Annotated in this window: 55 protein-coding genes and 2 pseudogenes; 36 read left to right on the top strand and 21 right to left on the bottom strand. The window is 61.8% G+C overall.

Annotated features, from left to right (window positions below):
- Nucleotides 1–11: 11 nt before the first annotated feature.
- The 3 genes from htpX to EGJ86_RS20645 all read right to left on the bottom strand — a co-directional run bounded on the left by htpX (nt 12) and on the right by EGJ86_RS20645 (nt 2,643).
- A complete protein-coding gene (htpX, locus tag EGJ86_RS20655; protein WP_125836452.1) occupies nt 12–884 on the bottom strand; it encodes a protease HtpX in 873 nt (290 codons plus the stop codon).
- 94 nt (nt 885–978) lie between these two features.
- Nucleotides 979–1,425, bottom strand: coding sequence for a hypothetical protein (locus tag EGJ86_RS20650; RefSeq protein WP_099524394.1), 447 nt, complete (start codon nt 1,423–1,425; stop codon nt 979–981).
- Between the two features lie 6 nt (nt 1,426–1,431).
- A complete protein-coding gene (locus tag EGJ86_RS20645) occupies nt 1,432–2,643 on the bottom strand; it encodes a pyridoxal phosphate-dependent aminotransferase (protein ID WP_125836451.1) in 1,212 nt (403 codons plus the stop codon).
- A gap of 278 nt (nt 2,644–2,921) precedes the next feature.
- Between EGJ86_RS20645 and msrB the strand changes: the two genes are divergently transcribed.
- The gene (msrB, locus tag EGJ86_RS20640; protein ID WP_106732404.1) at nt 2,922–3,317 is read left to right on the top strand and encodes a peptide-methionine (R)-S-oxide reductase MsrB; all 396 of its coding nucleotides are present in this window, start codon (nt 2,922–2,924) and stop codon (nt 3,315–3,317) included.
- Nucleotides 3,318–3,358: 41 nt separating this feature from the next.
- Here the strand turns inward: msrB and EGJ86_RS25130 are convergent, their stop codons facing one another.
- A complete protein-coding gene (locus tag EGJ86_RS25130) occupies nt 3,359–3,532 on the bottom strand; it encodes a PA1571 family protein (RefSeq protein ID WP_166432395.1) in 174 nt (57 codons plus the stop codon).
- A 290-nt stretch (nt 3,533–3,822) separates the two neighbouring features.
- Here EGJ86_RS25130 and EGJ86_RS20635 point away from each other — a divergent pair, with 290 nt between their 5' ends.
- From EGJ86_RS20635 to EGJ86_RS20615, 5 genes are read left to right on the top strand one after another with little or no spacing between them, the layout of a single operon-like run.
- The gene (locus EGJ86_RS20635; protein WP_125836450.1) at nt 3,823–4,938 is read left to right on the top strand and encodes an ATP-NAD kinase family protein; all 1,116 of its coding nucleotides are present in this window, start codon (nt 3,823–3,825) and stop codon (nt 4,936–4,938) included.
- Between the two features lie 9 nt (nt 4,939–4,947).
- Complete coding sequence (locus tag EGJ86_RS20630) at nt 4,948–5,538, top strand: DUF1287 domain-containing protein (RefSeq protein ID WP_125836449.1); 591 nt, start codon at nt 4,948–4,950, stop codon at nt 5,536–5,538.
- Nucleotides 5,535–5,969 (top strand): thiol-disulfide oxidoreductase DCC family protein, encoded by a 435-nt coding sequence (locus EGJ86_RS20625; protein ID WP_125836448.1) that lies wholly within the window; start codon nt 5,535–5,537, stop codon nt 5,967–5,969. Before EGJ86_RS20630 ends, EGJ86_RS20625 begins: the two co-directional genes overlap by 4 nt.
- Nucleotides 5,962–6,369: a DoxX-like family protein gene (locus EGJ86_RS20620; RefSeq protein WP_125836447.1), complete on the top strand. Its 408-nt coding sequence runs from the start codon at nt 5,962–5,964 to the stop codon at nt 6,367–6,369. The genes EGJ86_RS20625 and EGJ86_RS20620 overlap by 8 nt, the downstream gene beginning before the upstream one ends.
- Before the next feature lie 8 nt (nt 6,370–6,377).
- Complete coding sequence (locus EGJ86_RS20615) at nt 6,378–8,135, top strand: ABC transporter transmembrane domain-containing protein (RefSeq protein WP_125836446.1); 1,758 nt, start codon at nt 6,378–6,380, stop codon at nt 8,133–8,135.
- On the opposite strand, the gene rhtA is transcribed toward EGJ86_RS20615, so the two are convergent.
- The 3 genes from rhtA to EGJ86_RS20600 all read right to left on the bottom strand — a co-directional run bounded on the left by rhtA (nt 8,132) and on the right by EGJ86_RS20600 (nt 10,023).
- Entirely contained in the window at nt 8,132–8,983 is an 852-nt protein-coding gene (rhtA, locus tag EGJ86_RS20610; RefSeq protein WP_125836445.1) for a threonine/homoserine exporter RhtA, read from the bottom strand. The genes EGJ86_RS20615 and rhtA overlap by 4 nt on opposite strands.
- 71 nt (nt 8,984–9,054) lie before the next feature.
- Complete coding sequence (locus EGJ86_RS20605) at nt 9,055–9,336, bottom strand: pyrimidine/purine nucleoside phosphorylase (RefSeq protein WP_125836444.1); 282 nt, start codon at nt 9,334–9,336, stop codon at nt 9,055–9,057.
- 138 nt (nt 9,337–9,474) lie between these two features.
- Nucleotides 9,475–10,023, bottom strand: coding sequence for an exonuclease domain-containing protein (locus EGJ86_RS20600; protein ID WP_125836443.1), 549 nt, complete (start codon nt 10,021–10,023; stop codon nt 9,475–9,477).
- 180 nt (nt 10,024–10,203) lie between these two features.
- Here EGJ86_RS20600 and EGJ86_RS20595 point away from each other — a divergent pair, with 180 nt between their 5' ends.
- The 3 genes from EGJ86_RS20595 (at nt 10,204) to EGJ86_RS20585 (ending at nt 12,065) form a co-directional block, all read left to right on the top strand.
- On the top strand, nt 10,204–11,076 hold the full coding sequence (locus EGJ86_RS20595; RefSeq protein ID WP_125836442.1) for an NAD(P)-dependent oxidoreductase: 873 nt from the start codon (nt 10,204–10,206) through the stop codon (nt 11,074–11,076).
- A gap of 73 nt (nt 11,077–11,149) precedes the next feature.
- Nucleotides 11,150–11,401 carry a YkgJ family cysteine cluster protein gene (locus EGJ86_RS20590; protein WP_099524370.1) on the top strand — a complete coding sequence of 84 codons (252 nt, stop codon included), beginning with the start codon at nt 11,150–11,152 and terminating at the stop codon, nt 11,399–11,401.
- A 64-nt stretch (nt 11,402–11,465) separates the two neighbouring features.
- Complete coding sequence (locus EGJ86_RS20585; RefSeq protein ID WP_125836441.1) at nt 11,466–12,065, top strand: START domain-containing protein; 600 nt, start codon at nt 11,466–11,468, stop codon at nt 12,063–12,065.
- A gap of 64 nt (nt 12,066–12,129) precedes the next feature.
- On the opposite strand, the gene gltA is transcribed toward EGJ86_RS20585, so the two are convergent.
- Nucleotides 12,130–13,413 carry a citrate synthase gene (gene gltA, locus EGJ86_RS20580; protein WP_037000858.1) on the bottom strand — a complete coding sequence of 428 codons (1,284 nt, stop codon included), beginning with the start codon at nt 13,411–13,413 and terminating at the stop codon, nt 12,130–12,132.
- A gap of 363 nt (nt 13,414–13,776) precedes the next feature.
- On the opposite strand from gltA, the gene sdhC reads away from it, so the two are divergent.
- The 12 genes from sdhC to EGJ86_RS20520 all read left to right on the top strand — a co-directional run bounded on the left by sdhC (nt 13,777) and on the right by EGJ86_RS20520 (nt 28,061).
- Complete coding sequence (sdhC, locus tag EGJ86_RS20575; protein WP_072423864.1) at nt 13,777–14,151, top strand: succinate dehydrogenase, cytochrome b556 subunit; 375 nt, start codon at nt 13,777–13,779, stop codon at nt 14,149–14,151.
- Nucleotides 14,145–14,513 carry a succinate dehydrogenase, hydrophobic membrane anchor protein gene (sdhD, locus tag EGJ86_RS20570; protein WP_037000860.1) on the top strand — a complete coding sequence of 123 codons (369 nt, stop codon included), beginning with the start codon at nt 14,145–14,147 and terminating at the stop codon, nt 14,511–14,513. Before sdhC ends, sdhD begins: the two co-directional genes overlap by 7 nt.
- Before the next feature lie 3 nt (nt 14,514–14,516).
- A complete protein-coding gene (gene sdhA / locus EGJ86_RS20565; protein ID WP_125836440.1) occupies nt 14,517–16,289 on the top strand; it encodes a succinate dehydrogenase flavoprotein subunit in 1,773 nt (590 codons plus the stop codon).
- 11 nt (nt 16,290–16,300) lie between these two features.
- On the top strand, nt 16,301–17,008 hold the full coding sequence (locus EGJ86_RS20560; RefSeq protein ID WP_003459986.1) for a succinate dehydrogenase iron-sulfur subunit: 708 nt from the start codon (nt 16,301–16,303) through the stop codon (nt 17,006–17,008).
- Between the two features lie 249 nt (nt 17,009–17,257).
- On the top strand, nt 17,258–20,089 hold the full coding sequence (locus tag EGJ86_RS20555) for a 2-oxoglutarate dehydrogenase E1 component (protein WP_099524363.1): 2,832 nt from the start codon (nt 17,258–17,260) through the stop codon (nt 20,087–20,089).
- A gap of 64 nt (nt 20,090–20,153) precedes the next feature.
- Nucleotides 20,154–21,383 (top strand): 2-oxoglutarate dehydrogenase complex dihydrolipoyllysine-residue succinyltransferase, encoded by a 1,230-nt coding sequence (gene odhB, locus EGJ86_RS20550; protein ID WP_125836439.1) that lies wholly within the window; start codon nt 20,154–20,156, stop codon nt 21,381–21,383.
- A 66-nt stretch (nt 21,384–21,449) separates the two neighbouring features.
- Nucleotides 21,450–22,886 carry a dihydrolipoyl dehydrogenase gene (lpdA, locus tag EGJ86_RS20545; RefSeq protein WP_106732392.1) on the top strand — a complete coding sequence of 479 codons (1,437 nt, stop codon included), beginning with the start codon at nt 21,450–21,452 and terminating at the stop codon, nt 22,884–22,886.
- 239 nt (nt 22,887–23,125) lie between these two features.
- Nucleotides 23,126–24,292, top strand: coding sequence for an ADP-forming succinate--CoA ligase subunit beta (gene sucC / locus EGJ86_RS20540; protein ID WP_037051889.1), 1,167 nt, complete (start codon nt 23,126–23,128; stop codon nt 24,290–24,292).
- On the top strand, nt 24,292–25,179 hold the full coding sequence (gene sucD / locus EGJ86_RS20535) for a succinate--CoA ligase subunit alpha (RefSeq protein ID WP_059392427.1): 888 nt from the start codon (nt 24,292–24,294) through the stop codon (nt 25,177–25,179). Before sucC ends, sucD begins: the two co-directional genes overlap by 1 nt.
- A gap of 333 nt (nt 25,180–25,512) precedes the next feature.
- Nucleotides 25,513–26,829: a branched-chain amino acid transport system II carrier protein gene (gene brnQ, locus EGJ86_RS20530; RefSeq protein ID WP_125836438.1), complete on the top strand. Its 1,317-nt coding sequence runs from the start codon at nt 25,513–25,515 to the stop codon at nt 26,827–26,829.
- Between the two features lie 105 nt (nt 26,830–26,934).
- Nucleotides 26,935–27,669 carry a DUF599 domain-containing protein gene (locus tag EGJ86_RS20525; RefSeq protein WP_106732129.1) on the top strand — a complete coding sequence of 245 codons (735 nt, stop codon included), beginning with the start codon at nt 26,935–26,937 and terminating at the stop codon, nt 27,667–27,669.
- Nucleotides 27,666–28,061 carry an MAPEG family protein gene (locus EGJ86_RS20520; protein WP_125836437.1) on the top strand — a complete coding sequence of 132 codons (396 nt, stop codon included), beginning with the start codon at nt 27,666–27,668 and terminating at the stop codon, nt 28,059–28,061. The genes EGJ86_RS20525 and EGJ86_RS20520 overlap by 4 nt, the downstream gene beginning before the upstream one ends.
- Before the next feature lie 42 nt (nt 28,062–28,103).
- On the opposite strand, the gene EGJ86_RS20515 is transcribed toward EGJ86_RS20520, so the two are convergent.
- Nucleotides 28,104–28,400, bottom strand: a complete 297-nt coding sequence (locus EGJ86_RS20515; RefSeq protein ID WP_003460576.1) for a hypothetical protein — start codon at nt 28,398–28,400, stop codon at nt 28,104–28,106.
- A 174-nt stretch (nt 28,401–28,574) separates the two neighbouring features.
- On the opposite strand from EGJ86_RS20515, the gene EGJ86_RS20510 reads away from it, so the two are divergent.
- From EGJ86_RS20510 to EGJ86_RS20480, 7 genes are all read left to right on the top strand, one after another.
- A complete protein-coding gene (locus EGJ86_RS20510; RefSeq protein ID WP_106732132.1) occupies nt 28,575–29,054 on the top strand; it encodes a PaaI family thioesterase in 480 nt (159 codons plus the stop codon).
- A complete protein-coding gene (locus EGJ86_RS20505; RefSeq protein WP_099523753.1) occupies nt 29,051–29,497 on the top strand; it encodes a PaaI family thioesterase in 447 nt (148 codons plus the stop codon). Before EGJ86_RS20510 ends, EGJ86_RS20505 begins: the two co-directional genes overlap by 4 nt.
- 69 nt (nt 29,498–29,566) lie before the next feature.
- Nucleotides 29,567–30,814: an MFS transporter gene (locus EGJ86_RS20500; protein WP_125836436.1), complete on the top strand. Its 1,248-nt coding sequence runs from the start codon at nt 29,567–29,569 to the stop codon at nt 30,812–30,814.
- An 84-nt stretch (nt 30,815–30,898) separates the two neighbouring features.
- A complete protein-coding gene (htpG, locus tag EGJ86_RS20495; RefSeq protein ID WP_125836435.1) occupies nt 30,899–32,797 on the top strand; it encodes a molecular chaperone HtpG in 1,899 nt (632 codons plus the stop codon).
- Between the two features lie 186 nt (nt 32,798–32,983).
- The gene (locus tag EGJ86_RS20490; protein WP_256672483.1) at nt 32,984–36,625 is read left to right on the top strand and encodes a PAS domain S-box protein; all 3,642 of its coding nucleotides are present in this window, start codon (nt 32,984–32,986) and stop codon (nt 36,623–36,625) included.
- On the top strand, nt 36,622–37,626 hold the full coding sequence (locus EGJ86_RS20485; RefSeq protein WP_125836433.1) for an HD-GYP domain-containing protein: 1,005 nt from the start codon (nt 36,622–36,624) through the stop codon (nt 37,624–37,626). Before EGJ86_RS20490 ends, EGJ86_RS20485 begins: the two co-directional genes overlap by 4 nt.
- 95 nt (nt 37,627–37,721) lie before the next feature.
- Entirely contained in the window at nt 37,722–38,510 is a 789-nt protein-coding gene (locus tag EGJ86_RS20480) for a dienelactone hydrolase family protein (RefSeq protein WP_125836432.1), read from the top strand.
- Between the two features lie 61 nt (nt 38,511–38,571).
- Here EGJ86_RS20480 and EGJ86_RS20475 read toward each other — a convergent pair whose 3' ends face one another.
- The 7 genes and pseudogenes from EGJ86_RS20475 to EGJ86_RS25685 form a co-directional block, all read right to left on the bottom strand.
- Entirely contained in the window at nt 38,572–39,351 is a 780-nt protein-coding gene (locus EGJ86_RS20475) for a DUF4394 domain-containing protein (protein ID WP_125836431.1), read from the bottom strand.
- 182 nt (nt 39,352–39,533) lie between these two features.
- Complete coding sequence (locus tag EGJ86_RS20470) at nt 39,534–40,247, bottom strand: anti-sigma factor domain-containing protein (protein WP_125836430.1); 714 nt, start codon at nt 40,245–40,247, stop codon at nt 39,534–39,536.
- Nucleotides 40,244–40,792 (bottom strand): sigma-70 family RNA polymerase sigma factor, encoded by a 549-nt coding sequence (locus tag EGJ86_RS20465; protein WP_099523769.1) that lies wholly within the window; start codon nt 40,790–40,792, stop codon nt 40,244–40,246. The genes EGJ86_RS20470 and EGJ86_RS20465 overlap by 4 nt, the downstream gene beginning before the upstream one ends.
- A 365-nt stretch (nt 40,793–41,157) precedes the next feature.
- Complete coding sequence (locus EGJ86_RS20455; protein ID WP_125836428.1) at nt 41,158–42,018, bottom strand: pirin family protein; 861 nt, start codon at nt 42,016–42,018, stop codon at nt 41,158–41,160.
- A complete protein-coding gene (locus EGJ86_RS20450; RefSeq protein ID WP_125836427.1) occupies nt 42,015–42,377 on the bottom strand; it encodes an OsmC family protein in 363 nt (120 codons plus the stop codon). Before EGJ86_RS20450 ends, EGJ86_RS20455 begins: the two co-directional genes overlap by 4 nt.
- 179 nt (nt 42,378–42,556) lie before the next feature.
- On the bottom strand, nt 42,557–42,697 hold the full coding sequence (locus EGJ86_RS25690) for a PDC sensor domain-containing protein (protein WP_372237982.1): 141 nt from the start codon (nt 42,695–42,697) through the stop codon (nt 42,557–42,559).
- A gap of 423 nt (nt 42,698–43,120) precedes the next feature.
- A pseudogene (locus tag EGJ86_RS25685) lies at nt 43,121–43,840 on the bottom strand (methyl-accepting chemotaxis protein); the annotation flags it as partial.
- Between the two features lie 362 nt (nt 43,841–44,202).
- Here EGJ86_RS25685 and EGJ86_RS20440 point away from each other — a divergent pair.
- The gene (locus EGJ86_RS20440) at nt 44,203–45,213 is read left to right on the top strand and encodes an amidohydrolase family protein (protein ID WP_125836454.1); all 1,011 of its coding nucleotides are present in this window, start codon (nt 44,203–44,205) and stop codon (nt 45,211–45,213) included.
- 66 nt (nt 45,214–45,279) lie between these two features.
- Nucleotides 45,280–45,744 carry a DUF3859 domain-containing protein gene (locus EGJ86_RS20435; protein ID WP_125836425.1) on the top strand — a complete coding sequence of 155 codons (465 nt, stop codon included), beginning with the start codon at nt 45,280–45,282 and terminating at the stop codon, nt 45,742–45,744.
- Here EGJ86_RS20435 and EGJ86_RS20430 read toward each other — a convergent pair whose 3' ends face one another.
- From EGJ86_RS20430 to EGJ86_RS20410, 5 genes are all read right to left on the bottom strand, one after another.
- Nucleotides 45,745–46,131: a diacylglycerol kinase gene (locus EGJ86_RS20430; RefSeq protein WP_125836424.1), complete on the bottom strand. Its 387-nt coding sequence runs from the start codon at nt 46,129–46,131 to the stop codon at nt 45,745–45,747.
- Entirely contained in the window at nt 46,128–46,832 is a 705-nt protein-coding gene (locus tag EGJ86_RS20425; RefSeq protein ID WP_099523783.1) for a lipopolysaccharide kinase InaA family protein, read from the bottom strand. Before EGJ86_RS20425 ends, EGJ86_RS20430 begins: the two co-directional genes overlap by 4 nt.
- Before the next feature lies 1 nt (nt 46,833).
- Nucleotides 46,834–47,523 carry a class I SAM-dependent methyltransferase gene (locus EGJ86_RS20420; protein WP_125836423.1) on the bottom strand — a complete coding sequence of 230 codons (690 nt, stop codon included), beginning with the start codon at nt 47,521–47,523 and terminating at the stop codon, nt 46,834–46,836.
- Nucleotides 47,524–47,604: 81 nt separating this feature from the next.
- Nucleotides 47,605–48,873: a HAMP domain-containing sensor histidine kinase gene (locus EGJ86_RS20415; RefSeq protein WP_125836422.1), complete on the bottom strand. Its 1,269-nt coding sequence runs from the start codon at nt 48,871–48,873 to the stop codon at nt 47,605–47,607.
- Nucleotides 48,863–49,546 (bottom strand): response regulator transcription factor, encoded by a 684-nt coding sequence (locus EGJ86_RS20410; RefSeq protein WP_099523789.1) that lies wholly within the window; start codon nt 49,544–49,546, stop codon nt 48,863–48,865. The genes EGJ86_RS20415 and EGJ86_RS20410 overlap by 11 nt, the downstream gene beginning before the upstream one ends.
- Before the next feature lie 103 nt (nt 49,547–49,649).
- On the opposite strand from EGJ86_RS20410, the gene EGJ86_RS20405 reads away from it, so the two are divergent.
- From EGJ86_RS20405 to EGJ86_RS25675, 6 genes and pseudogenes are all read left to right on the top strand, one after another.
- Nucleotides 49,650–51,608 carry an LTA synthase family protein gene (locus tag EGJ86_RS20405; RefSeq protein WP_125836421.1) on the top strand — a complete coding sequence of 653 codons (1,959 nt, stop codon included), beginning with the start codon at nt 49,650–49,652 and terminating at the stop codon, nt 51,606–51,608.
- A 9-nt stretch (nt 51,609–51,617) separates the two neighbouring features.
- Nucleotides 51,618–52,343: a phosphatase PAP2 family protein gene (locus EGJ86_RS20400; protein ID WP_125836420.1), complete on the top strand. Its 726-nt coding sequence runs from the start codon at nt 51,618–51,620 to the stop codon at nt 52,341–52,343.
- Nucleotides 52,340–53,020 (top strand): dual specificity protein phosphatase family protein, encoded by a 681-nt coding sequence (locus EGJ86_RS20395; RefSeq protein WP_125836419.1) that lies wholly within the window; start codon nt 52,340–52,342, stop codon nt 53,018–53,020. Before EGJ86_RS20400 ends, EGJ86_RS20395 begins: the two co-directional genes overlap by 4 nt.
- A gap of 4 nt (nt 53,021–53,024) precedes the next feature.
- Nucleotides 53,025–53,375: a hypothetical protein gene (locus EGJ86_RS20390; protein WP_125836418.1), complete on the top strand. Its 351-nt coding sequence runs from the start codon at nt 53,025–53,027 to the stop codon at nt 53,373–53,375.
- Nucleotides 53,376–53,510: 135 nt separating this feature from the next.
- Nucleotides 53,511–54,278, top strand: a pseudogene (locus tag EGJ86_RS25680) (MCP four helix bundle domain-containing protein); the annotation flags it as partial.
- A complete protein-coding gene (locus tag EGJ86_RS25675) occupies nt 54,273–55,136 on the top strand; it encodes a methyl-accepting chemotaxis protein (RefSeq protein WP_372237981.1) in 864 nt (287 codons plus the stop codon). The pseudogene EGJ86_RS25680 and the gene EGJ86_RS25675, both read left to right, overlap by 6 nt.
- The last annotated feature ends 107 nt before the right edge of the window (nt 55,137–55,243 follow it).

The raw sequence follows: 55,243 nt of genomic DNA, 5'->3' as shown, positions 1-55,243 counted from the left end.
TTCGGCTTCGATCAGCCGCGGCGGCGCAGCGCCTCGATGCGATCTTCCAGCGGCGGATGGCTCATCAGCAGACCGGCCAGGCCGTTCTTCAGGCCGCCGTTGATGCCGAAGGCAGTCAGGCTGTCGGGCATCTGCACCGGCACGCCCTGTTCGGCGCGCAGACGCTGCAGCGCCGCGATCATGGCGCCGGTGCCGGCCAGGCGGGCACCGGCTTCGTCAGCCTTGTACTCACGTTTACGCGAGAACCACATGACGATGATGCTGGCCAGGATACCCAGCACCAGCTCGGCGAAGATGGTCGCGACGAAGTAGCCGATACCGTGGCCGTCTTCGTTCTTCAGGATCGCCTTGTCGACGAAGTTACCGAAGATGCGTGCGAAGAACATCACGAAGGTGTTCACCACGCCCTGGATCAGTGCCAGGGTGACCATGTCACCGTTGGCCACGTGGCCGATCTCGTGGGCCAGCACCGCGCGCACTTCATCAGGCGAGAATCGCTCGAGCAGACCCTGGCTGACGGCAACCAGCGCGTCGTTCTTGTTCCAGCCGGTGGCGAAGGCGTTGGACTCGTAGGCCGGGAAGATACCGACTTCCGGCATCTTGATGCCGGCATCACGGGACAGCTCCTCGACGGTCTGCAGCAGCCACTGTTCGTGACGGGTGCGCGGCTGGGTGATGATCTGCGTGCCGGTGCTGATCTTCGCCATCCACTTGGACAGGAACAACGAGACCAGCGAGCCGGCGAAACCGAACACGGCGCAGAAAATCAGCAGGCTGCCATGGTTCTGGCCGGTGAACCGATCGACCCCCAGCAGTTTGAGGGTGATGCTGGCGATAACCAGAACCGCCAGGTTGGTGGCCAGGAACAACATAATGCGCATCATGGTGTGAACGGACTCCTCACGGGGAAAGACGTACGAGTAATGCCGGCTATATAAGGGCGCCCCCCTGGGGCTTTCAACCAGCGACTATTTCAAACTATGTCTCTTGGCCGTGTAACGTGCTCTCGAACAGCAGGCGAGTGAGGCGGGCAGTGCGCTCACCGTGCTGCTGGGCCAGGGCCTCGCGCAGCTGAAAGGCTAGTGTGGCATGGACGCGGCGCACGCTCGGCGGCAACACTTCACCTTCGCGCAGGGCATGGGGAATCGCGCGCGACAGGCGCAGAAAACCCTTCTCGGTCAACACGGCCTGATCCAGTGCGTCATAGGCGATGGTCGACTCGAAACGCAGATAGCCTTCTTCGGCCAGCCACAACAGTGCACCCAGGCAGGCTTGGTGACGCTTGCTCGGCAGGCCGAACTCATCCGGCTCCTCGCGCCCGATCAGGTCTTCCACGTACAGCGCCATCTTGCGCGGGAAGGCCTGATAGAGCATGAGCAGGCCGCTGGCGGCGTCCTTGTAGAAGTCGTCTATCTGCAGATCCATGTCGGCTTACTGGCTGTATCCCTTGAGGAAGTTGCCGATACGGCCGATGGCCTGCTCCAGGTCGTCGACGCGGGGCAGGGTGACCACGCGGAAGTGATCCGGCCACGGCCAGTTGAAAGCGGTGCCCTGAACGATCAACAGCTTCTCGGAAAGCAGCAGGTCGAGGACGAACTTCTCGTCATTGTGGATTGGGCAGACCTTCGGGTCGATCTTCGGGAAGGCGTACAGCGCGCCCATGGGCTTGACGCAGCTGACCCCGGGAATATCGTTGAGCAGTTCCCAGGCCCGATTACGCTGTTCCAGCAAGCGACCGTTTGGCAGTACCAGGTCGTTGATGCTCTGGTAGCCACCGAGTGCGGTCTGGATCGCATGCTGGCTTGGCACGTTGGCGCACAGGCGCATGTTGGCCAGGATATCCAGGCCTTCGATGTAGCTCTGCGCCCTGTGTTTGGGCCCGGAGATGGCCACCCAGCCAGAGCGGAAACCGGCCACGCGGTAGCTCTTGGACAGGCCGTTGAAGGTCAGGCAGAGGACGTCTGGTGCCAGCGAAGCGGTGCTGATGTGCACGGCGTCGTCGTAGAGGATCTTGTCGTAGATCTCGTCGGAGAAGATCACCAGGTTGTGCTGGCGCGCCAGTTCGACGATGTCCTGCAGCACTTCCTTCGAATACACCGCGCCGGTGGGGTTGTTCGGGTTGATCAGCACCAGTGCCTTGGTATTGGGCGTGATCTTGGCGCGCATGTCGGCAATGTCGGGGAACCAGTCGGCCTGTTCGTCGCACAGGTAGTGCACCGGCTTGCCGCCGGACAGGGCCACGGCAGCAGTCCACAGCGGATAGTCAGGTGCCGGAATCAGCACCTCGTCACCGTTGTTTAGCAGCGCCTGCATGGCCATGACGATCAGCTCGGATACGCCGTTGCCGAGGTAGATGTCCTCGATGGTGACGCCTTCGACCTGCTTTTGCTGGTAGTACTGCATCACCGCCTTGCGTGCGCTGAACAGTCCCTTGGAGTCGCTGTAGCCCTGCGCCGTAGGCAGGTTGCGGATGACGTCCTGAAGAATTTCTTCCGGAGCCTCGAAACCGAACGGCGCCGGATTGCCGATGTTCAGCTTGAGGATGCGATGACCTTCCTCTTCCAGACGCTTGGCGTGCTTGAGCACCGGCCCGCGAATGTCATAGCAGACGTTGGCGAGCTTGTTCGATTTGCTGACCTGCATGTAAGGAATCCCGAGATAAGGAGAGCCCACGCAAATACGCTGCAAAATTCTCTCGACGGGGAATCTTGGCAGCCTGTAACGCGGGTGACAGACTGGGGTCGAATCATACGTGGCGCCCTGAGCGCGGCAAAGGTATCCGCCCGGCTTTTTTCTGGCCTGCCAAAGGGTGCACAGTGACCGAGCAGTCGCACACCGCTCGCTTTGGCAGCGGTTGCCACCAGGCGCTGGCGCAGCCTGCAACGCCGCGTATCGCCCATTACCGAGGAGGAACTCCGTTCGTGGATAAAGTCGAAAAACCCCTGGATAGCTGGCGCGAAGAGCTGACCGACGAGCAGTTTCATGTCTGCCGACTGGGTGGCACTGAGCGGCCGTTCACCGGCGCTTATCACGACAGCAAAACCCCTGGCATCTACCACTGCGCCTGCTGTGGCGAGGCGCTGTTCGACTCGGACGCCAAATACGACTCGGGCAGCGGTTGGCCGAGCTATTTTCAGCCGATCAATGACGAGGTGATCGCCAGCCTCGACGATTACAGCCATGGCATGCATCGCATCGAAGTCAAATGCGCCAAATGCGACGCGCATCTGGGGCATGTGTTCCCCGATGGCCCACGCCCGACCGGGTTGCGCTACTGCATCAACTCACTGTCGTTGAAACTGGTGCCGAGCGAGTAAGGTATGCGCGCTGGGCACGTTGAGAGCCCAGCGCAGCGGATTCACGCCTGCTGGCTGACGCGTTGGCGACTTTCTTCCAGGGCGTCACACGCCTCTTGGATCATGTCTTCGGTAATGGGCACTTCGCGGCCTTGGCCGTCGATGATAAAACCGCCCACCGGTTCCTGCTGTTGCGCGGTGGCGGGGCATTGGGCGGCGTTGTCTTGCAAGCTCATGGCCTGTCTCCTCATCAGTGGTGGGCGCCAGTCTGGGACATCCAGATGAAGGCGCGGTGACAATTAGGAACCTGCTCGAAGTCTGCTGCACGTCGGCCATGCTGCTTTGAAATCGGGCTCAGAAAGCTCATTTACTACTCGTAAACTCCGCTTGTTCGCCCGATTTCGCCTTGCCTGGCTCTAGCTCGCAATACTTTAAACAGATTCCAAGACGGCGGAACTCCGTCACAAAACACAGTGCAAAAATCGTATTGCAGGCTGCGTGCCAGCCTGTGTGGAACGAGGAACTCATGTCGCGTTTTCATATTGGTCTGATCATCAATCCGCTGGCCGGCCTGGGTGGCCCGGCAGCGTTCAAGGGCAGCGACGGCATGGCCGAGCAGGCGCTGGCTCTGGGTGTCGAGCCAAAAGCTGCACAACGTACGCGCACCGCGCTTGAGCAGTTGTTGACCCTGCAAGAGCGCATTGAGTTCGTCAGCTACCCCGGCGCCATGGGTGGCGATCTTTTGGCGCAGATGGGCTTCGAACATCGTTTGCTGGGTGAGTTGAGCGAAGGTGCGACCACCGCCGAAGATACCCAGCGTGCGGTGCGGCAACTGCAGGACGCCGGTGTGGCGTTGATTCTCTTCGCCGGTGGCGACGGTACCGCGCGCGATGTTTGCGCCGCTATCAGGGACGGGCAGCCGGTGTTGGGCATTCCTGCAGGAGTGAAGATCCAGTCCGGCGTCTATGCCATCAGCCCGCGAGCCGCGGGCGAACTGACGGCGCGCCTGGTAGACGGCGGCCTGGTGCGATTGGCCAGCGGCGAAGTGCGTGATATCGATGAGAGCGCCCTGCGTGAAGGCCGTGTCACCGCACGCTGGTATGGCGAGCTGTGCGTGCCGCAGGAGGGCGGTTACGTGCAGGCAGTCAAGCAGGGTGGCGTGGAGTCCGAAGAGTTGGTGCTGGCCGATCTCGCCGCCTGGCTGGAGGCGGAGTGGGAGCCAGACGCGCGCTACGTGTTCGGCCCAGGCTCGACCCTGCACGGCCTGGCGCAGAACCTGGGGCTGGAAACCACCTTGCTGGGCGTCGATGTGATCGAAGCGGGGCAGGTGATTGCGCGTGACGTCAACGAAAGCGAGCTGTTCGATCTGGTCGACGGGCACCCGACTTACCTGCTGGTGACCGCAATCGGCGGTCAGGGCCATATTGTCGGCCGTGGCAATCAGCAGATCAGCCCGCGTGTGCTGCGCGCCATCGGCTTGGAGCGCCTGCGTGTGGTGGCTACCAAGCGCAAGCTGGCGACGCTGGAGGGCCGGCCGCTGCTGGTCGACAGTGGAGACGTGGCGCTGGATGATGCCTTCCCCGATGCCGTGCGGGTCTGGGCGGGGTACAAGGAAGAGTTGCTATACCCGCTGAGTCGATAGGAGATCGAAATGCGCATGCTGGTTCTACTGTTGGCTTGGTCGCTGGCACTTGCCGCGCAAGCCATAGAGGCCGACAAGCTGGTGCTCGATGCACGTAAGCAGGTCGGCGTGACCTTGGGTTATGACCCGGCCTACCGCACGCTGAGCTATCCGGGCGGCGACGTACCCATGGCCACCGGCGTCTGCACTGACGTGGTGATCCGCGCGCTGCGTCAGCAGGGGCTGGATCTCCAGGAGGCGGTGCATCGCGACATGCGCGGCAACTTCGCCGTCTATCCGAAGAACTGGGGGCTGAGTCGCCCGGACAGCAACATCGATCACCGCCGCGTGCCCAACCTGATGACCTGGTTCAAGCGTCAGGGCTGGGCGCTTGCGGTCAAGCATGATGCTTCGGCCTACCGTGCCGGCGATATCGTCACCTGGGATCTGGGGCGTGGCCTTACCCATATCGGCATCGTCAGTGATCGTCAGGCTGCAACAGGCACACCGCTAGTGCTGCACAACATCGGCCGGGGCACGCAGGAGGAGGACATTCTGTTCGCCTACCGCATCACCGGCCATTACCGCCCGCTGGCGCAGCAGGCGAGCGCGGCTCAATGAGCAGGCAAACGCTACCGCCCGGCCTTGCTGCAGGCGAGCGCGTGGTCCTGTTCGATGGGGTTTGCAAGCTCTGCAATGGCTGGGCGAAGTTCCTTATTCGGCATGACCGCCAGCGCCAGTTTCGTCTGGCTTCAGTGCAATCGGCGCAAGGCCAGGCATTGTTGAGCTGGTATGGACTGCCGACGGACCACTTCGACACCATGGCGCTGATCGATGAGGCGGGGTTGCACGTACGCTCGAACGCGCTGCTGCGCATCCTTGCACGCCTGCCCCAGCCCTGGCGTGCGCTCGCCTGGCTGCGCCTGATTCCGCGCCCGCTGCGCGATTGGTGTTATGACCGCATCGCGCTGAATCGCTACCGTCTGTTCGGTCGGCATGAGGTCTGCCTGTTGCCCAGCGCCGACCATGCCGAGCGCTTCCTGCATGACTGAGGTGCGTCTGGCGCAGATTGCCTGGCTCGCTCGGCTGGCCTTGGCGTTGGTGTTCATCTGGCATGGGCTGGCACCGAAGATTCTCTGGCTCAGCCCTGATGAGGTGGCGATGATCACAGCCCATCACTTGCCAGACCATCCGTTGTTCGCGCCACAAGTGATCGCGATCATTGGCGGCGTGGCCGAGATTCTCCTGGGTATCCTGCTGCTTACGGTGCGTCGCCATCGTTGGCCCTTGTTGGTCGCGGGCGCGATATTGCTGATGTTGCTGCTTGATGTTGCGCTGCTGAGCCCCCATCTGTTGATTCAGGCGTTCAATCCGCTTTCGACCAATCTGGCTGCGCTGGCCTTGTGTGCAGTGGCCTGGCTGGCTGAAGCGCCCTCGGCTGCTGACTCCTGAGACCTGTCATGACCTCGATGCTTTCTTCTCGCCAGCGTGGCGCCATGCGTCTGGCCTGGCGCTTCATCGCGCCTTATCGCGGCCGAGTGGTGGGCGCGCTGCTGGCGCTGATGTTCACGGCGGCTATCACCCTGTCCATGGGCCAGGGCATCAAGCTGCTGGTGGATCAGGGCCTGGCCACGCAATCGCCGGCAGCGCTGCGGCAGTCCCTGCTGCTGTTTTTCGTGCTGGTACTGGCGTTGGCCTTCGGTACCTACACGCGTTTCTATCTGGTGTCGTGGATCGGCGAGCGGGTGGTCGCGGACATCCGCCGGCGGGTGTTCGATCATCTGATCGAGTTGCATCCAGGCTTCTACGAGAGCAATCGCAGCTCGGAGATCCAGTCGCGGCTGACCGCCGATACCACGCTACTGCAATCGGTGATTGGCTCGTCGCTGTCGATGGCGCTGCGCAACCTGATCATGCTGATCGGCGGCAGCGTGCTGCTGGTGGTGACCAATCCCAAACTCAGCGGCATCGTCCTGCTGGCCCTGCCGCTGGTGGTAGCGCCGATCCTGCTGTTTGGACGCCGTGTGCGCGCGCTGTCGCGGCAGAGCCAGGACCGCGTGGCGGATGTCGGCAGCTACGTCGGCGAGACGCTGGGGCAGATCAAGACGGTGCAGGCCTACAACCATCAGAACGAGGACAAGCGACGCTTCGGTGAGTCGGCCGAGGCCGCTTTCGATGTGGCGCGTAAGCGCATCGCCCAGCGTTCGTGGCTGATCACCGTGGTCATCGTGCTGGTACTCGGTGCGGTGGGGGTGATGCTCTGGGTCGGCGGCATGGATGTGATCGCCGGGCGTATCTCTGGCGGTGAGCTGGCAGCCTTCGTGTTCTACAGCCTGATCGTCGGCTCGTCGTTCGGCACGCTGAGCGAGGTGATCGGTGAGTTGCAGCGTGCGGCTGGCGCCGCCGAGCGTATCGGCGAGCTATTGCGCGCCAGTAACGCCATCGTGGCGCCAGAGCAGCCGCAGCATCTGCCGCAGCCGGTGCAGGGACGTATCGAATTGCAGGGCGTGCGCTTCGCTTATCCATCGCGCGCGGACAGCTATGCCGTCGATGGCATCGATTTGCAGGTGGCTGCAGGTGAAACCCTGGCGCTGGTGGGGCCGTCCGGTGCTGGCAAGTCGACGCTGTTCGATCTGCTGCTGCGTTTTTTTGACCCGCAGGGCGGGCGTATCCTCATCGACGGTGTGCCGATTGATCAGCTCGAGCCGCGCGAGCTGCGCGCCTGTTTCGCTCTGGTGTCACAGAATCCCGCGCTGTTCTTCGGCTCGGTCGAAGACAACATTCGCTACGGCCGCCTGGATGCCAGTCAGGCCGAAGTGGAGGCGGCCGCGCGAGCGGCACACGCCCATGAGTTCATCCAGCGTTTGCCGCAGGGCTACCAGACCCATCTCGGTGAGGCCGGGCTTGGGCTTTCCGGTGGCCAGCGTCAACGTCTGGCCATTGCTCGTGCCTTGCTGGCCGATGCGCCGATCCTGCTGCTCGACGAGGCCACCAGTGCATTGGATGCCGAGAGTGAACACCTGATTCAGCAGGCGCTGCCATCGCTGATGGCCGGGCGTACCACGCTGGTGATCGCTCACCGTCTGGCCACGGTGAAGCAAGCGGATCGCATCGCAGTGATCGAACAGGGCCGTTTGGCTGCCATCGGCAGCCATGCCGAGTTGATCGAAAGCAGCCCGCTCTATGCGCGGCTGGCCGAGTTGCAGTTCGGTACTTAACTTTTTGGCTTGATAGTGGCGGCCGCGCCGGCCGAGGCGACGATGATCGCGCCGACGGCCCGCCACTGGCCCCAGAGCAGCTTCTCTCCGAGAAAGGCCAGGCCGCACATTGCCGCGACTGCCGGCTCGAGGCTCATCAGTACGCTGAAGGTGCGCGCTGGCAGGCGCGTAAGGGCGACCATCTCCAGGCTGTAGGGCAGGGCCGAGGACAGCACCGCGACACCGAGGGCGATGGGCAGCAGGTCGAGGCTCAGCAGGCCACTGCCGGCATGCCAGACTCCGATCGGCAGTACCAGGAGAGCGGCGACCCAGGTGCCCAGGGCAACGGTGTGGCGGCCATGCTGGGCGCCGGCTTTCTGTCCGAAGATGATGTACAGCGACCAGCAAACACCCGCGCCGAGTGCCAGGGCTGCGCCGAGCGGATCGATGGCGTGTTGCGTGGCGCCGGTAGGCAGCAGCATCCACAGCCCGGCGACGGCCAGGATCACCCAGACGAACTCCAGCAGGCGGCGCGAGGAAAACAGCGCCAGGGCCAGCGGCCCGGTGAACTCCAGGGCCACGGCGATGCCCAGTGGAATGCTTTGCAGCGACATGTAGAACATCAGGTTCATGCCGCCCAGCGCCAGGCCGTAAGCCAGCAGGGCATGGCACTTACGCGGGTCCAGACGTGCACGCCACGGTTGCATCACCAGCGACAGGATGATCGCGCCGAGCACCAGGCGCAGCGCCGTGGTGCCTTCGGCACCGACCAGCGGGAACAGGTTCTTGGCCAGCGAGGCGCCGCTCTGGATCGAGACCATGGCCACCACGAGCAAGGCAATGGGGACGAGAAGTGCGCTGCGTGGCATGGGTATGTCCTGCTGGTGAGCATGAAAGAAAAAACCGGCCGCGAGGGCCGGTTTTTCATGAGGCCTGTGGCTTAGCGGTATTCGCAGAGGTAGGCGGTGTCTACGACTACCTTGAGTTGGAACTTGCTGTTGGCCTCGACGGTGAACTTGCTGCCGGCTTCGAAGGTGTTCCAGCTGTCGCTGCCTGGCAGCTTGACGGTCAGCGCGCCGGCAACCACGTGCATGACTTCCAGCTGGCTGGTGCCGAATTCGTATTCGCCCGGGGCCATTACGCCGATGGTGGCAGGGCCTTCAGCCATGGTGAAACCGATGGATTTGACGGTGCCGTCGAAGTATTCGTTGACCTTGAACATCTGCGATTCCTCGGAAGGGATTGAAAAAGTTGCTGGGAGCCATGTTTAACGTCGTGTGACGACGGCCCGAAGGGTGACCGCCATGCATGGCAGGCCATAAAAGGGTCGCCAGTATGCCCAAGCGTCTTTTCTTCGTCATCAGTCTTTGATGGGCAGTACCAGCGGCAGCAGGCGGGCGGTGTTGCGTGCATCCTCCAGGGCGCGATGTTGTTTTCCTTGAAATTGCATGCCAGCCAGTTGCAGCGCGCTGTGCAGGCCAACCGGGCGCTGCAGTTGGCGCGCCTTGGCGAAAGCCTGTTTGAGGTTGAGGTGCGGCACCTCGGTCAGCAGGCTGTGCAACTGATGTTGACGCCATTCCTGCTCAAGCTGGCGGCGGTCGTAATCACCCCAACTGCTCCAGCCGACCAGGCGTGGCGCATGCTGGGTCAGCCAGCGCTCGAACTGAGCCCAGACCCGGGGCAGGGTAGCGGCGCTGTCGATCTCGGCCTGGGTGATATGGGTGAGCTCGCGGCAGAAGTCGGTCAGGCAGGGGCGGCGCTGTGGCCTGATGAAGCGTTGAAAGTGGTCACGCTCATGACCGTCTGCTCCGACCAGGCTGGCTCCGATTTCGATGATTTCCATTTCTTCCATCGCCCAGCCGCCTTCGTCGGTGGTGGCTTCCAGGTCGATGACTAGCCAATGCCCCATGGGCGCTCCTTTGAACCTGTCTGCGATCTGTTGCGCTTCGGCCCCGCTGCATTGAAAAGGTTCCTGGCGTTAGGATCAGGCTCGAGCTCTCTGAGCTAACCCGCTGGCAGTATGGAAGGCCTTTTCGACCAGGGCAAACGTCGTGTTAGGCTCTGGCGCCTATATCTACAGGAGGTCGCTATGGCAAAGGTCGCGTTTCTCGGTTTGGGCGTCATGGGCTATCCGATGGCCGGGCATCTGGCCCGCAACGGTCATCAGGTGACTGTCTACAACCGCTCGCCGGGCAAGGCCGAGCAGTGGATGGGCGAGTATGCCGGCAGCAGTGCGCCGACCCCGCGTGAAGCGGTGGCAGGTGCCGAACTGGTGATGTGTTGTGTCGGCAACGATGACGACCTGCGCAGCGTGGTGCTCGGCGAGCAGGGCGCATTCGCTGGCATGGCGCCGGGCGCCATTCTGGTCGACCACACCACGGCTTCGGCCGATGTCGCGCGTGAGTTGGCAGCCATCGCAGTCGAGCGTGGCCTCGGTTTTCTCGATGCGCCGGTGTCTGGCGGTCAGGCGGGAGCGGTCAATGGCGTGCTGACCGTAATGGTCGGTGGTGAGGCCGAAACCTATGCCGTGGCCGAGCCGGTCATCCAGAACTACGCGCGAATGATGCGCCTGATGGGGCCGGCCGGTAGCGGCCAGTTGAGCAAGATGGTCAATCAGATCTGCATCGCTGGTCTGGTTCAGGGGTTGGCAGAAGCGCTGAACTTCGCTCAGCGCGCAGGGCTGGATGGTCATGCGGTGGTCGATGTGATCAGCAAGGGCGCGGCGCAGTCCTGGCAGATGGAAAACCGCTACAAGACCATGCTGGCGGGTGAGTTCGACTTTGGCTTCGCGGTCGACTGGATGCGCAAGGATCTGTCGATTGTGCTCGAAGAGTCGCGTCGCAACGGCGCACAGCTGCCGGTGACGGCGCTGGTCGATCAGTTCTATGCCGATGTTCAATCCATGGGTGGTGGGCGCTGGGATACCTCCAGCCTGCTGGCCCGCCTGCAGCGTAACCGCTGATCGTGAAAGGCCTCGACGGCAAGTGTGGAGGTCATTAGGATCGCCGCCGTTCGTTTGTAGTCGAGGTCGTTTCATGGAGTGTCGTGCTGGTTGCGGTGCCTGCTGCATCGCGCCTTCCATCAGTTCTCCGATTCCGGGCATGCCCGATGGCAAGCCGGCCGGCGTGCGCTGCATTCATCTTGATGCCGAGTTTCTCTGCGCCATCTTCGGTCGCCCGGAGAGACCTGCTGTGTGCGGAGGTTTCAAGGCAGAAGAACAGTTGTGTGCGGATGACCGCGAGAGTGCCATTCGGATGCTGGGCTGGCTGGAGCAGGCGACGGCCTGACGATTTGAACCGCTTGCGGCCCTGCGGGTCGAAACGCAGACAGTCCTCCCGGGAGTTGCTCGAAATGATGCGTTTTTCCGTTCTGGCCATGCTGTTGTACGCGACCACTGCCCAAGCTGCCGAAAGGCAGTGGCAGTTGGAGCGCGAGGAAGACGGTGTCAGCGTTTATCTGGCCGATGTGCCTGGGTCGAAGTACAAGGCCTATCGTGGCGTGGTGACGATCAAGGGCGACCTGGCTGCCGTACAAGCGGCGCAGGAGGATGTCGCCGGCTCCTGCTCCTGGATCTTCAGTTGCCAGCAGCAGCGACTGCTCGAGAGTAAGGGCGACGTGAGCGAGCTGTACACCCGTTTCGAAATGCCCTGGCCGGTGAAGGCGCGTGATTCAGTGATCCAGGTGACCACACGCACCGATGCAGATGGCGGCGTCACGCGTCTGCTCAAGGCGGTGCCGGAGCGCTTGCCGGAGGAAAAGGACTTCGTGCGGGTGCAGCGTGTCGATGGCGAGTGGCATCTCAAGCCGCTTGATCAGGGCGAGGTGGAAGTGACCTATGAGGTGCACACTGAACCGGGCGGCAGCGTGCCCTCCTGGCTGGCCAACAGTTTCGTCGTCGATGCGCCGCTGCAAACGCTGCAGGGCTTGCGGGCGAAGGTGGAAGGGCGTTGAGCCAGGCCCGCTCCGGGCAATAAAAAAGGCTGCCATTGGCAGCCTTTTTCGTTTCGCGGTGCTATCAGTCGCGGTTAGCCGGCAGATCACGCTGCTCGTAACCGGTGTACAGCTGGCGCGGACGGCCGATCTTGTACGGACCCGAAAGCATTTCCTTCCAGTGCGAGATCCAGCCCACGGTACGTGCCAGGGCGAAGATAACGGTGAACATCGAGGTCGGAATGCCGATGGCCTTGAGGATGATGCCCGAGTAGAAGTCCACGTTCGGGTACAGGTTGCGCTCTTTGAAGTACGGATCGGTCAGGGCGATCTCTTCCAGGCGCATGGCCAGTTCCAGCTGCGGGTCATTGGTGATGCCCAGCTCGCCGAGGACTTCGTCGCAGGTCTGCTTCATCACGGTGGCGCGCGGGTCGCGGTTCTTGTAAACGCGATGACCAAAGCCCATCAGCTTGAACGGGTCGTTCTTGTCCTTGGCCTTGGCGATGAACTTGTCGATGTTGGAAACGTCACCGATCTCGTCGAGCATGGCCAGTACGGCTTCGTTGGCGCCGCCGTGTGCCGGGCCCCACAGCGCAGCGATACCGGCTGCGATACAGGCGAACGGGTTGGCACCCGAGGAGCCAGCCAGGCGTACGGTGGAGGTGGAGGCGTTCTGCTCATGGTCAGCATGGAGGATGAAGATCTTGTCCATCGCCTTGGCCAACACCGGGCTGATCGGTTTGATCTCGCACGGGGTGTTGAACATCATGTGCAGGAAGTTTTCCGCGTAATTCAGGTCATTGCGCGGGTACATCATGGGCTGGCCCATGGAGTACTTGTAGGTCATGGCGGCAATGGTCGGCATCTTGGCCACCAGGCGCATGGCCGACACTTCGCGGTGCTGCGGGTTATTGATGTCCAGCGAGTCGTGATAGAAAGCGGACAGGGCGCCAACTACGCCGCACATGATGGCCATCGGGTGGGCATCGCGGCGGAAGCCGTTGAAGAAGGTCTTCAGTTGCTCATGAACCATGGTGTGGTTCTTGATGGTGCTGACGAACTGGGCCTTTTCTTCCTTGCTCGGCAGTTCGCCATTGAGCAGCAGATAGCAGGTTTCCAGGTAGTCGGATTGCTCGGCGAGCTGCTCGATGGGGTAGCCGCGGTGCAGCAGGATCCCTTGGTCGCCGTCGATATAGGTGATCTTCGACTCGCAAGAGGCGGTCGACATGAAACCAGGATCAAATGTGAACCGACCCGTGGCGGTCAGGCTCCGCACATCGATTACATCGGGACCAACAGTGCCGGTCAGAACGGGCAGTTCGACGGGGGCATTGCCCTCGATGATCAACTGCGCTTTTTTGTCAGCCATATGTGGCCTCCTAGTTATGCTTGAAATCATCAGACAGCCCCCCACGCAGGGCCCGCACCACTATAGTGGGATAAATCCGAAAGTCAATTTGCGAGAACCCAGGCAGTAGAAGGGTTTGAACGGTATTTTCAGCGAAAAAAGGCCGCTATTTACGCCATTTGTTTAAAGGCTGCAATGCGCTTTTTGGGGTAGGGCATTGCATTGTCATTAGTCTGCTAACTGTCTATACTCTGCGGCCGACCGCCACAGGCTTTAGGGCCGTGTCATGGCGGTTGTCACTCATTGGGTGATGGGTACCTTGCCAGTGCACTTCCCAACAACTTTGCCCTGATCGTTAGGGGCTCTCAGTGTGATAAAAAAGCCGTGAATAGCCAACGACCTGTAAACCTAGACCTTCGGACTATCAAGCTTCCGATCACCGCTTACACGTCCATTCTTCACCGTATCTCCGGTGTCATCCTCTTTGTCGGTATCGCCATTCTGCTGTTTGGCCTCGACAAGTCGCTGACCTCCGAAGAGGGCTTCGCCCAGGTGAAAGAATGCCTGACCAGCCCGCTGGCCAAGTTCGTGATCTGGGGTCTGTTGTCCGCTCTGCTGTACCACCTGGTGGCCGGTGTGCGCCACTTGATCATGGACATGGGCATCGGTGAGACGCTGGAAGGCGGCAAGCTGGGCTCGAAAATCGTCGTCGTTGTGGCGGTGGTAGTGATCGTGCTGCTGGGGGTGTGGATATGGTAACTAATGTCACGAATTTCTCGCGTTCGGGCCTCTATGACTGGATGGCTCAGCGCGTTTCTGCGGTCGTTCTCGCGGCTTACACGCTGTTTCTGCTGGGCTATGTGATCTGTAATCCAGGTATGGGCTACGCCGAATGGCATGGCCTGTTCTCGCATACCGCAATGCGCATCTTCAGCCTGCTGGCCCTCGTTGCACTGAGCGTGCACGCCTGGGTTGGCATGTGGACCATTTCCACCGACTACCTGACGCCGATGGCGTTGGGCAAGTGGGCGACTGGTGTGCGTTTCCTGTTCCAGGCCGTGTGTGGCATCGCCATGTTCACGATGTTCGTCTGGGGCGTGCAGATTCTGTGGGGTTTCTGATTCATGGCTAGCATCCGTACTCTTTCCTATGACGCCATCATCGTTGGTGGCGGCGGCGCTGGCATGCGTGCCGCGCTGCAACTGGCTCAGGGCGGTCACAAGACTGCCGTGGTCACCAAGGTGTTCCCGACTCGTTCGCACACCGTTTCCGCTCAGGGTGGCATCACCTGCGCCATCGCTTCGGCCGACCCGAACGATGACTGGCGCTGGCACATGTACGATACCGTCAAGGGTTCCGACTATATAGGTGACCAGGACGCTATCGAATACATGTGCTCCGTCGGCCCGGAAGCGGTGTTCGAGCTCGAGCACATGGGGCTGCCGTTCTCCCGTACCGAGCAGGGCCGCATCTATCAGCGTCCGTTCGGTGGTCAGTCCAAGGGGCCGGATAACCCGACTCAGGCTGCCCGTACCTGCGCTGCTGCTGACCGTACCGGTCACGCTCTGCTGCACACCCTGTACCAGGCCAACCTGAAAGCTGGCACCTCGTTCCTCAACGAGTGGTACGCAGTCGATCTGGTGAAGAACCAGGACGGCGCCATCGTCGGCGTCATCGCCATCTGCATCGAAACTGGCGAAACTGTCTACATTCGCTCCAAGGCCGTGGTTCTGGCCACTGGCGGTGCTGGCCGTATCTACGCCTCCACCACCAACGCCCTGATCAACACCGGTGACGGCGTGGGCATGGCCCTGCGTGCCGGCGTGCCGGTGCAGGACATCGAAATGTGGCAGTTCCACCCGACCGGTATCGCCGGCGCTGGTGTACTGGTTACCGAAGGCTGCCGTGGTGAAGGTGGTTACCTGATCAACGCCCATGGCGAGCGCTTCATGGAGCGTTATGCGCCGAACGCCAAAGACCTGGCTGGTCGCGACGTGGTTGCTCGCTCCATGGTCAAGGAAGTCATCGCCGGCAACGGCTGTGGCCCGGACAAGGACCACGTACTGCTGAAGCTCGATCACCTGGGCGAGGAAGTGCTGCACAGCCGCCTGCCGGGTATCTGCGAACTGTCCAAGACCTTCGCCCACGTCGACCCAGTCGTCGCTCCGGTACCGGTCATCCCGACCTGCCACTACATGATGGGCGGCGTGCCGACCAACATTCATGGTCAGGCAATCACTCAGGACGCCAACGGCAACGACAAGATCATCGAAGGTCTGTTCGCTGTAGGTGAAGTGGCGTGCGTGTCGGTGCACGGTGCCAACCGTCTGGGCGGCAACTCGCTGCTCGACCTGGTGGTATTCGGCCGCGCCGCTGGCCTGCACCTGGAAAAAGCGCTGAAAGAAGGCGTGGAAGTCCGTGGTGCCAGCGAAACCGACATCGAGCAGTCGCTGTCGCGTCTGGCCGGCGTCAACGAGCGCAGCACTGGCGAAGACGTCGCCCCGCTGCGTAAAGAGCTGCAACAGTGCATGCAAAACTACTTCGGTGTATTCCGTACTGGCGAATACATGCAGAAGGGCATCCAACAACTGGCCGACCTGCGTGAGCGCATCGCGAAAGTCAAAATCGCGGACAAGAGCCAGGCGTTCAACACTGCGCGTATCGAAGCGCTGGAACTGCAAAACCTGCTCGAAGTTGCTGACGCGACCGCGGTCGCGGCCGAGGCTCGTAAAGAGTCCCGTGGCGCCCACGCTCGTGAAGACTTCGAGGAGCGCGACGATCAGAACTGGCTGTGCCATTCGCTCTACTTCCCGGGCGAGAAGCGCGTAGCCAAGCGTGACGTGAACTTCGCGCCGAAGACCGTTCCGGCATTTGAACCCAAGGTTCGGACTTATTAAGGGTGACTGATATGTTGCAAGTCAGTGTTTATCGCTACAACCCGGAGAAGGATGCTGCTCCGTTCATGCAGGACTTCCAGGTCGACACCGGCGGCAAGGACATCATGGTCCTCGACGTGCTGGCGCTGATCAAGGAACAGGACGAGGGCTTCTCCTACCGTCGTTCCTGCCGTGAAGGCGTCTGTGGCTCCGACGGCATGAACATCAACGGCAAGAACGGCCTCGCGTGCATTACGCCGATCTCCGCTGCTGGCCTCAAGGGCGGCAAGCTGGTGATTCGTCCGTTGCCGGGCCTGCCGGTCATTCGTGACCTGGTCGTCGATATGAGCATCTTCTACAAGCAGTACGAGAAGGTGCAGCCGTTCCTGCAGAACGATACGCCGGCTCCGGCCATCGAGCGACTGCAGACTCCGGAAGAGCGCGAGAAGCTCGACGGTCTGTACGAGTGCATTCTGTGCGCATGCTGCTCGACCAGCTGCCCGTCGTTCTGGTGGAACCCGGACAAGTTCCTCGGTCCCGCTGCACTGCTGCAGGCCTATCGCTTCCTGGCCGACAGCCGTGACACCAAGACCGCCGAGCGTCTGGCTTCGCTGGACGATCCGTTCAGCGTATTCCGTTGCCGCGGCATCATGAACTGCGTGAACGTGTGCCCCAAGGGTCTGAACCCGACCAAGGCAATCGGTCACGTGCGTAACATGCTGCTGCAGAGCGGTACCTGATTCGCAAGTTGCTATACCTGTAACACCTGCGAGTCCGGCTTCGGTCGGCCTCGCAGTAAAGCCAGAGCCGCAGCCCACAAAGCCGCGGCTCATACTCGAAAAATATGACGACCAGCAGGGGCATCCGGGCTGGTACCCGGACTATCTGCGGGAACCCAAGTGGCTTCATCCGAGTCGCAGCATCATGACTTTGATTAAGGCTATGCGGTATTCACGCCGGTGGTGTCCCCTTACCGAGGGTGACCAAGCATGCAAGAAAGCGTGATGCAGCGCATGTGGGACAGTGCCCACCTATCCGGTGGCAACGCTGCCTACGTGGAAGAGCTCTACGAGCTCTACCTGCACGATCCCAACGCTGTGCCAGAAGAGTGGCGCACTTACTTCCAGAAGTTGCCGACCGACGGCAGCGCTGCAACGGACGTATCGCATTCGACCATTCGCGATCATTTCGTCCTGCTCGCCAAGAATTCGCGTCGTGCCCAGCCGGTTTCCGCCGGGGCCGTCAGCAGCGAGCACGAAAAGAAGCAGGTGGAAGTGCTGCGCTTGATCCAGGCCTACCGCATGCGTGGCCATCAGGCCGCCCAGCTTGACCCTCTGGGTCTGTGGGTGCGCACTGCGCCGTCTGACCTGTCGATCAATCACTACGGCCTGACCGACGCGGATCTGGACACCACATTCCGCACTGGCGAGCTGTACATCGGCAAGGAAGAGGCAACGCTACGCGAAATTCGCGATGCGCTGCAGCAGACATATTGTCGCACCATCGGTGCTGAGTTCACCCACATCGTCGACTCCGGTCAGCGCAACTGGTTCGCCCAGCGCCTGGAAAGCGTGCGCGGTCGTCCGCAGTTTTCCGCCGAAGTGCAGGCGCATGTGCTTGAGCGCGTCACTGCTGCCGAAGGTCTGGAAAAGTACCTGGGCACCAAGTACCCGGGCACCAAGCGTTTCGGTCTGGAGGGTGGCGAGAGCCTGATCCCGCTGCTGGACGAAATCATCCAGCGTTCCGGCTCTTACGGCACCAAGGAAGTGGTCATCGGTATGGCCCACCGCGGCCGTCTGAACGTTCTGGTCAACACCTTCGGCAAGAACCCGCGCGACCTGTTCGACGAGTTCGAAGGCAAGAAGACCGAAGGTCTGTCGTCCGGTGACGTGAAGTACCACCAGGGCTTCTCCTCCAACGTCATGACCGCTGGTGGCGAAGTGCACCTGGCGCTGGCGTTCAACCCTTCGCACCTGGAGATCGTCTCTCCGGTGGTCGAGGGTTCGGTGCGTGCTCGTCAGGATCGTCGCAGTGACGCCACTGGCGATAAGGTACTGCCTATTTCCATCCACGGTGACGCGGCTTTCGCCGGTCAGGGTGTGGTCATGGAAACCTTCCAGATGTCGCAGACCCGCGGCTACAAGACTGGCGGCACCATCCACATCGTGATCAACAACCAGGTCGGCTTCACCATCAGTAACCCGTTGGACGCACGCTCCACCGAGTACGCGACCGACGTGGCCAAGATGATCCAGGCGCCGATCTTCCATGTGAATGGCGATGATCCGGAAGCCGTGTTGTTCGTGACGCAGCTGGCTGTCGACTACCGCATGCAGTACAAGCGTGACGTGGTCATCGACCTGGTCTGCTACCGTCGCCGCGGCCACAACGAGGCCGACGAGCCGAATGGCACCCAGCCGCTGATGTACCAGCAGATCGCCAAGCAGCGCACCACCCGTGAACTGTACGCTGATGCCCTGATCGCAGCCGGCGCACAGACCAGCGACGACGTGCAGGCCAAGATCGACGAGTACCGTACGGCGCTGGACAACGGCCAGCACGTGGTCAAGAGCCTGGTCAAGGAGCCGAACAAGGAGCTGTTCGTCGACTGGCGTCCTTACCTGGGCCATGCCTGGACCGCGCGTCATGACACCCGTTTCGATCTGAAGACCCTGCAGGACCTGTCCGCCAAGCTGCTGGAAATCCCGGAAGGTTTCCTGGTTCAGCGTCAGGTGGCGAAGATCCTCGAAGACCGTCAGAAGATGGGCGCGGGCGGTTTGCCGATCAACTGGGGCTTCGCCGAAACCATGGCCTACGCCACGCTGCTGGTTGAAGGTCACCCGATCCGCATGACCGGTCAGGACATCGGCCGCGGTACCTTCTCGCACCGTCACGCGGTGCTGCACAACCAGAAGGATGCCGCGACCTACGTTCCGCTGAAGAACCTGTACGACGGCCAGCCGAAGTTCGAACTGTACGACTCCTACCTCTCCGAGGAAGCGGTGCTGGCTTTCGAATACGGCTATGCCACCACCACGCCAAGTGCGTTGGTGATCTGGGAAGCCCAGTTCGGCGACTTCGCCAACGGCGCCCAGGTTGTATTCGACCAGTTCATCTCCAGTGGCGAGACCAAGTGGGGCCGTCTGTGCGGTCTGACCGTTCTGCTGCCGCACGGTTATGAAGGGCAGGGGCCTGAGCACAGCTCGGCGCGTCTGGAGCGTTACCTGCAACTGTGCGCCGAGCACAACATGCAGGTCTGCGTACCGACCACCCCAGCGCAGGTCTACCACATGCTGCGTCGCCAGGTGATCCGTCCGCTGCGCAAGCCGCTGGTGGTGCTGACGCCGAAGTCGCTGCTGCGCCACAAGCTGGCCATCTCGACTCTGGAAGATCTGGCCGAAGGCTCGTTCCAGACCGTGATCGGCGAGATCGATTCGCTGGACCCGAAAAAGGTCGAGCGTCTGGTCCTGTGCAGCGGCAAGGTCTACTACGACCTGCTGGAGAAGCGTCGTGCCGAGGGCCGCGAAGACATCGCTATCGTGCGTCTCGAGCAGCTCTATCCGTTCCCGGAAGACGATCTGGCCGAAGCACTGGCGCCTTACAAGAACCTCAAGCACATCGTCTGGTGTCAGGAAGAGCCGATGAACCAGGGCGCTTGGTACTGCAGCCAGCACCACATGCGTCGCGTCGCTACTGCACACAAGAAGTCGCTGCTCCTGGAGTACGCCGGTCGTGATGCCTCGGCTGCGCCAGCTTGTGGTTATGCGTCGATGCACGCCGAGCAGCAGGAAAAACTGCTGCAGGACGCCTTTACTGTTTAACGCCTTCATCCCGCAGGTGGCGAGTGCCCCCAGCCGGTAAACCGAATTTAAGGAAACGCATACAATGGCTATCGAGATCAAAGCCCCAACCTTCCCGGAATCGGTTGCCGACGGCACCGTGGCCACCTGGCACAAGAAGCCGGGCGAAGCGGTCAAGCGCGATGAGCTGATCGTCGACATCGAAACCGACAAGGTCGTGATCGAAGTACTGGCCGAGGCCGATGGTGTCCTGGCTGAAATCATCAAGAACGACGGCGACACCGTTCTCTCCAACGAGCTGCTGGGCAAGCTGACCGAAGGTGGCGCTGCCGCCGCCGCTCCGGCTGCCGCACCGGCCGCTGCCGCTGCTCCGGCCCAGGCTGCTGCTCCGGCTGCCGCTGCTGGTGACGACGCCATCCTCTCGCCGGCTGCACGCAAGCTGGCCGAAGAGAACGGTATCGACCCGAACAGCATTGCCGGCACCGGTAAAGGTGGCCGTGTGACCAAGGAAGACGTGGTCGCTGCCGTCGAAGCCAAGAAGAACGCCCCGGCCGCTGCTGCCAAGCCGGCTGCTGCTCCGGCCGCTGCCGCTGCTGTCGTCGCCACTGGCGACCGCACCGAGAAGCGTGTGCCGATGACCCGTCTGCGCGCCAAGATCGCCGAGCGTCTGGTCGAAGCCCAGTCCACCATGGCGATGCTGACTACCTTCAACGAAGTGGACATGACCGAAGTCATGGCCCTGCGTTCGAAGTACAAGGACCTGTTCGAGAAGTCCCACAACGGCGTGCGTCTGGGCTTCATGTCGTTCTTCGTCAAGGCAGCTACCGAAGCGCTGAAGCGTTTCCCGGCAGTCAACGCCTCGATCGACGGCAACGACATCGTTTATCACGGCTACGCCGACATCGGTGTTGCCGTGTCCAGCGACCGTGGCCTGGTGGTGCCGGTATTGCGTAACGCCGAGCAAATGAGCCTGGCTGAAATCGAGAGTGGCATCGCCACCTTCGGTAAGAAAGCCAAAGACGGCAAGCTGTCGATCGAAGAAATGACCGGCGGCACCTTCACCATCACCAACGGTGGTACCTTCGGTTCGATGATGTCGACCCCGATCGTCAACCCGCCGCAGGCTGCGATCCTGGGTATGCACAACATCGTTCAGCGCCCGATGGCGATCAACGGCCAGGTGGTGATCCGTCCGATGATGTACCTGGCGCTGTCTTACGACCACCGCCTGATCGATGGTAAGGAAGCCGTGACCTTCCTGGTAACCATCAAGAACTTGCTTGAAGACCCGGCTCGCCTGCTGCTGGAAATCTAAAAGCCAGTCTCCTCCACGGCGGCCCTGTTCTCAGGGCCGTCCGGTTTATTCGAGAAGGAATACGTTATGACCCAGAAATTCGACGTGGTAGTCATCGGTGCCGGCCCTGGTGGCTATGTAGCCGCCATCAAAGCAGCGCAACTCGGCCTGAAGACTGCCTGCATCGAGAAGTACCAGGGCAGCGACGGCAAGGTCGCTCTCGGCGGCACTTGCCTGAACGTCGGTTGCATTCCGTCCAAGGCGCTGCTGGACAGCTCCTGGAAGTACCACGAAGCGAAAGACGGCTTCGCCGTGCATGGTATCGAAGCCAAAGGCGTGACCATCGACGTCCCGGCCATGGTGGCGCGCAAGAACACCATCATCAAGAACCTCACCGGTGGTGTTGCCGGTCTGTTCAAGGCCAACGGCGTGACCCTGCTCGAAGGTCACGGCAAGCTGCTGGCTGGCAAACAGGTCGAAGTCACTGGCACCGATGGCAAAAGCCAGGTGGTTGAAGCTGCTCACGTGATCATCGCCTCCGGCTCCAAGCCGGTCGAGATCCCGCCGGCTCCGGTCGATCAGGACGTGATCGTCGACTCCACTGGTGCCCTGGAATTCCAGAGCGTACCGAAGAAGCTGGGCGTCATCGGCGCTGGCGTAATCGGTCTGGAGCTGGGCTCGGTATGGGCTCGCCTGGGTGCTGAAGTCACCGTTCTGGAAGCCATGGACAAGTTCCTCGCGGCTGCCGACGAGCAGATCGCCAAGGAAGCCCAGAAGACCCTGACCAAGCAGGGCCTGGACATCCGCCTGGGTGCTCGCGTGACCGGTTCGGACGTCAAGAAGAAGCAGGTTGTGGTGAGTTTCACTGACGCCAATGGCGAGCAGAAAATGACCTTCGACAAGCTGATCGTGGCTGTAGGCCGTCGTCCGGTGACCACCGATCTGCTGGCTGCTGACAGCGGCGTTGACCTGGACGAGCGCGGCTTCATCTTCGTCAACGACCAGTGCGAAACCAGCGTTCCGGGCGTCTACGCCATCGGTGACGTGGTCCGTGGCGCGATGCTCGCGCACAAAGCCTCGGAAGAGGGCGTGATGGTTGCTGAGCGCATCGCTGGCCACAAGGCGCAGATGAACTACGACCTGATCCCGTCCGTGATCTACACCCACCCGGAAATCGCATGGGTCGGTAAGACCGAGCAGCAACTGAAGGCCGAAGGCGTTGCAGTCAACGTCGGTACCTTCCCGTTCGCTGCCAGCGGTCGCGCCATGGCGGCCAACGACACTGGCGGTTTCGTCAAGGTCATCGCTGACGCCAACACCGACCGCGTGCTGGGTGTTCATGTGATCGGCCCAAGCGCTGCCGAGCTGGTACAGCAAGGCGCAATCGGCATGGAATTCGGCACCAGCGCCGAAGACCTGGGCATGATGGTCTTCTCCCACCCGACCCTGTCCGAGGCGCTGCACGAAGCGGCCCTGGCAGTGAACGGCGGCGCGATTCACATCGCCAATCGCAAGAAACGCTAAGCGTTAGTGGCCGACTCGTTCGGCCACTCGAGTTGTTGTAAGCCGCCGTGGTAGGCGGGGCGTCGTGTAATCGCCTCATCGCTACGGTGGTGTTTGCAAGCAGAACCACGTCGGGTGGCCCGCGTCGAGTCCAACTCGCAGCGCAAGCCCCCGACGGACTGCTTCGGCAGTCACAGGTGGCGCGGTATCACAAGTACAGCGCCGAATGCGCAATACCTAAACGAAGACGGTAGACAAGCATGAATCTTCACGAGTATCAGGGTAAGCAGCTGTTCGCTGAATACGGCCTGCCCGTATCCAAGGGTTTCGCGGTAGACACCCCGGAAGAAGCCGCAGAAGCCTGCGAAAAAATCGGCGGCAGCGAGTGGGTCGTCAAAGCTCAGGTCCACGCTGGTGGCCGCGGTAAAGCCGGTGGCGTAAAGCTGGTCAAGAGCAAAGAAGACGCCAAGGCCTTCGCCGCCAACTGGCTGGGCAAGCGTCTGGTGACCTACCAGACTGACGCCAACGGTCAGCCGGTCAGCAAAATCCTGGTCGAATCCTGCACCGACATCGCCAAGGAACTGTACCTGGGCGCTGTAGTGGACCGCTCCAGCCGTCGCATCGTGTTCATGGCTTCCACCGAAGGTGGCGTGGACATCGAGAAAGTGGCCCACGAAACTCCTGAGAAGATCCTCAAGGCCACCGTTGACCCGCTGGTCGGCGCTCAGCCGTACCAGGGTCGCGAGCTGGCTTTCCAGCTGGGCCTGGAAGGCAAGCAAGTCGCTCAGTTCGCCAAGATCTTCGTAGGTCTGGCCAAACTGTTCAAAGATCACGATCTGGCTCTGCTGGAAGTCAACCCGCTGGTCATCAAGGCCGACGGCGACCTGCACTGCCTGGACGCGAAGATCAACATCGACGCTAACGCCATGTACCGTCAGCCGAAGCTGAAGACCTTCCACGACCCGTCGCAAGACGATCCTCGTGAAGCCCACGCTGCCAGCTTCGAGCTGAACTACGTGGCCCTGGAAGGCAACATCGGCTGCATGGTCAACGGTGCCGGTCTGGCCATGGGTACCATGGACATCGTCAACCTGCACGGCGGTAAGCCAGCCAACTTCCTCGACGTAGGTGGCGGCGCAACCAAAGAGCGCGTGACCGAAGCCTTCAAGATCATCCTGTCCGACAGCAACGTTGCTGCCGTTCTGGTGAACATCTTCGGCGGCATCGTTCGTTGCGACATGATTGCCGAAGGCATCATCGGCGCAGTGAAAGAAGTCGGCGTGAAAATCCCGGTGGTCGTCCGCCTGGAAGGTAACAACGCTGAGCTGGGCGCCAAGGTCCTGGCTGAAAGCGGCCTGAACATCATCGCGGCAACCAGCCTGACCGACGCTGCTCAGCAAGTCGTCAAAGCTGCGGAGGGCAAGTAATGAGCGTCCTGATCAATAAAGACACCAAAGTCATCTGCCAGGGCTTCACCGGCTCGCAGGGTACTTTCCACTCCGAACAAGCCATCGCCTACGGCACCAAGATGGTTGGCGGCGTGACTCCGGGCAAGGGCGGCACCACTCACCTGGGCCTGCCGGTGTTCAACACCGTGAAAGAAGCCGTTGAAGCCACTGGCGCTGACGCTTCGGTCATCTACGTTCCGGCTCCGTTCTGCAAAGACTCGATCCTGGAAGCTGCATTCGGCGGCATCAAGCTGATCGTCTGCATCACCGAAGGCATTCCTACCCTGGACATGCTGGATGCCAAAGTCATCTGCGACGAGCTGGGCATTACCCTGATCGGCCCGAACTGCCCGGGCGTGATCACTCCCGGCGAGTGCAAGATCGGCATCATGCCGGGTCACATCCACCTGCCAGGCAAAGTCGGCATCGTGTCCCGTTCGGGCACCCTGACCTATGAAGCCGTGAAGCAGACCACCGACGCCGGTTTCGGCCAGTCCACCTGCGTGGGCATCGGCGGTGACCCCATCCCGGGCTCCAACTTCATCGATATCCTGAAGCTGTTCCAGGAAGACCCGAAGACCGAAGCGATCGTCATGATCGGTGAGATCGGCGGTTCGGCTGAAGAAGAAGCGGCTGCCTACATCAAGGCCAACGTCACCAAGCCTGTAGTTTCCTACATCGCTGGTGTGACCGCTCCTCCCGGCAAGCGCATGGGCCACGCTGGCGCCATCATCTCCGGCGGCAAGGGCACTGCAGACGAGAAATTCGCTGCACTGCAGGACGCTGGTGTGAAAACCGTGCGTTCCCTGGCTGACATCGGCAAGGCCCTGGCCGAGCTGACCGGTTGGGAAGTCAAGAAGGCCTAAGCCTTCGCTGACTGCACGCAAAAGGCCACCTTCGGGTGGCCTTTTCTGTTTTAGTGCGTTTCTTCTGTGGCGTTATGGTCTGACCCCAGGCGACGGATGATTGGGTTAGTTTTTGCCGATGCGACAGTCAGTTACGCCAGTTCGACAGCTCGTCCGCCAACTGTGCTGTTGATGGGCGCTTTTCGTTAGTATGCGCGCTTTATCGTGTCCGTGGCGCCACAAGCGCCTGGCGATACCTGCAGTGGTTCGAGCCAAACGCTCGGGCGACGTTTCCCCGATCCCTCAAGGAAACCCCCGCAACTCTTCGATTTCCTGTCTGTGGTATTTCCCTTTATGACTCGTTTGAAAGGCTCGGACCTCCTTGCCCTCGGCTTCATGACATTTGCGTTGTTTCTCGGCGCAGGCAATATCATCTTCCCGCCTAGTGCCGGTCTGGCTGCGGGGGAGAACCTGCTTCCTGCCGCCATCGGTTTTCTGCTGACTGGTGTCGGCCTGCCGCTGTTGACTGTGGTGGCCCTGGCCCGCGTGGGCGGCGGTATGGATCTGCTCACCGCGCCACTAGGTAAAGTGGCGGGTGCAATCCTTGCGGTAGCGGTGTATCTGGCCATCGGCCCGCTGTTCGCTACGCCGCGCACCGCCGTGGTGTCCTTTGAGATGGGTATCGCGCCGTTCACCGGCAACGACGGTGCGCCACTGCTGATCTATACCCTGGTATATTTCGCGGCTGTGTTGTTCCTCTCGCTCAATCCCGGTCAACTGGTCGACCGTATCGGTAAATTCATCACGCCGGTCCTGTTGGCTGCGCTGCTGGTGTTGGGCGGTGCTGCGCTGTTCGCGCCGGCTGGCGAGATTGGCGCTGTAGCTGACAGCTACCGTGATGCGCCGTTGGTGCAGGGCTTCTTGCAGGGGTATCTGACCATGGATACCCTGGGCGCACTGGTGTTTGGCATCGTGATCGCCAGCGCCATTCGTGACCGTGGTGTTAGCGACGCCGGCCTCGTCACACGTTACTCGGTGATCGCTGGCGTCATCGCCGCCACCGGTTTGTCGCTGGTTTATCTGGCGCTGTTCTACCTCGGCGCTACCAGCCAGGGCATCGCGGGTGATGCGCAGAACGGCGTGCAGGTGCTGACCACTTACGTGCAGCACACCTTCGGTACTACCGGCAGCCTGCTGCTGGCAGTGGTTATCACCCTGGCCTGCCTGACCACTGCGGTTGGCCTGCTGACTGCGTGTGGTGAGTTCTTCAGCAAGCTGTTGCCGGTTTCCTACCGTAGCGTGGTGATCGTCTTCGGCCTGTTCAGTCTGGTGGTGGCCAATCAGGGCCTGACTCAACTGATCAGTTTCTCGATTCCGGTTCTGGTAGGGCTTTATCCGCTGGCTATCGTTCTGGTTGCGCTGAGCCTGGCCAACCGCCTGTGGATCTCCCAGTCGCTGGTTTTCGTTCCGGTGATGGCCGTTACGCTGGTCTTCGGCGTTGCCGACGGTGTTGCCGCGACTCCCTGGGCGGACAAGGTCCCCGCGTGGTTCGGGCAGTTGCCTTTGGCCGGCCAGAGCCTGGGCTGGCTGCTGCCGGTGGCGGTGACGCTGGTTCTGGTGGTGGCACTGGATCGCATCCTGAGCCTGCGTCAGAGCGCTACTGCTGCGTAAGGCACGCTCGAAACAAAATAAGGCTGCCCACGAGGCGGCCTTTTTTGTCGAACAAGGAAAGAGGCAGCCTGGCTATAATCCTTCGCAGTCTTACAAGGAGTTGGCATGCTCAACAGCTATCCGTATTTGCCTCATTTTCTAGCCGCGCTGTGGTTCGTTCTGTGCTGGGGCGGCTACACCCGTTATGCCTCGGTAAAAGCGCAAACCACTCCCTGCCTCGCCAGTGTGCTGCATCTGTACCGTGAGGACTGGATGCGCCGCATGCTTCTACGTGACAATCGCATTGCCGACGCCAACGTGATCGGTAACCTCGAGCGTAATGCCTCGTTCTTCGCCTCCAGCACGCTGATTATCCTGGCCGGTATTCTCACCGTACTGGGCGCTTCTGACCGTGCACTGTCGCTGCTGGCCGACATTCCCTTCGTGCAGCAAGCCAGTCGTGGTCTATCTGAGATCAAGTTGCTGTGCCTGGGCATCATCTTCGTCTATGCCTTCTTCACCTTCAGTTGGTGCATGCGCCAATACAACTTCGCAGCGGTGCTGGTGGGTTCGGCGCCAATGCTGGGCGAGCGGCATGTCACCGAGCAGGAGCGCAAGGCTTTCGCCGAGCGCACGGCGCGGGTGATTTCGATGGCGGCCAACCAGTTCAACTTCGGTTTGCGCGCCTATTATTTCGGTATGGCAACCCTGTCCTGGTTCATCAATCCATGGTTCTTCATGCTGGTGACTGCCGGCGTTGTCGTGGTGCTATATCGCCGAGAATTCCATTCCGATGTCTTGGAAGTGATGGTCTATACGCCAACGCCGGCCGCCGAGGTGGCCAAGGAGAAGAGTGAATGAGCCTGCCGTTCTGGTGCGTCTTCATCAGCGCCTTGTTGATCTTCATCGCCAAGGCCCCGGTGGCCAAGGCCATGGCCGAGGAGGGCGGTGGTCGCTATGACAACCATCACCCGCGCGCCCAGCAGGCGCGGCTAACGGGTTTCGGCGCGCGTGCTCTGGCCGCGCATTTGAATAGCATCGAGGCGTTCCCGCTGTTCGCGGTTGGTGTGCTGATGGCTCATACCACGCAGACTTACGGCTTTTTGATCGACATTCTGGCCGTCACTTTCGTCATCAGTCGCGTGCTGTATATGCTGTTCTACTGGTGGGATCTGCACTGGCAGCGCAGCCTGGTATGGGTGGTGGGCCTGGCCTGTAGCCTGCTGCTGATGATCAGTCCGGCGCTGAAATGAAAGAAGGCCCGCATTGCGGGCCTTCTTGGTTTTCAGCTTAGGTTACTGACCGTCGACAGCGTCTTTGGCTTCGTCGCCGGCGTCCTCGATGGCGTCGGCCGCATCGCTGGCCGCATCCTCAATTTTTTCGCCAGTGGTAGGTTCATTACCCAAGGCTTCGTTGGTCTTCTGCTCGATGGCATCGCCGGTGTCTTTGGCTGCATCGCCCAGGTTCTCCATCGCTTCGGAGACTGACTCCTTGGCCGACTCCATCTTGTCTTCCGGGGTCTTCTCGCAGGCGGCGAGACCCAGGGCAGTGGCAAGCAGCAGGGCATAAGTCAGAGGTTTGTTCACGGTCATCACTCCATGTGTGAGAGTTATAAGTGGCTGGGTTGACCCCAGAACACACAGTCACTTTGAATGTCGGTAGTGCCAATAAGTTCCCAAGGCGATGAGAGCGGCACAGGGACTGGTGTGAGTCCAGGCACAAGGCGCTATCATTCGCTGTTTTTGCCATAGCAGAGCGGCAGGGTGATGAGCGAACAGTCGATTCAGGAGCGGGCACAGCGGTTTTTGTCCGCGTTGCGTCATTGTCAGGTGCTGGGCATGCGTGTCGAGTCGGCCGACGGCAAGGGACTGACGCTGTGCTTGCCCTACACACCGCATATCGTTGGCAATCCGGACACCGGTGTGATCCATGGTGGTGCCATCACTACGCTGATGGACACCACCTGTGGTATCTCCACGGTCTGCGTACTGCCGGAGTTCGAGATCTGTCCGACTCTTGATCTGCGCATCGACTACATGCACCCGGCCGAGCCCGGCAAGGATGTGTTCGGTTTCGCCGAGTGTTATCGCGTTACCCCCAACATCATCTTCACCCGCGGCTACGCCTATCAGGACGACCCGCAGCAACCGATTGCCCACGTGGTTGGCACCTTCATGCGCATGGGCAAGGCCGCGCAGGGTGGCGCTGAGCTGAAACAGAATATTCAGCAAGGCGGTGGAGCGTGAGCGAGTTGAGCCTGGAACAACTGGTGGCGCGTGCGCACCAGCAGAACGACTACGACCCGCTGATCAGTCTGATCCCTTACGCCAAACTGCTGGGTATCGAGTGCCTGCGCCTGGGCGACGACATGGTCTTTCGCCTGCCAGCCAATCGCGATTGCATCGGCAACCCGGTACTACCGGCGCTGCATGGTGGCGTAATCGCCGGTTTCATGGAGCATGCGGCCATGCTTCATCTATTGATGTTCATGGGCATTCCACATTTGCCCAAAATCATCGACTTCTCGATAGATTACCTGCGCGCCGGCCATTATCGTGACACCTATGCGCAGTGCCAGGTCTGGCGGCAGGGGCGTCGGGTGGCCAACGTGGCGATTACCGCCTGGCAGACCAAGCAGACCGAACCGATTGCCACCGCCCGTGCCCACTTCAAGGTCGATGAGCCCTGAGCGCTTGAGACTTGCCCGGCAGTTGGAACGGATCGGCAGCGCAGCGAAATCATGACAAGGACCCTGTAGATGGATGCGTTGCTGATAATTGGTGGCCTGCTGCTGATGCTGGCTGGTCTGATATGGCTGGTCATGCGGGCGTTCGCCACCAGCCTGTTGTGGGGCTGGGGCAGCCTGATCCCGCCGATTACCCTGATTTACATCGTGCGCCACTGGCAGCGAGCGCGCAGTGCGGTCACTCTGATCGGGCTTGGTGTAATTCCCCTCGTGGTAGGTCTCACGTTGCTGGCCAGTAAGGATGCCGAACGTCTGGCGGCGATCGTCCGCCTGGACTGGCTCAAGCCCGAAGTGCAGGCGCCGGCCGAGCTTGCCATTAATCTGGACGGTGAGCTAAACGGCCAGCCCTTTCGCCCGCAGCAGGGTGAACTGATCGATGGTGTGTTGGTGCTGCGCGAGGGCCTGGATTTCTTCGCCCTGCGTGAACTGAGTATCCGCCTGCCGCAGCCAGTCGAGGGTCCTGTACGTATCGACGTGCTGCCCCAGGACAGCGGTAGCCTGCCAGAGGTAGAGCTGAGCTGGCTGTTACCGGAGCAAGATCTGCCCGAGGCGCGTCGTCTGAGTCGTGGCTACACCCTGCATCTGGACCTGCAGCCGCAGGAGCCGAACCGACTGGTCGGCGATTTCCATCTGGTCTTGCCGCCGCGCTTCAAAACCAGCCTCAGTGGCCGGGTCGAGCTGTACCGTGATCGCCTGCGCTATGTCGATGGCCAGGTCGATGCGCGTTTCGATTCCCGTGACACCATTGCCCATGTGCTGCAGGACTATCTGCAGCGGCGCTTCGCCACGCGCAAGGTGAGCGAGCTGAAGCTGCCGGTGTTCACCTTCGAGGGTGACAGCCTGGAGCTGCAGGTCGAAGCGCAGATTGCCGGGCGTAGCGAGCGTCTGCCGGTGCGCCTGCACAAGCGTGCCGAGCAGGGCTGGGCGGTGGAAGGTGATCGCTTCCCGGCATTGCCTGCCACTGCCACCGCTCAGGCTACGCCGCAGCGCGAGGCGGCCCCGATCGAGGAGCGCCTGAGTCGCCCGGTCGACCGCCGGCAACGCTTCAGTCTCGCGCGCCTGCAGCGCAATCCGGAACAGTATCGCAACCTCAGCATGCGCCTGAGTCGCGCCAGTGGCGGTACGGTCGAGGGGCGCTTCGTCGGCGTCGACGCCGATGGCAGCATTCGCCTCATTCAGCAGATGGGCAGTGGCGGCGGGCAGGCCAGTTTCAGTTTCAAGCCGGAAGAAATCGGCCGTTTGCAGTTGCTGGAACCCTAAGCCCTTGAAATTGATCGCGCTGCCCCAATCTGCAGGACATCCGCCGCTCGCGCGGCATAGTCCTGCATGTGGAGTTAGAAGACCATGAGTGTGGAAACTCAAAAAGAAACCCTGGGCTTCCAGACCGAGGTGAAGCAGCTGCTTCATCTGATGATCCATTCCCTGTACTCGAACAAGGAAATTTTCCTGCGCGAGTTGATTTCCAACGCTTCCGACGCCGCTGACAAGCTGCGTTTCGAGGCGCTGGCCAAGCCCGAACTGCTCGAAGGTGGCGCCGATCTGAAGATCCGTCTGTCCTTCGACAAGGATGCCAAGACCGTTACCCTCGAAGACAACGGTATCGGCATGAACCGCGAGGAAGTCATCGCGCACCTGGGTACCATCGCCAAATCCGGCACGGCAGACTTCCTGAAGAACCTCTCTGGTGACCAGAAGAAGGATTCGCACCTGATCGGCCAGTTCGGTGTGGGCTTCTACTCGGCATTCATCGTCGCCGATCAGGTCGAGGTGTTCAGCCGCCGCGCCGGTACTCCGGCCAGCGAAGGCGTGCACTGGTCGAGCAAAGGCGAGGGTGAGTTCGAGGTTGCCACCATCGACAAGGCCGAGCGCGGTACGCGTATCGTTCTGCACCTCAAGAGCGGTGAGGAAGAGTTCGCCGATGGTTGGCGCCTGCGCAACATCGTCAAGAAGTACTCCGACCATATCGCGCTGCCCATCGAACTGCCGAAGGAGCACCACGGTGAAGACAAACCCGCGGAAGTGGAGTGGGAAACCGTCAACCGTGCCAGCGCCCTGTGGACCCGTCCACGTACCGAGGTCAAGGACGAGGAATATCAAGAGTTTTACAAGCACGTTGGCCACGATTTCGAGAACCCGCTGAGCTGGAGCCACAACAAGGTAGAAGGCAAGCTGGAGTACACCTCGCTGCTCTATGTGCCGGCTCGCGCACCGTTCGATCTGTACCACCGCGAAGCGCCCAAGGGCCTCAAGCTCTACGTGCAGCGCGTATTCATCATGGATCAGGCCGACCAGTTCCTGCCCCTGTACCTGCGCTTCATCAAGGGCGTGGTCGATTCCAACGACCTGTCGCTGAACGTTTCCCGCGAAATTCTGCAGTCCGGTCCGGTCATCGACTCGATGAAGTCGGCGCTGACCAAGCGCGTGCTGGACATGCTGGAGAAACTCGCCAAGGACAAGCCGGACGACTACAAGACCTTCTGGAAGGCGTTCGGTCAGGTACTCAAGGAAGGTCCGGCGGAAGACTTCGCCAACAAGGAGAAGATCGCCGGCCTGCTGCGTTTCGCCTCCACTGCCGGCGAGGGCGACGAGCAGTCGGTGTCGCTGGCCGATTACCTCGGTCGCGTCAAGGAAGGCCAGGACAAGATCTACTACCTCACTGGCGAATCCTACGCGCAGATCAAGAGCAGCCCGCACCTGGAAGTGTTCCGCAAGAAGGGGATCGAGGTGTTGCTGCTCACCGACCGTATCGACGAGTGGCTGATGAGCTACCTGACTGAGTTCGACGGCAAGCAGTTCGTCGACGTGGCGCGTGGCGACCTGGATCTGGGCACGCTGGACTCGGAAGAGGACAAGAAGGCTCAGGAAGAAGTGGCCAAGGCCAAGGAAGGGCTGATCGAGCGTCTGAAAGGTGCGCTGGGTGAGCAGGTCGCCGAGGTGCGCGTCTCGCACCGTCTCACCGATTCCCCGGCGATTCTTGCCATTGGTGAACAGGATCTGGGCCTGCAGATGCGCCAGATTCTCGAGGCCAGCGGGCAGAAGGTGCCGGATGCCAAGCCGATCTTCGAGTTCAACCCTGCGCACCCGCTGATCGAGCGCCTGGATGCCGAGCCGGACGAGGATCGCTTCACCGATCTCTCGCACATCCTCTTCGACCAGGCCGCTTTGGCCGCAGGCGACAGCCTGAAGGATCCGGCCACTTACGTGCAGCGCCTGAACAAGCTGCTGGTGGAGCTCTCCGCCTGATCTATCTGGCAATAGGACAAGCCCGCTTCGGCGGGCTTTTCTATGGGTGTGATTGATCGGCTTTAATTGACAAGCGAGGCCCCGTCGTTTCAGATGCTGGCAATTAGCTGGCGGTCTGTCGCGTCCTGGGGTTGTATGTCGATTCTCGAGCTTTTTTTCATCATGGGCGCGGATCCCGGTGTCCTCGTGCTCAGTCGTTACGACCCGCAGTTGGTACTGTTGTCGCTGGCCATTGCCGTATTCGCCGCCGGCATGGCGCTGCAGTTGGCCGGCGAAGCGCGCGTCAATTCGCATCCGGTCGCCCGGCAGATCACCATTTTCACCGGCTCACTCGCCCTCGGCGGCGGCATCTGGTCCATGCATGTGCTCGGCATGCTCGCCTTCGAACTGTGTGCGGCAGTGCGATTCGATCCGGGCATCACGCTGTTATCGATGCTGCCGAGCCTGGCTGCTTCGTGGGTCTCACTTACTCTGCTGGCGCGGCGCGACTTGAGCCTGCTGCAACTCTGTGTTGGGGGTGTGCTGGTCGGGGCCGGTATAGGTACCATGCACTACAGCGGTATGGCGGCGATGCAGATGGCGCCGCTGCTGCGCTATGACCCCTGGATGTTCGCCCTGTCCATCGTGGTTGCCGTTGCCCTGGCCATTCTGGCGTTGTGGGTGCGCTTCGGTCTGGAGGGGCGTTTGCCGACGCTCTGGGCGCTTGCGCTCAGCGCCCTGGTGATGGGGCTGGCGATCAGTGGCATGCACTACACCGGCATGGCTGCGGCGCGTTTCGTCGGCACCCCGGAGTCCGAGGTTCCGATGGCAGTAGTCGACAGTGGTTATATCGCCATTGCCATAACGCTGCTGACCGTTGCTCTGACGATCTTCGTCGTGGCGGCCAACACGCTGCTGCGTTATCGCCGCATGAGTCATCAGCTCAAGGCCAGCGAGCAGCATTTGCGCTCGATCTTCGATACGGCTCTGGACGCCATCATCACCGTCGACCATACCGGCACCCTGTGCTCGGCCAATCGTGCGGTTTCGCGCCTATTCGGCTGGTCACCGCACGAGCTGGTGGACATGCACATGCGCTCGCTGATGCCTGCCAGCCATGTCGAACAGGTGGAGGCACTGCTGGAGAGCTACCACAGAACCGGACGCCTGACGATGCCGGCGGGCGAGCAGGAGCTGGTGTGCCTGACTCGAGAGGGTGAAGAAAAACCTGTGCGCATCAGCGTTGGCGTTACCCATTCAGGCAGCCGGCCGCTGTTCGTGGTATTCGTCGCCGACATCAGCGAAAGACAGGCCATGGAGAGAGCCCTGCGTGACAGCGAGCAGCAGTACCGCTCGTTGATCAGCAACATTCCTGGTGTGTCGTTTCGCTGCATGTTGGACCGGGACTGGACCATGATATTTATCAGCGATGCGGTGCAGACCCTCACGGGGTGGAGCGCGGACGACTTCATCAGTCGCCGCTGTTCGATTGCCGATATGTATCACCCGGACGACTACCAGCGGGTCGTTGACGAGGTCGTTCAGGCCATTGAGCAAGGGTGCAACTATACCGTCGAATATCGTCTATTTGATCGTAGCGGAACCGAGCACTGGATATGGGAAAGTGGTAGCCCGGTTTGCGACGAGAATGGCATGCCGCGCTGGATCGACGGCGTGTTGCTCGACCAGACCGAAACCAAACGGCGCAATGCAGAGTACGAGGGCAAGGTCACCGCGATCAGCAAGGCGATGGCACTGATCGAGTTCGACCTCGACGGCAATATCCTAGAGGTCAATGACAATGCGTTGGCGTTGTTTGGTTATGAAAAGGAGGAAGTGGTAGGGCGCCATCACGGTATGTTCTGCGCTCCTGAGCTGGTAGCAAGCGATGCCTATCGCCAGGGTTGGATGGATCTGCGTGCGGGTCATTTTCGTGCAGGCGAATACCACCGCTTTGGTAAGGGCGGACGGGATGTCTGGATTCAGGCCAGCTACAACCCGATCCTCGACACCGACGGCAAGCCGTTCAAGGTCGTCAAGTTGGCAACCGACCTGACCCCGCGCCGCGTCATGGAACAGGATCTGCGGGCTGCCCGCGATCGCGCCGAGACCGCCGCTGCCGCGCGCAGCAGCTTCCTGGCCAACATGAGTCATGAAATTCGTACGCCGATGAATGCCATCATCGGTTTTACCGACCTCCTGCTGGAAACCCCGCTTTCCAGTGAACAGCGTCGCCATCTGAATACCGTGCAGCATTCGTCGCGTTCGCTGCTGGGCTTGCTCAATGACATCCTCGACACGGCCAAGCTCGACCGGGGCGCCATCGAGCTGGAGCAACTGGATTTCTCCCTGCGCGAACTGTGCGAGCAGGTGCTCGCAACGCAGCGCCTGACGGCCGAAAGCAAAGGCCTGCAACTGCATCTGGATTACCCGGCAACGACCAACGAGTTCTTCTGCGGGGACCCACTGCGATTGCAACAAGTGCTGACCAACCTGCTCGGTAATGCGGTCAAGTTCACCCTGCACGGCGAGGTTCGCCTGAAAGTGACGGGTGAGCCGGGCGCGATGCGTCTGGCGGTGAAAGACACCGGCATTGGTATCGCAGCCGACCGCCTGGAGAAGATCTTCGAGCCGTTTGCCCAGGCCGATGCGTCGATGAGTCGACGTTTCGGTGGTACCGGCCTCGGTACCACCATCTCTCGGCAATTGGTCGAGTTGATGGGGGGGCGCTTGCGGGTCGAAAGCACCGAAGGGCAGGGCAGTTGCTTCAGCGTCGAGCTACCGCTGCGCGCCGGCAAGCGCTTGGCGTCGCAGCAACGCGCCGTGCTGCCTGAACTGGGGCAGCTGAAGATTCTGGCGGCCGATGACGTGCCGCAGAACCTCGAATTGTTGCAACTGACCCTGGAGCATTTCGGCCATCGCGTACACTGCGTCGCCGATGGTGAAGGCGCACTACAGGCGTTCACCCAGCAGCGTTTCGATCTGATCCTGATGGATGTGCAGATGCCGGGTGTTGACGGCCTGGAGGCGTCGCGACGAATCCGCCAGCTGGAGGCCGCCGAGGCGCGAGAGCCGATTCCGATCATTGCTCTGACCGCCAGCGTACTTGATCAGGACCGTCAGGCAGCGTTGGACTCGGGGATGAATGGTTTCGCCTCGAAGCCTTTGGATCTCAACGCACTGCTTTGGGAAGTTGCCCGTCTGCTGGGTCTGACCGATGTGCCCGGCGCAGTGGTCAGTGCCACTCGTGTCGCCGACGACGGCCTGTTCGACTGGGTTCGCGGCAGCAGCCTGTGGGGCGGGCCGCTGCGTATGGCTCAGGCGATCAATACGTTCATTGGCGAACAGCATGATCTGGCGGTGCGCCTCAGTCGACTGCTGGCGGCACGCGACTGGCAAGAGGGCGAGGCGCTTGCGCATCGCCTACATGGTGCCGCCGCAAACCTGGCCATGAGCAGCCTTGCCAGTTTGGGGCAGTTGGTCGAGCGGGCGTTTCAGGCACAGGACGAGCAGGGGTTGCCCGCATTGATTGCGGAGCTTGAGCAGGCCCTTCTGACGGTCAAGGACGTAGTGCCGCAGGTGCCGGATACGGCGTCTACGAGCGAAAGTTCAGCTGTTGACGCACGCTCGCTGCGTGAACAGGCAAGTCAGCTGCGACAGGCGCTGCAGCGAGGCGGTCTGGACGATGAAGTCCTTGCTGCCATGGCGCAGACCACCGAGAGTACGGCCTACAGCGCGGCCTTGAACGACTTACGCCAGGCGCTGGATGACTTTGATTTCGATCAGGCCCTGCAGGTGCTCGATCGACTGTTGCTGCGACTGCAAGATGAGGACGCGACTGCATCATGACCCCGGCTGCCGATACTCGCCCGCTATTGCTGTTGGTCGACGACGAACCCACTAACCTGCAGGTGCTGCGCCATATCCTGCAGGAGGACTATCGCCTGCTGTTCGCCAAGGAAGGGCCGCGCGCCCTGGAAATGGCCGAGCGTGAGCGGCCCGACCTGATTCTGCTCGACGTGATGATGCCGGGCATGACTGGCTATGAGGTGTGCGAACAGCTCAAGGCCAATCCGTTACTGAATACGATTCCGGTGATCTTCGTTACCGCCCTCGGCGATGTCGACGATGAAGCGCGTGGCTTCGAGGTCGGTGCGGTGGATTACATCACCAAGCCGGTTAGCCCGCCTATCGTGCGTGCGCGTGTGCGTACGCACCTGTCACTGGTGCGGGTCGATGAGCTGAAGCAGACTCGCCTGCAGATCGTCCAGCGCCTGGGCATGGCCGCTGAATACAAGGACAACGAGACTGGCTTGCACGTTATCCGCATGAGCCATTTCTCCAAGGTGCTGGCGTTGGCCGCCGGCTTCAGCGAGAGCGCTGCCGAGGAATTGCTCAATGCGGCACCCATGCATGATGTCGGCAAGATTGGCATACCCGATGCCGTGCTGCGCAAACCGGGCAAGCTCGACGAGCAGGAGTGGCAAGTGATGCGCCAGCATGTGGAGATTGGTGCGCGAATCATCGGCGAACACAGTTCGGGACTGCTGCGCACGGCGCAACTGATCGCGCTGTCGCACCATGAGAAGTGGGATGGCAGCGGTTACCCAAATGGCCTGAGTGGCGAAGACATCCCTCTTGAGGGCCGCATCGTCGCCATTGCCGATGTGTTCGATGCGCTGACCAGCGTGCGCCCTTACAAGCAGGCATGGACTGTGGAGGCTGCGGTCGACTTCCTGCGTGAGCAGAGCGGTCGTCATTTCGATCCGCGCCTGGTCGAGCTGTTCATCGCTTGTCTGCCCGAGATTCTGCAGATCAAGGAGCGCTGGGCCGAGCTGCCCGCCGCTTGAAACGTTCTGTCTAACTCCTGAGCGTTGCCGATTTGGCCATTGCCGTCTGCGGGGCTATTGTTAGGGGCCTACCATTGCCAAGGGCAGGCCTCATCATGCAGAAGAAGACACTGGTTCCCCTGTTGTGCGCGGCATTCGCCGGTCTTGCCGATGCGGCCGTCGTGACCAAGCCGATTTCCTATGAGATCGAGGGCGAGGCTTTCGAAGGCGTGCTGGTTTATGACGACTCGGTGACAACCCCGCGCCCCGGTTTGTTAGCCGTTCCCAACTGGATGGGCGTCAACCAGGACACCGTGGCCAAGGCGGCGCGCGCAGCGGGCGACAAGTACGTGGTATTTCTCGCCGACATGTACGGCAAGTCCATTCGTCCCAGCAATGCCGAGGAGGCTGGTGCTGCAGCGGGTGCTGTGCGCGCCGATCGTGCGCTGATGCGCAAGCGTGCGCAGGCCGCTGTCGAGGTGCTCAAGGCGCAGGGCCGCGAGGTAGCACTGGACCTGAGCAAGCTGGGCGCCATCGGCTTCTGCTTCGGTGGTGGCACGGTACTGGAGCTGGCCCGTTCGGGCGCGCCGCTGAAGGGCTTCGTCTCCTTCCACGGCAACCTGGATACACCCAATCCGGCCGATGCCAAGAACATCAAGGCGCCGGTGCTGGTACTGCATGGTGCGGACGACCCAGCCGTGCCGCAGGAGCAGGTGGACGGCTTCGTCTCGGAAATGAAGGCTGCCAAGGTGGATTGGCAGTTGGTGAGCTACGGCGGCGCCGTGCACTCGTTCACCAATCCCAAGGCCAACGTGCCAGGCCGCAACGAATACCACCCGGTGGTCGCTGCGCGGGCATTCAAGGCGATGAACGATCTGTTCGATGAGGTGTTCGCCGAGCAGTGACCGCGGCTTTGCCGCGCGTTGAACGAAAGGCGGCGCCCAATGGGCGCAGCCTTTTTTCATCTTACTTCGCTGGCAGCACGGCGATGTCGATGATGCCGTCCGGCAGATCCGCGACGTCGCCCAGGGTGGTGGGCTTGCCGCTGTCCAGATCCAGCTTGTGCAGGGTCTTGCCGGTCAGCACGTAGGCCGTGTTGCCACCCTTGCCGTCGCTGGCGATATCCATCGCGGCCGCTTTGAGGCCGTCGGCGACCTTGCCGACTTCCTGCTGCACGCCATCGTTCGGCGGGTTCTGCAGCATCAGGCTGCCGCTGGCCAGGTCGATGTTGTACAGCGCGGTGCTCTGGGTACCGGCATAGGCGTTGGTGTAGGCGCCGGCGACCACCTTGGGTTGCTTGCCGGCATAGGGGCCGTCGGTGGCGTAGGCGACCTTGCCGTCTACGGCGACTTCACCCGTATCGACGTTTACCCGCAGGCTGGTGCCGTCCGGGCCGAGCAGGCGCAGGCGGTCGGCCACCGGGTTGAAGTCGACCACGGCCTGGCCGCTGCCAGCCAATGCGGTTTGCAGCTTGCTGCCTGCGGTCGCCTTACCGCTGGCTGCATCCAGGGTGTAGAGCTGATCGGTGCCGCTGAGGGCGTAGAGCTGACCGCTGGCCGGACGTACGTCCAGGCCGCGCAGGTCGCTGGCGCCGCTGACAGCCATGCTGCCGGTGACCTTGAGGCTGGCGACATCGACCTTGAACAGCTTGCCGTCGGCGCCCAGTGCGAGCAGTTCGGTGGCGCTGGCGGCACCTGCGCTCAGGGTCAGCAGGCTGGCGGTGCAAAGGGTAGTGATGCGTTTCATGGTTGTTCCTCATAAAGGTTTCAGCATCGAGACGAAGCCAGCTGGCCGGCTTCGCAGGTGCCTCGACGAAACACCTGTGAGCTATACCCGCGAGGAACGGGGTTGGATGTCGGCGGATGAAAATATTTTTTCGCAGGGTAATCGGGGGAGGAAAGCTGCCGGCCAGGCGGCCGGCAACCTGCTCAGTTGGCGCTGGCCAGCACGGCGCGACCGATGTATAGCACCGGGCCGCTGGGGCGGTTGTAGGGCGAGCCGCCTGCCGGTTCGAGAGTCAGTTCGAACAACTGGCCGGCCTGTACGGCGCCGATTTGCTCGGCAGGCAGACGCAGCGGTTGGCCGGCTTCGACCAGGCCCAGCGAGCGCGGACCGTCGGCCGGGTCGATCAGCGTCCAGAACTGCAGTGCGCGACCGTCAGGAACCTGATCGGCGACCAGCGGATCAAGCGAGAGCGTGCCGTCACTGCCGACCTGGATCACCCAACCTGGCTTGGCGGCCTCGCCCGGCTCTTGCAACACCACGGTGTAGCGTTCGCCGGTGATATCCGGGGTACGCAACAGCGGCATCAGCACGGCGACCAGCAGCGCCATAGCCAGCGCAGCTGCAGTCAGGCGCCAGGTCAGCAGGCTGTTCCACCAGTTGCTCAGCGGGCTGGCGCGTGGCGCATCGTGCAGGCCCAGGCTCTGTCGAATACGGGCCCAGAGTGCCGGCGAGGGGGCTTGTGCCGGTAGCTGGTCGCTCAGGTCGAGAAAGTGCCGTTCCCATTCCAGGGCCATACGGGCAGCACTTTCATCCGATTCAAGCAACTGCTGAACCTCGGCGGCGTCCTGCTCGTCGAGCAGACCGAGCAGGTACTCGCCAATCAAGGCACGGCGTTCTTCGGGATCTTGCGGAATCATGCTTGCAGACACTCCTGCAGCGCGCGCAGGCCGGCGCGGATACGGCCTTTGATGGTGCCCAGCGGTGTGCTCAGGCGACTGGCGATCTGCTCGTGGGTCAGACCACGGTAGAACGCCAGCAGGATCGGGTGACGTCGCGGTTTTTCCAGGCGCTGCAGGCAGCGACGCAGCAGGCGCTGTTCGGATTGCTCCAGCGCCTGCGCTTCGGCTTGCGGGCTGTCGTCCAGCACGCGTTCGATGAATTCATCGTCGACTTCGGCGTACCTGCCACCACTGCGCAGCGCATTGAGTACACGGTAGCGCAGGATGCTGTGTACCCAGGCGCGGCCGCTACCGAGCTCGCGTCTGAAACGCGCAGCGTGTTGCCAGATGCGCACGAAAGCGTCGTGCAGACAGTCCTCGGCAATGTCGCGTCGGCCCAGCATGCTGATGGCCAGGCCGAGCAACTGCCCAGCCTCCTGCCGATAGAGCGCCTGGAAGGCACGTTCGTCGCCGCGTGCGCAGGCTTCCAGGGTGCTTTCGTAATCGAAGTTGCGATCTGCCATGGGTCATCCGTTGGCCTGAGAAATCCGCATGCAGCTTATACCCGGCAACTGCGCTTCTGGATCACGCACAGGTAACAAAAAACTGCGAAGGCGTTACAGCATATTCATAGGGAGAGGCGTCATGGCCGAGTTTGGCCGTAGGCCTCGTCGAGTGATACCCAGCGCTCCAATGGTCCCTTGCGCGAGGCGTAACGAATCAGCAGCCAGTTTCCCTGTTGATCGAGGACTTCGCTCAGGTTCGAAATGGGGTAGATCGGCCAGGGCCTGCGTAGACAAAAGCAGCAGGCACGCGAGGGTGCGATACATAGGCAAGAGGGCAGTCCTTTGCGGTGATAGGCGCCGTTGTGCGCCTGCACGGGATGGAGTTAGCGCGGCAGCTCGATGCGCGTGGTTTCGCCTGGCACCTGCGGCCAGTCGCCAGCGGCCCAGCGTTGGCGCGCCTGGTCGATCAGCTCCGGGGTGGTGGCGACGAAGTTCCAGTTAATCCGTCGTGGGCCAATGGGCTCGCCGCCGATCAGTGCCAGGTGGCATTCGCCGCAGGCACTGAGGACGGGTGTTTCACCAGCCGGGATCACGGCCATGGTGTGTCTGGGCAGCGCTTCGCCATCGAGTTCCGCTTCGCCGTCGATCAGGTACAGCGCGCGTTCGCTGTGCTCGGCGGGTATCAGCAGATTGGCACCGGCGGTCAGGCGCAGCTCGGCATACAGGGTCGGTGAACGAACCGGCACTGGCGATTCGAGGCAGAAGCCGTTGCCGGCGATCAAGGTGATCTGTACGCCCATGGCATCGCTGCGCGGCAGCGACTCGGCCGGGTGATGGCTATAGCTCGGCTCGCACTGCTCGTCGGCCTCTGGCAGCGCCAGCCAGACCTGCAGGCCATGCGCTCGTTTGTCCTGACCTAGTTGTGCAGGCGGCGTACGCTCGACATGGGCGACGGCGCGCCCTGCGGTCATCCAGCTGACATCGCCAGGGCCCACCACCTGATCCGAGCCCAGGCTGTCCTTGTGCTGCAACTGACCTTCGAACAGGTAAGTGAGGGTGGACAGACCGATATGCGGGTGCTGGGCGATATTCATGCCGCTGCCAGCGGGGTAGGCGTGCTCGAGCATATGATCGAAGAACACGAAGGGACCGATGCTGCGAAAGCGGGCCGAGGGTAGGGGGCGCAGGATCGGTTGCCCGGAGATGTCTTCTGCGCGCGGGCGAATCAGTTGCAGTTCGCTCATGCCGTGACTCCCGCCAGGCGGGTTTCGACCTGGATGTCTGTAGTGGTCATCAGCTTGTGGATCGGGCACTTGTCGGCGACGCGCAGCAGTTGCTGGCGCTGGGCATCGTCCAGTGGGCCCTTGAGCGACAGCTCGACGATCAGGTGGTAGTTGCCTTGGCGTTCTTCGCTGTCGTCACGTTCGACGCTGACGTCGATGCCTTCCAGCGGCAGGCCGCGCTGGCGTGCATAGAGCAGCAGGGTCATGGCTTTGCAGGTGCCGAGCGAGGCGTCGAACAGGTCGTGCGGATCGGGGCCGGCGTTCTCACCACCGAGCTCGGTCGAAACATCGCCGAGGAGCTGGTGCGAGCCGATTTCGATCTGCTGCTACAGGCCCTTGCAGTTGTGAATGCGGATCATGGCGCTTCCTTGTAGGCGTGACGGCAATTTCCGCCAGCCTAGGCGCTGTTGGCGCTCCGGCGCAAGCCGCGTTGCGGCGAGAAAGGGCTCCCGGCGCAGTCGCGGCGAAGCGTCAACAGACCTGGCTCAGGCAGCTCTGTTCACACCAGTGCCGACAAGCGCACATCGGCGCCCAGCACTCGCAGCAGGCGCCCCTGGCTGTCGACGATAGGCACCGACACGGTGAAGCAGAAATCATCGGTCGCCGAGGAGCGATAGACCTGGGTGATATGACTCTCCATCCGTTCGGCCACGGCACGGAACCAGGGGCGCTGGCTCCAGTCGCGGCCGCGACAGCTGGCTCCCTCACTGTGCGCCACATCTGCGGCGAAGATATTCTCGGAAATCTGCACGCCGCGGCTATCTACCAGATAGAACAGCTCGAAACGGCTTTCGCGTGCCAGCGTATCGACAAGCAGGCGTTCGGCTGTTGCCACATCGCCGGCCAACTCGGGGCGTGTGGCCAGTTGCTCGATGCTGGCGCGTACGGCTGCGTGGATCTCCAGGCGGAAGTCGCCGAGCCCGGCGAGCAGGCGATCACCATCCTCGCGCACCGCCTGGCTGTGATGCAGCACCTGGCCTGCCTTGCCGAGCAGTTCACCGGCGACCTGGGCGATGTTCTGCACATCGCCATTGATTGAGCGCACCGCCTGGCCTATCTGCTCGGTGCCTGCGGCGATCTGGCCGACCTGAGCGTCGAGACGATCCATGGCCTGGCGCGTGCTGTCCAGCCCAGCGCTGACGGCAATGATGCCGGTGCGGCCGTCGGCCACGGCCGGGGTCATATGCTGACCGGCATCGCCAAGCTGCTGCATGCCCTCGCGAAAACGCTCGATGATGCCGCTGACCTGGCCAGTGGCATCGGTGGTGTGGCCCGCTAGGCGCCGCACTTCTTCAGCGACCACGGCAAAGCCGCGGCCATGCTCGCCGGCGCGAGCGGCTTCGATGGCGGCGTTCAAGGCCAGCAGATTGGTCTGTTGGGAGATGCTGGCGATCACGCCGATGACCTTGCTCACTTCATCGAGTTGCCCGGCCAGTTGCTGGATCACCTGAGCCAGTTGCGCCTCGCTGGCGTCGATTACTTCAACCTGACGCAGCACCGCCTGGCCACTTTCCTGGCACTGATGGAGGGTGGCGGAAACCTCGGCGGACAGGCGCGCGACTTCGCCGGCACCAGGCACCAGTTCGGCATCCAGGGTAGTGGTGACCTGCTCGCTGGCGCTGGCGATCAGTTCCGAGGATTGCGCCAGGGTCTGTCCGCTTTGTTGATTGGCCGCGGCGATGCGCGCCAGTTGCGGCGCGTGCGCGGCGATGCCGACGGCAGCGCCGAGACTGGCGCGAATACGCTGCTGGAGGCTGGCGCTGAAATCGTTCAGGCGCACCATCCACTGGTAGTCCTCCGGGAGTCGAGTTGTGAGGTCGTGCTGTTGGAACAGAGCGTCCAATGCGGCCTCGTCCTTGGCCTTGCGGGCTGGCTTGCGCAGCAACTGCAACATGGTGATTCCCCTGGCTGGTCTGAGTGCAGACACTGCAAGCGAGGTGCCATCATCGACTGACACATCCACGCCCGTCCCAGGCTGTTAGTTAGCTAATAATGTTCTGATTTGGTGCGTGTTTCATGTCCGAGCTCCAGATGAGTGCATTTGCGTGCGCAAGACCAGTAAGCCTTCGTAGAACTTGCGTAGCGGACCGGCGGTCTATGCTGCTCGTACCGTCAGGAGGACTCGCCTTGCTCACATCTCGAACGATGCCATGGATACTTGCGCTCAGCGCCGTGATTGCCTGCAGCGCCCAGGCCCGCGAATATCGCTACAGCGATGCCCATCTGCACTATGTCGACTTCTTCCAGGAAAGCGCCGGCATGGATGAGTTGCTGGAAAAAATGGCGGAGAACAACGTCGATCATGTGATGTTCTCCGGCATTCCGGTGGCCAAGAAGTGGGACGAGGACGAGCCCAAGCGTCCACGCTACTACGCCGGTGATGACGCCAATGCCTATTGGTACAGTGCCACCGACGTATTCATTGCCGCCGCTTACAAGCGCTTGCCGGCCGAGCAACGCAAACGCTTCCATCCGTTTCTTTCCGGCTTCAACCCCAACGACAAGAATGCCGATGCGCATATCCGCCGTATGCTTGAGCTGGACCCAGGTTTGTGGCAGGGCATCGGCGAGGTATTCACCCGTCACGACGACCTCACCGCGCTGATCCATGGCAGTGCGCCGCGCGCCAACAACGAGGCGCTGGCGCGGGTGTTCCACCTGGCTGCCGAATATGACTTGCCGGTGATGCTGCATTCGAACATCACCTCCAAGCGTGAACGTGAGCCGCTGTTCCTGGAAGAGATCGAGGCGCCGCTGCGCAACCATCCGCATGTGCGTTTCATCTGGGCGCATGCCGGCACCAGTGCCGAGATTCATCGTCATCAGGAGAAACTCGACTTCCTCCTGGACACGGTCGAGCGCATGCTCGGCCAATACCCCAACCTGTATATCGATCTGTCCTGGACTATGCTGCGTCCCTACCTGTTGGACGAAAACGGTAAACCGGACGCGAAGTGGGTGCACCTGGTCAGCAGTTACCCGGAGCGCTTCATGCTGGGTTCGGACGTAGTCGGCCGCTTCGGCAACCTGGGCGAGTACATGAAGGGCTTCGATCCCTTCCTCGATGCCTTGCCCGAGGACGTGGCGCACAAGGTGGCGCGCGACAACTTCCTTTCCATTCTTCCGCGCAAGGTGCAGGCCGAGCTGGATCGCTAGCCTATCTGTCATCAGGCTGTCATTCGGGCGTCATAGGCTCGCGCTCATCTCAACGAGGAGCGCACCATGCATTACACCCGAATGGCCATGATGGCCGGACTAGTCGCCTGGGCCGGGCTGAGCCAGGCTGATGTCCGCGTCGAAGGACCGGTGGAATACGGCATCTTCAGCAGCCAGTATCAGGACTTTCAGCCCGGCGAGCGGGTGCTGACCCGCAGCAATCAGGATATCGAGCGCACCGAGCAAATCCCCGCCAAGCTCGGCACCAAGTTCGGCATGCGCTACAGCCTGGCCGGCAAGCGCGAGGGCGATACCCCGCTGACATTGCTGTACCTCACGCCTGGTGTGGTCACCGCGGATGGTCAGCGTCATGACAAGTTCGAAGTGCAGCAGAAACTGGTGGTTGGTGCACCGCAGGACGTGATGGCCTTCGAGTTCACCGAACACCACGAAGTGGTACCCGGCGAATGGCATTTCATCGTCTATCAGGGCGATCGCAAGCTGGCTGAACAGCGCTTCATGGTGCGTTGATCAAAGCAGGATGATCGCCCAGGTCAGGGCGATCATCAGCAGCGCGACCATTTGAGCTGCGCTGCCCATGTCCTTGGCCTGTTTGGACAGCGGGTGCAGGTTCAGCGAGATACGGTCGACCACTGCCTCGATGGCGGAATTGAGCAGCTCCACCACCAGCGCCAGCAAAGGCACCAGCACCAGCAGCGCCCGCTCCGCGCGGCTGACATCGACCAGGCAGGCCAGCGGTATCAGCACCAGGTTCAACCACACCAGCTGACGGAACGCGGCTTCACCCTGGTAGGCAGCGCGCAGCCCAGCGAGCGAATAACCGGTGGCGTCGAAGATGCGCGTCAGGCCGCGGCGGCCCTTGAATGACAGGGCATCAAGATCGGAGCCGTCGTTCATGGCTGCAGCCCACCCCATGGATCGTTCAAGGCTCGCTGGTAAGCCTGGCGCAGGTAGAGCATGTCAGCTTCGGGCATGCTGCCGCCGTGGCGTTGCAATTGGCCGAGATCACGCCGCGAAGCGCTGGCAATACGCCAATGCCGGCGGCTTTTCTCCAGATCCAGCAGGGCAATGTCCACCTCCCCATCGCTGCGCACTTTGACGAACAGATGCTTGGCGTAGCAGCAGCCATGCTGCCATCCACCCAGGTGCAGGCGCGCCAGGGTGACCGCCAGGCGTTGCAGCATGGCCTGGTTGAGCTTGGGGGCATGGGCCTCTTCGTACCACTGTTCCAGGCTGATGAAACCTGGCAAGGCTTCTGTGACCAGCAGCGCCTGCCACTGTCCACTTTGTTTGCGCGCCGAGCAGTAGACGATATTCGGTGTACGGATGCCGAGGCGGGCGAGGGCTCGGTAGGCCTGCAGCTCGCGCAGGATGGTCGGTCGTCCCAACGGATGACGTAGTGAGCGGTAGAGATGCCCGCTCTGGCGCTTGCAATACAGTCGCGGTCGGTTTGTGTCCCAGTGTTGTAGCAGGCACACGCCACTTTCGCCGCCGCGGCGTTGATTGGCGGGTTCGACCCATTCGCCGGGGCTGTGCCACCAGCGGTCGAATTCGGTCGAGGGTAGGGCGGCTAGTGCCTGTTCGCTGAGAATGCCCATCTCAGGCCTCCTTGCGCAGGACGTAGGTGCGCCACATAGCATAGCCGGGCAGGAAGTCAAGGTGGCCGAGAATGCTGAAGCCGGCCTGGTGGAATTCACGTTCTATCGTGCTCCGAGCGACGACGAAGCGATTCTGGTTTTCCGCCGCGCGACCTTGAGCCATTCTGCTGGCCTCCAGACGGCGGCGTTTCCAGGCTTTGTAGTTGCCGTCGACCCACAGCGAGACGATCACCGTATCGCGGCTGACGCGATGAAACTCGCGGAGAATGGCCAGGCGGTGTTCGGCCGATTCGATGTGATGCAGCAGGCGGATGCAGAAGATGCAGTCCACCGCGTTGGCGCCCAGGTCGATATCGAAGGCGGAGGTGCGAAAGCTGTTGACCCGCGCCACCACCTCAGGTGCCTGCGCCGCGCGCGCGGTGGCGATCATGTCGGCAGAGTTGTCGGCGGCGAAGATCACTCGGTTCGGCTGCTCGCAGAGCATCGGCCAGAAGCGTCCGGCACCGCAGGGCAGGTCGAGTACCAGGTTCGGCTCATCGGCCATCTGCAATGCACGGCGCGCTACCTGCACGTCGCGCCAGTGCGACAGGCGCCGGGAAAGGCCGTCCTGGTGCTTGTGCAGGTATTGCTGAGCGTGATCGAAATCGTACTTGCGGGAAAAATCCAGCTCGATGGGGCTAGGCTTGGGCATGAGGAACGTCCCTTGATGGATACGTTCGTTACCCTAAAGAACCAGGCATCAAGTTCATGTCAAAGGGGCGTGAAAATTTCGTCAAGCGCCGTTGTTCAGTGTCACCCGGAAGCGTGTATGACCCGGTTCGCTCTGCAGGCTGACCTGCCAGCCCTGTTTGGCGCAGATGCGTTTGACCAGCGACAGTCCCAGGCCTAACCCTTCGCCACGTGCCTGGGAACCGCGAACGAAGGTCTGGAAGATGCGCTCGTGCTGTTCGGCAGGAATGCCGGCACCGCTGTCTTCGATACGGAAGGCGCCCTGTTCGAGGGTCAGACGCACACCGCCGCTCTCGGTGTAGTGCAGGGCATTGCGCAGCAGGTTGGCCATCACCGTGCCGAGAAAGGTGGCGTTGTAACGGCCGTCGTCCTGACCTTCCACGATCAATTGGAAGTCCAGACCCTTCTCCTTCATCAAGGCGCCCCAGCGGCTTGCTTGCTCATGGGCGATGCTGGCGAGCGTACGGTCGCCGCCGAAGGCTGCCTCGTTGCTCTTGTCCCGCGCCAGTTGCAGGAAGGTCTGCACCAGCTCGCGCATTTCCTCGCTGGCGCGAGCGATGCGCGCCACCTGGTCCTTCTCGCGCGGCCCCAGGGGCGCCTCGGCGAGCAGCTCGCAGGAGGTGGCGATAACCATCAGCGGTGTACGCAGTTCGTGGCTGACATCGCTGGTGAACAACCGCTCGCGCTCCAGGGACTGACGCACCTGGCCCAGGGTGCTGTCGAAGGCAGCGGCCAACTGGCCGATCTCATCATCGGGGTAATCCGGTGCCAAGGGCGGCGCCAGCGGGTGCAACTGGTCGCGATGGCGCACCTGCTGGGCCAGACGGCTGATTGGCGCCATGACCTTGCGCGCCATCATCAGCCCCAGGCCCCAGGCGGCCACCACCGTCAGCAGGAAACCGGCCAGCACCACGTTGAACAGGGCATTCTCGCGGGCTTCGAACTCCTGCTGTTCCTGCACCAGCATGTAGGTTTCGCCGTTGATTCTCTGCACGTAGACGTAGAACGCCTCGTCGCCGCTGACCACTTCGTTGAAGCCTTCCTGCAGGCCGGTGTACTGCTCGGGAATCAGGTATTGATCGTGGTAGGAGGAGAAGAACTGCGTGCTGCTGTCCAGGCGCGGGGGGCGACCCTGACGAATGTCTTCGTTGAGCGTTTCGCCCAGCTCGCGGCTCATTTCCTGGGAAACCAGGTGCTCTTCGATGAAGTGCACCACGCCGACGATGCTTAGCGAGAATAGACCGCTGACCATGGCCGTCATCAATACGAAGGCGATCAGAATCCGCCGTTCGAAAGGCTGTTTAGACGGCATCTGCGCTCTCCGCCAGGCGATAGCCGACGCCATGGATGGTGTGGAGTAAGGGCGTGGGGAAGGGCTTGTCGAGCACTTGGCGCAGTTGGTGGATGTGGCTGCGCAGGCTGTCGCTGTCCGGGCAGTCGTCGCCCCACAGCGATTCTTCCAGCGCCTCGCGGCGCACTACCGCTGGGCTGCGCTGCATGAGGATGGCCAGCAGTTTGAGGCCCAGCGGGTTGAGCTTGAGCGGCTGGCCGGCGCGGCTGACATGCAGGGTGTCGAGGTCGTAGCTGAGGTCGGCGACTTGCAGCTGGCGTTTGCGGCTGCCACGGCTGCGGCGCAGGATCGCCTCGATGCGCGCCACCAGCTCAGACAGCGCGAAGGGCTTTATCAGGTAGTCATCGGCACCGGCATTGAGCCCCTGCAGGCGATCATCCAGGGCATCGCGCGCGGTCAGCATGAGGATCGGCACCTCGCTGCGCCCGTCCTCGCGCAGGCGCTTGCATACCTGATAACCGTCGATGCCGGGCAGCATGATGTCCAGCACGATCAGATCGTAATGACCGCTGCTGGCCAGGTGCAGACCGCTGAGGCCGTCCTGCGCGCAGTCGACGGAAAAGCCCTTGAGCTGCAGGTAGTCGAGCACGTTGGCGAGGATGTCTCGGTTGTCTTCGATGACCAGAATGCGCATCGCGAGTAATTCCTGGGTTTGACGATTTTTTCACACGGCTTTGACGAGAGGCTCACGGCTCGCCTAGCAGACTGCGGCACGTTCATCCTGCAAGGATCATACGATGCCTCGGCTTCAATACGCGCAACTTCGTTATCTGTCGATCATTCTGCTGGCCTGGCTGGCGGTTTTCTTCCTCACCCGTAGCGCGCTGCTGCTCAGCCACCTGAGCGATGCCGGCGTGACCTTGCCGGCGCTGCTCGGGTTGTATGGGGTGGGGCTGGTCTACGACCTGAGCTTTTTGGTCTACGCCGCCGTACCGCTAGCGCTTTACCTGCTGCTGTGCCCGGCCTGGTTATGGCAGCGTCGTTGGCATCAGCGCCTGCTGGTCGCCCTGGTGGCCATCAGCCTGTTCGCGATGTTCTTTACTGCGGTGGCCGAATGGCTGTTCTGGGACGAGTTCGGCGTGCGCTTCAACTTCATCGCCGTGGACTACCTCGTCTATTCCAAGGAGGTGGTGGACAACATCCTAGAGTCCTACCCGATCTATCCCTTGCTGGCGCTGCTCGCGGCACTGGCCATCGGCCTGACCCTGGCGCTACGGCGGCCACTGCGCGCAGCCTTGCAGGCGCCGCGTCTGCCCCGGCTGCAGGCGGCCTACGCACTACTGATGCTGGCGCTGCTGGCGGGCTTGTGCAGCGGCCTGGTGGGGCAGGACGCACCGCGTGGGCTGGGCGGCAACACCTACCAGCGCGAGCTCGCAAGCAACGGCCCGTACCAGTTCTTCGCCGCGTTTCGTAACAACGAGCTGGATTACCAGCAGTTCTACGCCACCCTGCCTGATGCCGCGGTGGCCGAGCAACTGCGCGCAGAGGTGGCCGAGCCCAACGCCCGCTTCATTGGTAGCGATCCGCAGGACATTCGCCGGGTGATCGACAACCCCGGGCAGCCGCGCAAGCTCAATGTGGTGCTGGTCACCATCGAAAGCCTCAGCGCCAAGTACCTGGGCAGTTTTGGTGACAAGCGTGGTCTGACCCCGAATCTCGACGAGCTGCGCAAGCACAGCCTGACCTTCACTAATTTCTACGCCACGGGGACGCGTACTGACCGTGGGCTGGAGGCGCTCACCCTGTCGGTGCCGCCGACACCGGGGCGCTCCATCGTCAAACGCATCGGCCGCGAATCCGGCTATGCCAGCCTCGGCCAGCAGCTTGGCGCGCAGGGTTACGACAGCGTCTTCGTCTATGGCGGTCGCGGCTACTTCGACAACATGAACGCCTTCTTCGGCGGTAACGGCTACCGCATCGTCGATCAGAGCAGCGTCGACGAGGCCGAGATGAGCTTCCAGAACGCCTGGGGCATGGCCGACGAGGACCTTTACCATCAGGCGCTGAAGGTGGCCGATAGCGACCATGCGGCCGGCAAACCGTTTTTCCTGCAACTGATGACCACCTCCAACCACCGGCCCTACACCTATCCGGACGGGCGCATCGACATTGCCTCCGGTGACGGGCGTGAAGGGGCGGTGAAATACACCGACTACGCCATCGGTCAGTTCCTCGCCGAAGCGCGTAGCAAGCCCTGGTTCGACAACACGCTGTTCGTCTTCGTCGCTGACCACACGGCAGGCAGTGCCGGGCAGGAGGACCTGCCCGTAGCCAACTACCATATCCCGCTGTTCGTCTACTCGCCAAAACACATCGAGCCTGCCGAGTACGCCGACGTGGCCAGCCAGATCGACGTGGCGCCGACACTGCTCGGGCTGCTCAACCTGGACTACGTCTCCACCTTCTTCGGCCGCAACCTGCTGCGCGCCGACCATGCACCCGGTCGAGCGCTGCTCGGCAATTACCAGCATCTGGGCCTGTTCGACGGGCAGAACCTGGCGATTCTCAGCCCACGGCAGGGCATGCGCCTCCACGACGATGCCTTGGGCCTGAGCCATGAATGGCGGGTGGATGGCAGCGATCCGTTACTGCGTCGCGACATCGCGTACTACCAAGGCGCCAGTCATGCCTTCGGCAAGCGACTGATCGCCTGGCAGCCCGATGATCAAGCGAGCCAGCAGCTCAGCCAGCGCTAAGGAACGACCATGCCGTCTCGTTATTTCGATTTTCGTCTGGCGCTGGGTATTCCACTGCTGCTGATGGCGTTGCTACTGCTGGTCGACCCCAGCCCTGTGGATTTCGCCCTCGCTCATCTGTTCTACGAGCCCGGCCAGGGGTTCATCGGCCGTAGCAGCTTTTGGCTCGAAGACATCCTGCATGACCGCGCCAAGCAGGCGGTGATCGTGCTGGGTGTGCTGGCCATCGCCGGCTTTGCGCTCAGCCTGCTGCCGACGCGCTTGCGTGCCTGGCGCCGTCAGCTCGGTTATCTGGTGCTGGCATTGGGGCTGTCGACCTCGGTGGTTACGCCGCTGAAGACGCTGACCGGCATGCATTGCCCCTGGAGCCTGAGCGAGTTCGGTGGCCAGGAGCAGTTCACACCGCTGCTCGCTGAACGCGCGCCAACAGCCAACCCCGGGCGTTGCTGGCCAGGCGGACATGCCTCGGCCGGGTTCTCACTGCTAGCGCTGTTTTTCGCGCTGCGCGATCGCCGCCCACGCGCTGCGCGCATCGCGCTGGGCGTCGCGTTGGGGCTGGGCTCGCTGTTTTCTCTGGGGCGCATGTTGCAGGGCGCGCACTTTCTTTCGCACAACCTGTGGACGCTGCTGATCGACTGGGTGATCTGCGTGCTGACCTATCGCTGGCTACTTTACCGCGCTCCGCTGGCGCAACGTCCGTTTCAAGAAACCGTCTGGGGAGAAACCTGCCGATGAACAAACTCGTACAGGGCCTGCGCCTGACGCTGGCCGCACTGGTATTCGCGGGTGCATTGCTGGCGCTGCCACTGAGCATGGCCTGGGGTGCGACGACTTCGCCGGCACCCGTGCAGGGCGTACGCCCGGCCAACTGGGCACAACCCTTGGATACCCGTATCAACCTCTATCGCATGGCCCCCGATCTGTACCGCAGTGCGCTGCCGACGGCGAAAGACTGGCCGCAACTGCAGGCACTCGGTGTTACTACGGTGATCAACTTCTATCAGCATGGCGACGATCAATGGCTGGTCGACCCGCGCGTCCAGCAGGTTCATCTGCCGCTGCGCACGGACCGTATCGATGACACCGACGTCATCGAGGTGCTGCGCAGCATCCGCCAGGCACAGGGGCGCGGCACGGTGCTGATTCACTGTAAGCATGGGCAAAATCGCACCGGGTTGATCGCCGCGCTGTATCGCGTCATCTATCAGAACTGGAGCAAGGAACAGGCCCTGGCAGAAATGGCCGGCGGCGGCTTCGGTGGCGAGGAGCGTATGGGCGACGCCGAACGTTATCTGCGTGACGCCGATATTCCAGCGTTGCGTTCGGCCCTGGCCTCTGGCGCCTGCAGCACCAGCCCCTGGGCGATGTGTGCGCTCAAGGATCGCCTGCTGGGTGTGATCGAAGGAGCATGACGCCATGCGCCTCACACGCTTGCTGGTCTGCGTGCTTGCACTACTGAACCTGTTCGGTTGCCAAAGCCTGCGCGAACAGATGCTGGCGGCCAATTATCCGCCGGCCTTCGTCGACGGTTTCGAGGCCGGCTGCAGCAGTGGGCGTTCGGCAGTCGGACCGCTGGGTCAATTCGACAAGGACGTACCGCGTTATATGGCCGAGCCACTCTACACGCAGGGTTGGGATGACGGGTTTCGCCAGTGTGAGGACGTGCAGCGCATCGATGACTGGCAGGCGCGACGGGAGGAGCGGTGGCGCGATGATGAATGGCGTCAGCATGTCGACCAGGCGATGGCCAAGGCGCTGCGGCGCTAGATTTTTCGCTTGTCCTTATAAAGTGCGCGGAAATAAAGCCGATAAGCAACACGGGATCGGCGCAATCTCACCCGATTCCTAGCCAGGTATGGCCAGGGATGACTCGAATTCTGCGCGCAATAGGAGTTTCACGACATGTCGCTGCGTAATCTTTCAATCGCTCCACGGGCTGCTTTGGGGTTCGGCCTGGTGGCTTTGCTGGTGTTATTGCTCGGGGCATTTTCACTGTTCCAGATGACCGAGATGCGCAAGCAGTCCGAGGCCGTCGATCAGGACTGGCTGCCTAGCGTGATGGGGCTCGCCGATGTAAATCAGGACATCTTGCGTCTGCGTGCCATCACCCTGCGGTTGATGCTCAACCGTGAGCCTGATGAGCTGCAGAGGAACCTGCGCCTCGCTGATGAACTGCGTACCGAGTTGAGTGCGGCTGACTCCTCATACGAAAAGCTCATTTCCGGTAGCGAAGAGCGTGGTCTTTACGAAGGTTTTCGCCGTGCCGAAGTGGCCTACTTGCAGGAGCAGGGCAAGATTGTCGCCTTCGTTCGCCAAGGTAACTTCGACGATGCCATCGCCGTGACCCGTGGCACGCTCAATCAGCATGCCGATGACATGACGCGATCTCTCAGAGATCTTTCTGAGCTGAACCGTAAGGGCGCTACAGAGGCGGCTCGCGAAGCCGGGCGGGTGTTCGATTCGGCGCGTACCTGGGTGGTGGTGATGATGGTGTTGGCGGCGCTGGCCACCGTGGTTTTGGCGCTGTTGCTGACCCGCAGCATCGTCGCGCCGCTGACGGAAGCGGTGCGTCTGGCCGAGGTGGTGGCGTCGGGTGATCTGACCCAGAACATCCACGTCGAAGGTCGTGACGAGCCTGCACAGTTGCTCAATGCGCTGAAAAGCATGCAGCAGAGCCTGCGTACCACTATTCAAAGCATTTCCGACTCGTCCAACCAACTGGCTTCGGCCTCCGAGGAGCTGCATGCAGTGACCGAGGATTCCACTCGGGGCCTGCACCAGCAGAACACCGAGATCGAGCAGGCCGCTACTGCGGTGAACGAGATGACAGCAGCGGTCGAGGAGGTGGCGCGCAACGCCGTCAGCACGTCCGAGGCCTCGCGCGAATCGAACGTCACTGCGCAGCAAGGACGTGAGCAGGTGCGCCAGACCGTCGACTCCATTGGTCAACTGGCAGCTGATGTCACCACCACTTCAGGCGAGGTCGAGCAATTGGCTGAGCGTGTGCACGAGATCAGCAAGGTGCTCGATGTGATTCGCTCCATCGCCGAGCAAACCAACCTGCTGGCGCTCAACGCTGCTATCGAGGCCGCGCGGGCCGGCGACGCCGGGCGCGGTTTCGCCGTGGTTGCCGACGAGGTGAGGGCGCTGGCGCACCGTACGCAGCAATCCACCCAGGAAATCGAGCAGATGATCGGCGGCATCCAGAGCGGTACGGATCGCGCCGTCAGCGCCATGCAGAGCAGCAACGGCCGAGCCCGTTCCACGTTGGAGGTGGCCCAGGCTGCCGGTGTTGCGCTGGAGCAGATCACCCAGGCGATTTCCTCGATCAACGAGCGCAACCTGGTGATCGCCAGTGCGTCGGAGGAGCAGGCACAAGTGGCCCGCGAGGTGGATCGCAACCTGGTCAACATTCGCGACCTGTCGATGCAGACCTCGGCGGGGGCCAATCAGACCAGTGCGGCGAGTCAGGAACTGTCGCGCCTGGCGGTCGATTTGAACAATCTGGTGGCGCGCTTCAAGGTTTGAGGCGAGCCAGAAACGAAAACGGCGCCCGAGCAGACTGTGTGAAAACGTTCTGAACTGAACCGGTTCAATACAAACGCCTCGATTGATTCGTGGCGTTTGTGTTTTTA

It is taken from the genome of Pseudomonas sp. o96-267 (genome assembly GCF_003935465.1).
Taxonomy (GTDB): Bacteria; Pseudomonadota; Gammaproteobacteria; order Pseudomonadales; family Pseudomonadaceae; genus Aquipseudomonas; species Aquipseudomonas sediminis.
This window is presented reverse-complemented; position numbering and strand designations above follow the sequence as displayed.

Excerpts from the sequence above, each read along its gene's own strand:
- EGJ86_RS20645 (WP_125836451.1), bottom strand. The coding sequence starts at position 2,643 with ATGCAGGTCAGCAAATCGAACAAGCTCGCCAACGTCTGCTATGACATT.
- EGJ86_RS20455 (WP_125836428.1), bottom strand. The coding sequence starts at position 42,018 with ATGAGCGAACTGCAACTGATTCGCCCGCGCGCAGAAGACATCTCCGGG.
- EGJ86_RS20510 (WP_106732132.1), top strand. The coding sequence starts at position 28,575 with ATGAGCGAACAGTCGATTCAGGAGCGGGCACAGCGGTTTTTGTCCGCG.
- gltA (WP_037000858.1), bottom strand. The coding sequence starts at position 13,413 with ATGGCTGACAAAAAAGCGCAGTTGATCATCGAGGGCAATGCCCCCGTC.
- EGJ86_RS20650 (WP_099524394.1), bottom strand. The coding sequence starts at position 1,425 with ATGGATCTGCAGATAGACGACTTCTACAAGGACGCCGCCAGCGGCCTG.
- odhB (WP_125836439.1), top strand. The coding sequence starts at position 20,154 with ATGGCTATCGAGATCAAAGCCCCAACCTTCCCGGAATCGGTTGCCGAC.
- EGJ86_RS20520 (WP_125836437.1), top strand. The coding sequence starts at position 27,666 with ATGAGCCTGCCGTTCTGGTGCGTCTTCATCAGCGCCTTGTTGATCTTC.
- EGJ86_RS20470 (WP_125836430.1), bottom strand. The coding sequence starts at position 40,247 with ATGATTCCGCAAGATCCCGAAGAACGCCGTGCCTTGATTGGCGAGTAC.
- EGJ86_RS20615 (WP_125836446.1), top strand. The coding sequence starts at position 6,378 with ATGACCTCGATGCTTTCTTCTCGCCAGCGTGGCGCCATGCGTCTGGCC.
- EGJ86_RS20590 (WP_099524370.1), top strand. The coding sequence starts at position 11,150 with ATGGAGTGTCGTGCTGGTTGCGGTGCCTGCTGCATCGCGCCTTCCATC.
- EGJ86_RS20395 (WP_125836419.1), top strand. The coding sequence starts at position 52,340 with ATGAACAAACTCGTACAGGGCCTGCGCCTGACGCTGGCCGCACTGGTA.
- sdhA (WP_125836440.1), top strand. The coding sequence starts at position 14,517 with ATGGCTAGCATCCGTACTCTTTCCTATGACGCCATCATCGTTGGTGGC.
- EGJ86_RS20405 (WP_125836421.1), top strand. The coding sequence starts at position 49,650 with ATGCCTCGGCTTCAATACGCGCAACTTCGTTATCTGTCGATCATTCTG.
- EGJ86_RS20595 (WP_125836442.1), top strand. The coding sequence starts at position 10,204 with ATGGCAAAGGTCGCGTTTCTCGGTTTGGGCGTCATGGGCTATCCGATG.
- EGJ86_RS20560 (WP_003459986.1), top strand. The coding sequence starts at position 16,301 with ATGTTGCAAGTCAGTGTTTATCGCTACAACCCGGAGAAGGATGCTGCT.
- EGJ86_RS20465 (WP_099523769.1), bottom strand. The coding sequence starts at position 40,792 with ATGGCAGATCGCAACTTCGATTACGAAAGCACCCTGGAAGCCTGCGCA.
- EGJ86_RS20600 (WP_125836443.1), bottom strand. The coding sequence starts at position 10,023 with ATGGGGCATTGGCTAGTCATCGACCTGGAAGCCACCACCGACGAAGGC.
- EGJ86_RS20430 (WP_125836424.1), bottom strand. The coding sequence starts at position 46,131 with ATGAACGACGGCTCCGATCTTGATGCCCTGTCATTCAAGGGCCGCCGC.
- EGJ86_RS20555 (WP_099524363.1), top strand. The coding sequence starts at position 17,258 with ATGCAAGAAAGCGTGATGCAGCGCATGTGGGACAGTGCCCACCTATCC.
- htpG (WP_125836435.1), top strand. The coding sequence starts at position 30,899 with ATGAGTGTGGAAACTCAAAAAGAAACCCTGGGCTTCCAGACCGAGGTG.
- EGJ86_RS20435 (WP_125836425.1), top strand. The coding sequence starts at position 45,280 with ATGCATTACACCCGAATGGCCATGATGGCCGGACTAGTCGCCTGGGCC.
- EGJ86_RS25690 (WP_372237982.1), bottom strand. The coding sequence starts at position 42,697 with ATGGAGAGTCATATCACCCAGGTCTATCGCTCCTCGGCGACCGATGAT.
- sucC (WP_037051889.1), top strand. The coding sequence starts at position 23,126 with ATGAATCTTCACGAGTATCAGGGTAAGCAGCTGTTCGCTGAATACGGC.
- EGJ86_RS20480 (WP_125836432.1), top strand. The coding sequence starts at position 37,722 with ATGCAGAAGAAGACACTGGTTCCCCTGTTGTGCGCGGCATTCGCCGGT.
- EGJ86_RS20475 (WP_125836431.1), bottom strand. The coding sequence starts at position 39,351 with ATGAAACGCATCACTACCCTTTGCACCGCCAGCCTGCTGACCCTGAGC.
- EGJ86_RS20400 (WP_125836420.1), top strand. The coding sequence starts at position 51,618 with ATGCCGTCTCGTTATTTCGATTTTCGTCTGGCGCTGGGTATTCCACTG.
- EGJ86_RS20605 (WP_125836444.1), bottom strand. The coding sequence starts at position 9,336 with ATGTTCAAGGTCAACGAATACTTCGACGGCACCGTCAAATCCATCGGT.
- EGJ86_RS20485 (WP_125836433.1), top strand. The coding sequence starts at position 36,622 with ATGACCCCGGCTGCCGATACTCGCCCGCTATTGCTGTTGGTCGACGAC.
- EGJ86_RS20410 (WP_099523789.1), bottom strand. The coding sequence starts at position 49,546 with ATGCGCATTCTGGTCATCGAAGACAACCGAGACATCCTCGCCAACGTG.
- sucD (WP_059392427.1), top strand. The coding sequence starts at position 24,292 with ATGAGCGTCCTGATCAATAAAGACACCAAAGTCATCTGCCAGGGCTTC.
- EGJ86_RS20440 (WP_125836454.1), top strand. The coding sequence starts at position 44,203 with ATGCCATGGATACTTGCGCTCAGCGCCGTGATTGCCTGCAGCGCCCAG.
- EGJ86_RS20425 (WP_099523783.1), bottom strand. The coding sequence starts at position 46,832 with ATGGGCATTCTCAGCGAACAGGCACTAGCCGCCCTACCCTCGACCGAA.
- EGJ86_RS20630 (WP_125836449.1), top strand. The coding sequence starts at position 4,948 with ATGCGCATGCTGGTTCTACTGTTGGCTTGGTCGCTGGCACTTGCCGCG.
- EGJ86_RS20625 (WP_125836448.1), top strand. The coding sequence starts at position 5,535 with ATGAGCAGGCAAACGCTACCGCCCGGCCTTGCTGCAGGCGAGCGCGTG.
- EGJ86_RS20390 (WP_125836418.1), top strand. The coding sequence starts at position 53,025 with ATGCGCCTCACACGCTTGCTGGTCTGCGTGCTTGCACTACTGAACCTG.
- EGJ86_RS20635 (WP_125836450.1), top strand. The coding sequence starts at position 3,823 with ATGTCGCGTTTTCATATTGGTCTGATCATCAATCCGCTGGCCGGCCTG.
- EGJ86_RS20515 (WP_003460576.1), bottom strand. The coding sequence starts at position 28,400 with ATGACCGTGAACAAACCTCTGACTTATGCCCTGCTGCTTGCCACTGCC.
- EGJ86_RS20415 (WP_125836422.1), bottom strand. The coding sequence starts at position 48,873 with ATGCCGTCTAAACAGCCTTTCGAACGGCGGATTCTGATCGCCTTCGTA.
- EGJ86_RS20620 (WP_125836447.1), top strand. The coding sequence starts at position 5,962 with ATGACTGAGGTGCGTCTGGCGCAGATTGCCTGGCTCGCTCGGCTGGCC.
- rhtA (WP_125836445.1), bottom strand. The coding sequence starts at position 8,983 with ATGCCACGCAGCGCACTTCTCGTCCCCATTGCCTTGCTCGTGGTGGCC.
- EGJ86_RS20585 (WP_125836441.1), top strand. The coding sequence starts at position 11,466 with ATGATGCGTTTTTCCGTTCTGGCCATGCTGTTGTACGCGACCACTGCC.
- lpdA (WP_106732392.1), top strand. The coding sequence starts at position 21,450 with ATGACCCAGAAATTCGACGTGGTAGTCATCGGTGCCGGCCCTGGTGGC.
- sdhD (WP_037000860.1), top strand. The coding sequence starts at position 14,145 with ATGGTAACTAATGTCACGAATTTCTCGCGTTCGGGCCTCTATGACTGG.
- htpX (WP_125836452.1), bottom strand. The coding sequence starts at position 884 with ATGATGCGCATTATGTTGTTCCTGGCCACCAACCTGGCGGTTCTGGTT.
- brnQ (WP_125836438.1), top strand. The coding sequence starts at position 25,513 with ATGACTCGTTTGAAAGGCTCGGACCTCCTTGCCCTCGGCTTCATGACA.
- EGJ86_RS25675 (WP_372237981.1), top strand. The coding sequence starts at position 54,273 with ATGCAGCAGAGCCTGCGTACCACTATTCAAAGCATTTCCGACTCGTCC.
- EGJ86_RS20525 (WP_106732129.1), top strand. The coding sequence starts at position 26,935 with ATGCTCAACAGCTATCCGTATTTGCCTCATTTTCTAGCCGCGCTGTGG.
- EGJ86_RS20500 (WP_125836436.1), top strand. The coding sequence starts at position 29,567 with ATGGATGCGTTGCTGATAATTGGTGGCCTGCTGCTGATGCTGGCTGGT.
- EGJ86_RS20420 (WP_125836423.1), bottom strand. The coding sequence starts at position 47,523 with ATGCCCAAGCCTAGCCCCATCGAGCTGGATTTTTCCCGCAAGTACGAT.
- EGJ86_RS25130 (WP_166432395.1), bottom strand. The coding sequence starts at position 3,532 with ATGAGCTTGCAAGACAACGCCGCCCAATGCCCCGCCACCGCGCAACAG.